The sequence below is a fragment of the Agrobacterium tumefaciens genome, assembly GCF_031801495.1.
In the GTDB taxonomy this organism is placed as follows: Bacteria; Pseudomonadota; Alphaproteobacteria; order Rhizobiales; family Rhizobiaceae; genus Agrobacterium; species Agrobacterium tumefaciens_K.
The window spans coordinates 2,270,962-2,328,285 of sequence record NZ_JAOEGC010000002.1; the positions used below are offsets into that span (position 1 = coordinate 2,270,962).

Below are 57,324 nucleotides of genomic sequence, written 5' to 3' on the forward strand. Positions count from 1 at the left end.
AACCATGGAATTGCGTTGCGTCAGTTAGATGACAGCTTTCTATGGTGCTCTGCAATTCTTCTTCATTCCGTGGAGGCGGAAGAAGATGTGGGAGGAACTCTCGAAGACCGCAAAGTCCAGCGCCGCTCCGGCCGCGTCAGGATCCCTGCGCTCTCGACACCCTCTTCCCGCATAAAACATAACGACGCCCGCAACGACGGGCATCCTGAGGAGGGTTAAAGTGAAACATTTTCTTATCAGCACATTCCTGGCAGGCGCGATCGCTCTTCCTGCGGCAGCCGCAGACTACATGATCATCGCCCCGGCCAATCCCGGCGGCGGCTGGGACCAGACGGCGCGGTCGTTGCAGACCGTTCTGCAGGAAGAAGGCATTTCCAAGAGCGTGCAGGTGCAGAACGTACCGGGCGCTGGCGGCACAATCGGCCTGGCGCAGTTCGCCAGCCAGCAGAAGGGCAATCCGAACGCCCTGATCGTCGGCGGCTACGTGATGGTCGGCGCGATCCTGACCAACAAGTCCCCGGTCACGCTGAATGAAGTCACCCCGGTTGCCCGCCTGACCGGCGAATATGAAGCCATCGTCGTTCCGGCCTCGTCCGAGATCAAGACCATCAAGGATCTGGTCGAAAAGCTGAAGGCCGATCCGGGAAGCGTCTCCTGGGGCGGCGGCTCCGCTGGCGGCACCGACCACATCACCGCTGGCCTGATTGCCAAGGCGGCAGGCGTCGATCCGACCAAGATCAATTACATCGCCTATTCCGGCGGCGGCGAAGCGCTGGCATCCATCCTCGGTTCGCAGGTGACGGCTGGCATTTCCAGCTACGGCGAATTCGAAAGCCAGGTAAAGGCCGGTACGCTGCGCCTGCTGGCCGTTTCCAGCGAAGAGAAGCTGGAAGGCATCGACGCCCCGACGCTGAAGGAAAGCGGTCTTGATGTCGTCGTGCAGAACTGGCGCATGGTTGCAGCTGCTCCCGGCCTGACGCCGGAACAGGAAAAGGCCGTCAACGCCGACATCGAGAAGCTGGCGAAGTCCGCCAAGTGGCAGGAAACCCTGAAGACCAAGGGCTGGATGGACACCTATCTCGCCGGTGACGACTTCAAGGCGCAGCTTGCCAAGGACACCACTTCCACCGAAGCAATCCTCAAAGACATCGGACTGGTAAAATGAGCCAGGGTTCCAACCCTTCCAGCCATCAAAAACGCCGCCCTGACTGGGCGGCGTTCGTGATCGCCATCGCCCTCGTCGCCATCGCCTGCGTGATCTTCTGGGATAGCGCACGCCTTGCCAGCGTGACCGGATATTCGCCGGTCGGCCCTGCCACCGTGCCTTATGCCATCGGTATCTGTCTTATCGGCCTTGCGATCTGGACGGCCGTCGAGGCCTGGCGCAACGATTTCCCGACCCGCGACAAGCAGGACGTCGGCCCCGTCGTCTGGGTCGTCGCCGGACTTGCAGCCCAGATGCTGCTGCTCAACACGGCAGGATTTTCGATCGCTACCGGCCTGCTCTTTGCCTTTACGGCGCGTGCCTTCGGCAAGCGCAAGCTCTGGTATTCGATCCCGATCGGAATTGCCCTGAGCTTCGTCGTCTGGTTCGTCTTCGCGCGGCTCCTCCAGCTTTCGCTGCCAGCCGGACCGCTGGAACGGCTGTTCGTCTGACGGCCATTCCAACCAAGTTTCGAGATCAAAGGGAACCGAGGCGCGGCACAAGCGCCAGCCGTTCCACCCGACAGGGGGACATCTGTCCATGAGTACGTTTGAATTCCTGCTGCACGGTCTTGAGGTTGCCGCCCAACCCATGAACCTGCTCTACGCGCTGATCGGCGTGACGCTCGGCACCGCCGTCGGCGTTCTGCCCGGCATCGGCCCGGCGCTGACCGTTGCACTGCTTCTGCCCGTCACCTACCGGCTCGACCCCGCCGGTTCACTCATCATGTTCGCCGGTATCTATTACGGCGGCATGTATGGCGGATCGACCACCTCGATCCTGCTCAACACGCCCGGCGAAAGCGCCTCAATCGTTACCGCGCTCGAAGGCAACAAGATGGCGCGGGCGGGACGCGGCGGACCAGCCCTTGCCACCGCGGCGATAGGCTCCTTCGTCGCCGGTCTGATCGCCACCGTCGCGCTGGCCTTCATCGCCCCCTATATCGTCAAGCTGGCGCTGGTCTTCGGTCCGCGCGAATATTTCGCGCTGATGGTTCTGGCCTTCGTCACCGTGTCCTCCGCCTTCGGAGATTCGGCGCTGCGCGGCCTGACCTCGCTGTTCATCGGCTTCACGCTCGCCATCATCGGCATCGACCAGCTGACCGGCCAGACCCGCATGAGCTTCGGCGTTCCCGATCTGCTCGACGGTGTGGAAGTCACGACGCTGGCCGTCGCCATGTTCGCCATCGGAGAAACGCTGTTCATCGTTGCACAGGGTCAGGGCGGCCCCGACAAGGTGGAAGCCGTGAAAGGCTCCGTCTGGATGAGCGCGCAGGACTGGGCGCGCTCCTGGAAAGCCTGGCTGCGCGGCACGCTGATCGGTTTCCCCATCGGTGCGATGCCCGCAGGCGGCGCCGAAATCGGCACCTTCCTCTCCTACGCGACCGAAAAGAAGCTGACCAAATATCCGGAAGAATTCGGCAAGGGCGCCATCGAGGGCGTTGCCGGTCCGGAAGCGGCCAACAACGCCTCGGCCGCCGGTACGCTGGTGCCGCTGCTGACGCTCGGCCTACCGACCACGGCGACCGCCGCGATCATGCTCGCAGGCTTCCAGCAATATGGCCTGCAACCCGGCCCGCTGCTGTTTGCCACCAATCCGCAGCTCGTCTGGGGTCTGATCGCCAGCCTGTTCATCGCCAACCTGATGCTGCTGGTGCTGAACCTGCCGCTCATCGGCCTGTGGGTGAAGCTGCTGACCATTCCCAAGCCCTGGCTTTACGCGGGCATCCTGCTGTTTGCCACGCTCGGCACCATCGGCGCCAACCCATCGGTATTCGAACTCGGCATGCTGCTGGCCTTCGGTATCCTCGGCTACATCATGCGCATTTTCGGTTATCCGATCGCGCCTGCCGTCGTCGGCCTGATCCTCGGACCGCTGGCCGAACAGCAGCTTCGCCGCGCGCTCGCCATCGGTCAGGGCGACCCGACGGTGCTGCTTACCTCCCCGATCGCCGTGGGCCTGTTCATTGTCGCAGCCGCAGCTTTCATCATTCCGCTCATCATGCGCATTCGCGGCCGCGGTGAAGTCCTGACCCAGCTCGCGGCCAGCGAGGACTGATAGAAAACTCCCAGGTAACTGCCTCGCATCCTTCCGGATGCGAGGCTTTTTTGTTGATGCGCGGCACGAATTTATCAGCGCGAAAACCTTTCAGGCAATGTAAACTCCGGATCAGGCGAAGGAGGATGACATGCGCACGATAGCCATGCTGACGATGCTTGCGATTGCCGGCTGCACCACCGCGGCACCGGTCGAACCCATTCCCGGAAGCATAACCTATGGCGGGCAACCCCGCACCAAGCTGACGAAATCACCCATCGGCAGCACCTTAAAGCACGAGTTCGTCATGGGCGACGGACGCCTTGCAGTGGAAATATATCGCCTCCAGCCGGACCGTTCCCTGCTTCTGGAAAACCGCGAGATCATCGGCGACTGGCCTCCGCAGTGAGCGGAAGTGACAAGCTGGTGCGAGAAGGCAGATCGTATAGTAGCCGCTACACGGACGATGCAGGAAATCGCCCGCTGATTTTTCTTCACACGCGACGTCATCCTCGCCCTTGAGGCGAGAATCCACAGCAGCAGGAGGAATGGATCCTCGGATCAATCCCGAGGATGACATCCGCGACGGTTCGAACTTCTGGCACCCCTTTTCCGCTCACAGCAATTCAGAATCATTCTAAAAGATTTTTTTGATTTCCCGGCCCTGTGGCAATAAAGCTGATTTTTGAAATCAGGTTAACATCGGCGCGGTCCATCCGTGCGGTGCTATGTTTGCAAGGGAAACTGCCGTGACCATCAATTTTGCCTTCCCCGTTCGGCTGCTGGCAGCCGCCGCCTTCAGCATCGGTACGCTGACCGCACAGGCATATGCCGAAGACATCACCATCAAGCACGCACAGGGCGAGACGGTTCTGAAAGCGGCACCGAAGAAGGTTCTGGTTCTGGATGTTCCCTCGCTCGATACGCTGGATGCGCTCGGGTACGAACCGGCTGGCGTGCTGAGCTCCAACCTGCCGAGCTACCTGAAAAAATACGCTGACGACAAATATCTCAAGGTCGGCACGCTGTTTGAGCCCGACTATGAGGCGATCAATGCGGCGGAAGCCGATCTGGTGATCGTTGGCGGCCGTTCGCGCGCCAAATATCCTGATGTTTCGAAAATCACCCCTGCCATCGACATGTCGGTGGATTCCAAGGATTTCATCAACAGCGTGAAGGCGAACGTCACCAAACTCGGCGACATCTTCGGCAAGCAGGAAGAGGCCAAGAAGCTCGACGCCTCAATCGACGAGAAGGCCGCTCGCCTGAAGGCGCTGGCACCGGAAGCCGGTACGGCGATGATCCTCGTCACCAATGCCGGCAAGATCGGCGCCTACGGCCCCAACTCGCGTGTTGGCTGGCTGCACCGCGAAATCGGTTTCAGGACGGTTGAAGAAAACATCGACGACCGTTTCCACGGCGGCGATGTCGTGTCCTTCGAATACCTCCTGGAAAAGAACCCGGACTGGCTGTTCGTGATCGACCGTGACGCGGGCGTCGGCCAGAGCAAGGACGGCAATGCCGCCAAGCAGGTTCTCGACAACGAACTGGTACACCAGACGAAAGCCTGGAAGAACGGTCACATCGTCTATCTCGACCCGCAGGCAGCCTACATCGTTTCCAGCGGCTACACCGCGTTGACGACGCTGATGGATCAGGTCTACACGGCGGTTTCTGCCAAGAAGTAAACTGAACGAAACATTCAGACCACAGGCTCCAGCCGGCTTTCCGGCTGGAGCCGCCCGTTTATCAGGGACATGCTTTGAAATATCTGGCGCTCGCCCTTCTCGCCGCATTCGGCCTTGCCGTCACCAGCCTCTTCGTCGGCGTGAGCAACATGTCGATCACGGCGCTGACGTCATCGGAAACGGAAGCCCGCGCCACGCTGGTGCTGCTGGCGAGCCGCATTCCGCGCACGCTCGCGCTGATCCTCGCCGGAAGCTCCATGGCGATTGCTGGGCTGATCATGCAGATGCTGGTGCGCAACCGCTTCGTGGAACCGACGACGGCAGGTACCACGGAATCGGCAAGCCTCGGCCTGCTGGTCGTGACCATGCTGGCGCCCGGCACGCCGGTCTTCGGCAAGATGCTGGTGGCCGCCGCCTTCGCGCTGGCAGGAACCGCGCTTTTCCTGCGGATACTGAGACAGGTTCCGCTGCGCGACGTGCTGCTGGTACCATTGATCGGCATCATGCTGGGCGGCGTCATCTCCGCCATCGCCACCTTCTTCGCTTACCGCTTCGACCTGCTGCAATCGCTGGGCGCGTGGATGACCGGCGACTTCTCCGGCGTGCTGCGCGGCCGCTACGAACTGTTGTGGATCGGCTTCCTCTTCGCCATCGCCGCCTATCTTGCCGCCGACCGTTTCACGGTTGCGGGCATGGGGCGCGACTTCACCACCAATCTCGGCCTGAACTATCGCCGTGTCATGGCGCTGGGACTGACCATCGTATCCCTCGTCAGCGCCGTCGTGGTGGTAACCGTGGGCATGATCCCGTTCCTCGGGCTGATCGTGCCCAATGTCGTCAGCCTGATGATCGGCGACAACATGCGCCGGTCCGTTCCATGGGTCGCGACGCTTGGTGCGATCTTCGTGCTGGCCTGCGACATCATCGGCAGAACGGTGCGCGCCCCTTATGAGATCCCCATCGGCACGGTGGTCGGCGTCATCGGCAGCGGCCTGTTCCTCTACCTCCTGCTTCGGAAGCGCCGCCATGCGTGAGAGAAACCCCGACACACGGCCGAAGCTCGTGCTGATCGTGCTTCTGGTGCTGGCCCTCGTTTCGGCAGTCGCCTTCATGACGCTCGGCGCAAAGGGAAGCTGGGCTTTCGTGCTGAAATTCCGCGGCATCAAGCTTTTGTCGCTGGTGCTGGTCGCCTACGCGATCGCCGTTTCCACCGTGCTGTTCCAGACGGTGACGAACAATCGCATCCTCACGCCATCCGTCATGGGTTTCGATTCGCTCTATGTGCTGGTCCAGACGGCGCTGATCTTCGTTTTCGGCTCCGCCACGGTCGTTATGATCGACCCGCAACTGAAGTTTGTCGGTGAAACCATCCTGCTTGTGACCTTCTCGGCCCTGCTCTACCGTTGGCTGTTCGTGGGCGCCGAACGCAGCCTGCACCTGCTGGTGCTGGTCGGTATCGTCTTCGGCGTGTTTTTCAGAAGCCTTTCTGGCTTCATGCAACGGGTACTCGATCCCAACGAATTCGCGGTGTTGCAGGATACGCTCTTTGCCAGCTTCAACTCCATCGACTCGACGCTGCTCGCCGTTTCTGCCGCCATCGTCGGCGGCGTGACGGTGGTCGGCCTCAGGCTTATGCACACGTTCGATGTGCTGTCGCTCGGCCGCGCAACGGCCATCAGCCTCGGCGTGGATTACAAACGAACCGTCACGATCATTCTGGTACTGGTATCCGTGCTGGTCGCCGTGTCGACGGCGCTTGTCGGTCCGGTGATGTTCTTCGGCCTTCTGGTCACGGCGCTGACGCACTATCTGACCGGCAACGGCAAACACGCCTATACACTGCCAGCCGCGATCCTCATCGCCATCATCTGCCTTGTCGGCGGACAGGTCGTGCTGGAACGGCTGTTTTCCTTCGATACGGCGCTGTCCATCATCATCGAATTTGTCGGCGGTATCGTCTTCATCGGACTTATTCTCAAGCGGGGTGCGCGATGATCATCGCAAATGCGGTCAGCAAAGCCTATGGCGACACGCTCGTCATCAACGACGTCTCCCTTTCCATTCCGGCGGGCGGCGTGACCTCCATCATCGGCCCGAACGGCGCCGGCAAATCCACGCTGCTCTCCATAGTCGCCAGACTGATGTCGATGGACAAGGGAACCGTGACCGTGGACGGGCTGGACGTGACGACAACCGCCTCCGACACGCTGGCCCGCCGCCTCTCCATCCTGCGGCAGGACAACCACATCTCATCACGGCTGACGGTTCGCGATCTCGTCGGTTTCGGACGGTATCCCTACTCGAAGGGCCGTCCGACGATGGAGGACAAGACCCACATCGACCGGGCGCTCGAATATCTGCATCTGGAGACGCTCGCTGACCGTTTTCTCGACGAGCTTTCCGGCGGACAGCGACAGCGCGCCTTCGTCGCCATGGTCCTGTGTCAGGATACGGATTACGTTCTGCTGGATGAGCCGCTCAACAATCTCGACATGAAGCACGCCTCCAGCATGATGAAGATCATGCGCCAGGCGGCGGACGACCTGAAGAAGACCGTCGTGCTGGTGCTGCACGACATCAATTTCGCCTCCTGGTATTCGGACAACATCATCGCCATGCGCGATGGCCGCATCTGCCGCCACGGAAGCATCGACGACATCATCCGCCCGGACGTCCTGCGCGAAATCTACGACATGGACATCGGCGTGAAGGAACTGGACGGCCGGCGCATCTGCCTGTTTTACGCCTGATGTTTCATGTCTGACTGGAACAGGTCAGCTTGTCCGAACGTTTAGCAATCGGCATTTTCCAGAGCGGCATTCCGTCCGCACATTTCAGGAGATATTGATGAAGACGCACAAGACGAAAAACGATCTGCCTTCCAACGCGAAAGCAACCGTTATCGGTATTTTGAACGACTCCCTCGCCTCCGTCATCGATCTCGCACTGGCGACGAAGCAGGCGCACTGGAACCTGAAAGGCCCGCAGTTCATCGCCGTGCACGAGCTTCTCGACACCTTCCGCGCCCAGCTCGACGACCACGGCGATACCATTGCAGAACGCGTCGTGCAGCTGGGCGGCACCGCGCTCGGCAGTTTGCAGTCCGTTTCGTCCGCAACCGCGCTCAAAGCCTACCCGACAGATATCTACGCAATCCACGACCACCTCGGCGCATTGATCGATCGCTATGGCGATGTGGCCAACATGATCCGCAAGGCAATCGATGACTCCGATGAGGCAGGCGATCCGACGACGGCCGACATCTTCACCGCCGCCTCGCGCGATCTCGACAAGGCGCTGTGGTTCCTCGAAGCCCATGTGCAGGAAAAGAACTGATACTCGAAAAGCAAAGCGCCCGGACAAGCCGGGCGCTTTTAACAGACATCAGGCAGGCAAAAGCAGGAAATCTGCTCTACCCTGAACAGACTGACTTGAGACTACCGTTCACCGTCAATGCCGACGCAACACGGCAATACCAATATCCCGCAGCATCTCGTGATCGAGAATACCACGCTGGGCGCTGCGGATAAGAACCGCCGCGCATTCGTTGGCAACATGACTGCTACGATCTTCAAGGCACTCGAAACATACGCCGTCGAAAATGTTCTGCAGATCGGTAATCTGCTCTGGCGACAATTGCGCGCCAACTCTTTGAAAAGCAGCATACGACAAGGCTCATCCTCCCGATGACATGCCAGGTATCGCTTCACGCGTTTTTGTTGATTTTCGTGGACAGAAAAATTTGTACACCTGAACGAATCACTTGTCGAATCAGATTTTAACCAAATGTAAATGGGTGATTTCTCACCTCTTCGAGGCGCTAGGCTGCAAATCCCCAGGAATTCGAAAGGAAGAGAATTTCCTGTAAAACTGCAAAAGAAAGTGTTGCATTCCAGAATCGATTGAGCGATATAGCACCCGTCGCCGCAAGACAGCGACCCACGGTTCAGCTCACTACCCCGGACCGATGGCTTATGAGCGGGTGTAGCTCAGGGGTAGAGCACAACCTTGCCAAGGTTGGGGTCGAGGGTTCAAATCCCTTCGCCCGCTCCAAATTCTCAAAGACAACAAGTTATTGATATCAGTGAGAATAGCATCGTTGGAAACGATGTGTGCATTGCTTACTGCGCTCCATTTCTCCGCATCGTGTCCTGCCGTACAGCGACGAGGGAGGGATGCAACACCCCTCCCCCTATTCCGCTATCAGGCGGCCTTGTCCCAGACGGGCGCGAGGCCATCCGGAGACACGATCCGGCCATCCGCTCTGGCAAGAGAGTGAATTGCCGCCATGTCGTCGGCCGGAAGAGCGAAATCGAAAATGGCGGTATTTTCCGTCACGCGGGCTTCCGTCACCGTCTTCGAGAGCGCGATGACACCCTCCTGCTGCACCAGCCAGCGCAGCACCACCTGCGCCACAGATTTCCCGTGGCGGGCGGCGATATCCTTCAGAACCGGATCGGCAAACACCTTGCCATCCGCCATGCCAAAATAACCGGTGATCGACATGCCAGCCTTACGGGCAGCAGTAATCACAAAATCCTGATCGAGATAGGGATGATATTCGATCTGATTGGTGACGATCGGCGCCTTGGAAAGCGCAACGGCGTCAGTCATCAGCGCGGTGGTGAAGTTGGAGACGCCGATATGCCGGACTTTGCCCGCCTCGTGCACCGCGTTCAGCGCGCCGATCTGTTCGGCAAGCGGAACGGCCTCGTTCGGCCAGTGCAGCAAAAGAAGGTCGACATGATCGGTTCTCAGCTTCTTCAGGCTCTCATCGACGGATGCGAGGAAGGAATCGTGCCTGTAGTTTTCCACCCAGACCTTCGTGGTCAGGAAGATATCGCCACGGGCGATGCCGGAACCGGCGATCGCCTCACCGACCTCTGCTTCGTTGCCGTAGATCTGCGCGGTATCGATATGGCGGAAACCGGCTTTCAGCGCATGCGGCACGATACGCAGGACATCCGGACCGGGAATGCGGAAGGTTCCGAAGCCGAGCGCAGGAATTGTGGCGCCATTGGCGGTAACGGTGTGCATGGGTTTCTCCTTGCTTGGGAATGAAAAGGATTGCAGATCAGGCGGCTTTCAGGACCGGCGTGGCGCGGCGGTCAAGCGCGCTGCTCCACAGGGTAAGGACGAGGGCGACTGCAACGAGGATCGCACCGACCCAGGGTGTCGCACCGAGGCCAAGTGGCGATTCCACCACCAGACCGCCGAGCCAGGCGCCGATGGCAATGCCGAGGTTGAAGGCGGCAATGTTGAGCGCCGAGGCGACATCGACGGCACCGGGACGGTGCTCCTTGGCGAGCTGCACGACATAGAGCTGCAGGCCGGGAACATTGGCGAAGGACAGGAAGCCGAGACCCACCAGCGTGATGAGCGTCAGGATCGGCGAGACGGCGGTGAAGGAAAACACCAGAAGCACGATGGCCTGTGCCAGAAACAGCCCGATCAGCGCCTTGACCGGATTATGGTTGGCGATCTTGCCGCCGCCGATATTGCCCGCCGCAATGGCGATGCCGTACAGCACCAGGATCAGGCTGACACTCTTTTCCGAAAAGCCGGTGACCTGCTGCAGGATCGGTGCGAGGAAGGTGAAGGCAACGAACGTGCCGCCGTAACCGAGCGCCGTCATGGCAAAGACGATCAGCAGCCGGCCGGAACCGAGCACGCGGACCTGATCGAGAAGGCTCGCAGGCGCGGCTTTCCTGATCGTGTTCGGCAACAGGGCGGCGATGCCGACGAACGCGATGACACCAAGCCCGGAGACGGCCCAGAAGGTGGCGCGCCAGCCGAAGACCTGACCGATATAGGTGCCGAGCGGCACGCCGGTGACGATGGCGACCGTCAACCCCATGAACATCATGGCGATTGCGGATGCCCGACGGTTTTCCGGCACCAGATCGGCGGCAATGGTCGAGCCGACCGAGAAGAAGACGCCGTGGGCGAAGGCGGCCAGAACACGGGCGACGAGCAGGAACTCGTAGCCGGACGCCAGCGCCGCCAACGAATTGCCGATGATGAACAGGGCCATGAGGCCAAGCAGCAACGGCTTTCTTTCGATCCGGCCGGTCAGCGCCGTCAGGATCGGAGCCCCGAAGGTAACACCGAGCGCGTAGACGCTGACGATAAGGCCGGCGAGCGGCAGGGTTATGTTGAGATCGGTCGCGACCGTCGGCAGAAGGCCGACAATCACGAACTCGGTGGTGCCGATCGCATAGGCCGCGATCGTCAGGGCAAATATGGCCAGAGGCATGACGAAACCCTTCCCTCGACCGATGTCGAGAGCGCTGGAGACAGGCGAGCTGTCTGTTGGAACAATGGATGAGCGCAATATGGGGGAAGAGAACTTGCTTGATAAGCTGTACTAATGGATAAATGCCTTTGAATTTAGTTCATAGATGAGGCGACCGTGGATAACCGGGCAGGAGAAATGGAAGTCTTTGTGACAGCGGCCGAACTGGGGAGCTTTTCCGCAGCGGGACGCAGGCTCAGGCTGTCTCCCTCAGCGGTCAGCAAGCTCGTCACCCGCATCGAAGACCGGCTGGGCACACGCCTGCTGCTGCGTTCCACCCGCCTCGTAACGCTGACACCGGAGGGCGAAATCTATCTTGCCCGGGCAAGGCGCATTCTGGCCGACATAAGGGAGACGGAGCAGATCGTCGCAAGCGGCGGCAAGGTGGTGCCGCGCGGGCTGCTGCGCGTCAATACGACGCTTGGCTTCGGTGAACGATATCTGCTGCCCCTCGCCCCCGAGTTCCTGGCGCTGTATCCGGAGGTGGAACTGGACATCTCGCTGACGGATGGCGTCATCAGCCTGATCGAGGAACGCACAGACATCGCGATACGCTCCGGCGCGATGGAGGATTCCTCCCTCAAGGCGAGAAAGCTGCTGGAGGTGCGCCGGATGATCGTCGCCTCTCCCGCCTATATCGAAAAGTACGGTGCGCCGGAAACGCCGCAGGATCTTGTCCGGCACAACTGCTTCAGCTTCAACTTCAACCATAGTCTGAACGAATGGCCGTTCAGGAACCCCGGCTCGGAGGAGGTGTACCGGCTGCCCGTTTCAGGCAACGCATCTGTCAACAACGGCATTGCCATGCACCGCTTGTGTCTTGCGGGCTTCGGGCTGGGACGCATGGGACAATTCCATGTGCAGCCCGATATCGATGCCGGAAAACTCGTGCCGGTCCTCGAAAACTACAACCCGCTGGACCTCGAGGTGATCCACGCCGTCTACGCGGGCCATGAGCATCTGGCCGCCCGCGTACGCGCGTTCATTGATTTCGTCGCCGAGAAGGTGGGGACATAGCCCTATCAGAGATTGGTGTGCACCAGTTTCGCCAGCCAGTCGACAAAAACGCGGACCTTGTTGGTAACGTGGCGGGTCTGCGGATAGACGACATAGATCGGCATCGCCTCGCAGCGCCACTCCGGAAACACCCGCACCAGATCACCCCGCTCCACGGCGTCCTTCACCATGAAGAGAGGCAGCTGGATGACCCCCATGCCCGCAAGGGCCGCATTGAGATAGGTGCGGCTGTCATTGACCGAAACAACGTAACGGGGCGTGATTTCCACGCTGCGGACACCGTTGTCCAGCGACATGGACATGATCTGACCGGTCGTCGCATTGAGATAGCCAACCGAATAATGATCGGTCTCCAGATCCTCCGGATTTTGCGGCATACCGAACTTTTCGATGTAAAATGGTGCCGCGAAGGTTTCGAATTTCAGTTCGCCCACTTTTCGGGCAATCAACGACTGGTCCCGCAGCGTACCTACCCGGAGGGCACAGTCGACGTTTTCCGCCAGATAATCGACAAGCCGGTCACCGACACCGAGGTCGATGCGAATCTGCGGATAACGCTGGTAGAAATCGCAGAGGTTCGGAATGACGAGAAGGTCAGCGAAGACCCCCGCCATCTCCACCCGCAACCGGCCGGAAGGCTGCACCTGCGCACTCGCCATGCTGCCGTCAAGTTCTTCAATTTCCGAGAGAATCTGTGACGCGCGCTCATAATACAGCGCCCCGTCCGTCGTCAGCATCACCCGGCGCGTGGTGCGATTCAGAAGCGTGGTTCGCAAATGCGATTCCAGCGCCTGCACCATGTTGGTCACAGTTGTCTTGGGCATGTTCAGCGCCGTTGCAGCACGGCTGAAATTGCCCGTTTCCACAACGCGCGTGAAGACGCGCATGGCTGAAAGTTGATCCATAAAATCTCGCAGACGCTCTATTATTCGTAATTTTGGAATAGTGAATTCAATCAGGCACACTTGATCGTTCTGCACCGAACAATAATATGCATTTCAAGTTTTGCAACAGGATCCAGTCGCGTAACGAGTTTTATGACGGATCCAGGGATTGGCTCATGACGGCGCGATGGGAAATATTAGGGTGCGGCCAGGCGGCCAGAGAACCCCTTCCTGCACGACGCTATGAAAGCGCCAATCTGTGCCGCACCCCGCCGGTGGTGCTGTATCTGCGAGGCGGCTCGTTTCTTGAAGCCGATGCCGATCGACCGGAACTTCCGGTCGCAAAGGCACTGGCCGAAAGCGGCGCCGTGGTGGTGGAAGCGGACTACAGCAAGCCTTCGGGCAACGAGTTCCCGCTGGTGATCGACTACGCCTTCGAAGCGCTCGATCAGGTCAGCAGGGACCTCAAACATTACGGCAGCGCGAAATCGCTGCTGTTCGTCGCCGGCGAGGAGGCCGGGGGCAACGTCGCTGCCGGGCTTGCGCTGAAAGCGCGGGACCGGATGCCCGGCAAGCTTGCCGGCCAGATACTTCTGTCGCCGATGATCGACCCGATGATGACGACGGAATCCTTTCGCGACGCGGACAAGATCGGCATGCGCCAGCGATGGGCGGATGGATGGAGCCACTACCTTGCCAAGGCATGCGGCTTTTTTCACCCCTACGCCGCGCCATGCCAGTGCACACGCCTGAACCGCGTTGCACCTGCACTGATATTCACCGCGGAGGACGACCCCCTCCGCGACGAAACCATCGGTTATGCGGAAAGACTTGTTGCCTCGGGCGTCAGCGTCCGGAGCCATGTTTTCCCGGCGGAAACCGGCTGGACGGGGCTTTACAGTGGACAGGGAGGCAGATGGGTTTCGTCCGTCTGTTCGGAATTCACGAGCTTCGTTCAGGATTTGCGACACTGAAGCGTATTTGTTCAAGATTTGATCGGCTCTGAGTTCGAGCCAAGGAGAAACCCATGACGCTGAACACGAAGCGCCGGGCCCTTACGGGCGCCGGTATAGGCCTTGCTGTCTCTGTTGCAGCCGCAGCCCTGTTTTTCGATCTGCCCACCAGCCGTGACGCAACCGCCGCATCCACACCGGAAGCTCCCCCGGCGGTGCCGGTGACGGTTGCGACCGTCGAAAGCCGCAACATCATGCGCTGGGAAGAATTCTCCGGCCGCCTCGAAGCCGTCGACCGTGTGCAGATCCGCTCCCGCGTTGCCGGCCAGATCAAGGCCGTGCACTTCCGCGAAGGCGCACTCGTCAAGGAGGGTGATGCGCTCTTCACCATCGACAAAGCGCCGTTCGAGGCCGCTGTTGCCGGTGCCGAAGCGCAGGTCGCCTCCGCCGAAGCCAAGGTCGGCCTGGCAAAGACCGAACTCGACCGCGGCCGCAGGCTTTCCGATAACCGCACGATCTCCCAGAGCGATCTGGACCAGCGGCAAAGCTCGTTTGCGGATGCGGAGGCCCAGCTTCGCGCCGCCCGCGCAGCCTTGACCAGTGCCCAGCTCGACCTCGGTTACACCGATATCCGTGCACCGGTTTCCGGCAGGGTCGGCAAGATCGAGATCACCGCCGGCAACCTCGTGGCAGCCGGTTCGGCCTCGCCCGCGCTGACGACGCTGGTATCGGTCAACCCGATCTATGCGAGCTTCAATGCCAGCGAAGGCACTGTCGCACGCGCCCTTGCCGAACTGCCGAAGACGGATGGCGCCCTGCCCGCCCTGGAACAGATCCCTGTCGAGATCGGCACGCTTTCGGATGAAGGCACGCCGATCAAGGGCACGCTTCACCTGATCGACAATCAGGTCGATTCCGCCAGCGGCACCATCGGCGTTCGCGCCGTGTTCGAAAATCCGGACGGCAGGCTGATCCCCGGCCAGTTCGTGCGGGTCAGAATGGGTGAGCCGAAGCCGGAAAACCGCATCGTCATCAGCGACCGCGCCATTGGCACCGACCAGGACAAGAAATACGTCTTCATCGTCGATGCCCAAAACAAGGTGAGCTATCGCCAGATCAAGCCCGGTGCTTCGGCTGACGGACAGCGGATCATCGACAGCGGCCTGAACGCTGGCGACACCATCGTCGTCAACGGTTTGCAGCGTATCCGTGCCGGTGCAACCGTAGCGCCGCAGACCGAGGAAAAGGTCGCGGCGACCCAGTAAGTCACAACGGCGGCTCGCTATCGCGAACCGCCACCACCGCAACAGAAAATGCCCTTGAGGCCGGCAGCGGGACGCTGCCGGAACGGGGCTTTGCATTCCAGATTTTCACCCCGGAGAGGGCTTTGAAATGAACATCTCCAGATTTTTTGTCGACCGGCCGGTGTTTGCCGCCGTGCTATCGGTCCTGATCGTGGTGGCGGGCCTGCTTGGCATGCGCGCCCTGCCGATCTCCGAATATCCCGAAGTCGTTCCGCCTTCCGTCGTGGTGCGCGCCACCTATCCCGGTGCAAACCCGAAGGTCATTGCGGAGACGGTCGCCACGCCGCTCGAAGAACAGATCAACGGCGTCGAGGGCATGCTCTATATGGGCAGCCAGGCGACCTCGGACGGCGTGCTGACGCTGACAGTCACCTTCAAGCTGGGCACCGACCCTGACAAGGCGCAGCAGCTGGTGCAGAACCGCGTTTCGCAGGCCGAACCGCGCCTTCCCTCGGAAGTGCGCGCGCTCGGCATCACCACCGTCAAGAGTTCGCCGGACTTCATCATGGTCGTCAACCTCGTCTCCAAGACGGACGCCTATGACATCACCTATCTGCGCAACTATGCGACGCTGAACGTCAAGGACCGTCTGGCCCGCATCGAAGGTGTCGGGCAGGTGCAGGTCTTCGGCGCTGGCGACTATTCCATGCGCGTCTGGCTAGACCCGCAGAAGGTGGCCGAACACGATCTCGCCGCAAGCGACGTTTCCGATGCGATCCGTCAGCAGAACGTGCAGGCCGCAGCCGGCATCATCGGCGCTTCGCCAAGCCCGAACGGTGTTGACCTGCAGTTGAACGTCAACGCACAGGGCCGCCTGACGACGCCGGAGGAATTCGGCAACATCATCGTCAAGAGCGGCGCGAACGGTGAAATCACCCGTCTGCGCGACGTCGCACGCATCGAGCTTGGCGCCGCCGACTACACCCTGCGCTCTCTTCTTGATGGCCAGCCCGCCGTTGCTGTCGCCGTGCTTCAGGCACCCGGCTCCAATGCCATCGAAATCGCCGACAACGTGCGCGCAACGATGGACAACCTGCAGCTGGCAATGCCGGACGGCGTAAAATACGAAATCGTCTACGACACGACGAAATTCGTGCGCTCCTCCATCGAAAAGGTGGTCGATACACTCCTCGAGGCCGTTGGCCTCGTGGTGCTGGTCGTCATCCTCTTCCTCCAGACATGGCGCGCCTCTATCATCCCGCTGATCGCCGTTCCGGTATCGATCATCGGCACCTTCGCGGTCATGTACGCCTTCGGCTTCTCGATCAACGCGCTGACGTTGTTCGGCCTCGTGCTGGCCATCGGCATCGTGGTAGACGACGCCATCGTCGTGGTGGAGAATGTCGAACGCAACATCGAGAACGGACTTTCCCCGCGTGACGCCACCTACAAGGCCATGCGCGAGGTTTCCGGCCCGATCATCGCCATCGCGCTCGTTCTGGTCGCCGTTTTCGTGCCGCTTGCCTTCATCTCCGGCCTATCCGGCCAGTTCTACCGGCAGTTCGCGCTGACCATCGCCATTTCGACGGTCATCTCCGCCATCAACTCGCTGACGCTTTCACCTGCCCTTGCGGCCCTGCTGCTGAAGGAGCACGGTGCACCGAAGGACTGGTTGACACGTGGCATGGACAAGATCTTCGGCTGGTTCTTCCGCGGCTTCAACCGTGTCTTCGGCGCGGCCTCGAACGGCTACGCGCGCAGCATCGGCGGCCTGGTGTCGCGCAAGAGCCTCGTCATGCTGGTCTATCTCGCTCTTGTCGGTGCGACCTACAGCATGTTTTCCACCGTGCCGAGCGGCTTCGTTCCGGGACAGGACAAGCAATATCTGATCGGTTTCGCCCAGCTTCCTGACGGCGCGACGCTCGACCGGACGGAAGACGTCATCAAGCGCATGAGCGACATAGCGCTCGAAACACCCGGCGTCAGCAACGCCATCGCTTTCCCGGGCCTGTCGATCAACGGCTTCACCATCGGCTCCAACTCCGGCATCGTGTTCGCGGTTCTCGACGATTTTGAAAAGCGCAAGACACCGGAGCTTTCCGGCAACGCCATCGCCCTGCAGCTGAACCAGAAGTTCGCAGGCATTCAGGACGCCTTCATCGCCATGTTCCCGCCGCCGCCGGTCAATGGCCTCGGCACGACGGGCGGCTTCAAGCTGCAGATCGAGGACCGTGCCGGTTACGGCTATCAGGCGCTCGACGAGGCAACCAAGGCGGTCATCGCCAAGGCATACCAGACACCGGAACTGGCTGGCATCTTCTCCAGCTACCAGATCAACGTGCCGCAGCTTTATGCCGACCTCGACCGCGCCAAGGCCGAACAGCTTGGCGTATCGGTGACGGACGTGTTCCAGACGCTGCAGATCTATCTCGGTTCGCTCTACGTGAACGACTTCAATGCCTTCGGCCGCACCTACAGCGTGCGGGTGCAGGCGGACGCCCAGTTCCGCGCCCATGCGGAAGACATCGGACGCCTGAAGGTTCGCTCGGCAACCGGGCAGATGATACCGCTCTCCACGCTGCTGAAGGTCGACGCAACGACCGGACCGGAACGTACGAACCGCTATAACGGCTTCCTTGCGGCGGACATCAACGGCGGCCCTGCTCCCGGCTTCTCGTCCGGTCAGGCACAGGCCGCGATGGAGAAAATCCTCACTGAAACGCTGCCTCCGGGTATCGATTACGAGTGGACGGACCTGACCTACCAGCAGATCCTTGCCGGCAATTCGAGCCTCATCGTTTTCCCGCTGGCCCTGCTTCTGGTCTATCTCGTGCTGGCTGCGCAATATGAGAGCCTGACATTGCCGATCGCCATCATCATGATCGTGCCGATGGGCGTTCTGGCCGCGCTGACCGGCGTCTGGCTGACGGGGGGTGACAACAACATCTTCACCCAGATAGGTCTCGTCGTCCTTGTGGGACTATCGGCGAAAAACGCGATCCTGATCGTGGAATTCGCCCGCGAGCTGGAATTCGAGGGCAGGACGCCGATAGCGGCGGCCATCGAGGCAAGCCGTTTGCGCCTTCGCCCGATCCTGATGACCTCGCTCGCCTTCATCATGGGCGTGGTGCCGCTGGTGATTTCGACGGGTGCGGGTGCTGAAATGCGCGCCGCCATGGGTGTCGCCGTGTTCTCCGGCATGATCGGCGTGACGTTCTTCGGCATCTTCATGACGCCTGTGTTCTACGTCCTGATCCGCAAGCTTGCCGGCAATCGCCCGCTGGTGCAGCACAAGCAGGAAGAGCCCGCCAATTCTGACTACAGGCTCGAAAAGGCAGGCTGACCTCCCAAGAGCCACCGCCTGGCGCGGCTTTATCGTCGCGCCTGTCAGACACCACGCATCGCCCCGATGCGTGGTGTTTTTTTCGAGGCTTGCCCGGATCTTCTGAAACGGAATCTATTTCAACAGCTTAGCATCGAGCAAAGAATCCTGCCTCCGGCAGAAACACTCTATACCGCGACTATAACCGCCTCAAACCATGTAGTTCCGTCTCTACTACTTTTTTTATACTTGGGATTCATGATAGATTCGCGCAAATGATTCGAACTGAATGATTTGGTTCAGGAGCTACATGATGGAGCACGACTACGAAAGCTGGGCGACGTCTGTCGCCTATTCAATCGTAATGCATGAGGGACTGGATCTGGCCCTTTCCGCACAAAATCTGGACAAGGGAAAAATCAGAAACAACCGGCACCGGCTGATGGAAGCCATTCGCCAGTCATTGCTGGAAGCTCGCTCGCTGAACGACGCGACACCAGCGCCAAGCCTTTGACATAAGCTTACGGATTTCGCCACGCAGAAGAGCCGCTCAAGGCTTGCTTGGCAGGCGTCAGCCCGCCAGCAGATCAGTCCGGATGGCGGCTTTCAACGGCAGGTGATCCGATGCGATACGTGCAAGCGCGCTGTCATGCGCCTCGACCTGCTCCACCAGCCCGGCGCGATTGGCAATGATACGGTCAAGCGCCAGAACCGGCAGGCTCGACGGAAAACTCGGAACCGCAGGCGGCAGCACGCCGAATGCATCCCGCAGGGTGTTCAGGGACGAGCCGTTCCCGAGCCGCCACTCATTGAGATCCCCCATCAGAACCGTCGGGCATTCGTCGCGTTCCGCCAGCAGCCCGATCAGCGCCTGTGCCTGACGCGCACGCGAGTGGCGCAGAAGGCCGAAATGCGCCGCGATGACACGTAAAGTGCCACCGTGTTTCAGATCGAGTTCCACGACCAGAGCACCACGCGGCTCCAGTCCCGGCAGCTTCAGCGTGTGGACATCGCGAACCGCGCCTTCCCGGAAGAGAACGACATTGCCGTGCCAGCCGTGCGCCTTCACACCGGCCTGAACAGGCACGGGCACAAGGCCGCTTTCGCGCTCTAGGCGGGCAAGGTCGAGAAGGCCGGTCCGTTCCCCGAACCGGCTGTCGGCTTCCTGCAACGCGATGATGTCGGCACCGATTTCCTGAATGACGCGACCCGTGCGATCCGGATCAAACTTGCGATCCCGCCCGACGCATTTGTGGACGTTGTAGGAGGCGATGACGGGAAAGGCATGGCTCTTTTCAGCGGATGACGGTATCAGCCGTTTCTTGCGTTCGCGCAGGGACCTGATGACGAAAGCCGGCAAACCGGCACTTTTCGCCACCTTCACCTCGTCCTGGTCCCGCATATCGTCTCGTTTCATGCTTCTGTCTTTCCGATCACAGATAGGGCGAGGCGAGCCAGAGAACACGCTCCCCCAGACGGACAACGAACGGCCGCGCCATAAGTTCGGCCAGTCGCACCGGTGCGGCATCGTCGCGCACCTGCCTGATATAGCGCGCCGTCTCGCCCGCAAAATTCCTGTCCATCACTTCAAGATCGATCTCGAAGTTCAGGCGCAACGACCGCGGATCGAAGTTCGAAGACCCCACATAACTCCAGCAATCATCGATCACCACGAGCTTGGAATGGTTGAAGGCGCCTGTCGCCCGCCAGATGCGGCAATAGTTCTTCAGCATCTGGTCGAACTGCGCCGTCATGGCCCTGTCCACAAGGACGAGATTGTTACTCTTCGGGACAATGATATCCACCAGAACGCCCCGCCTCGCTGCCGTTACGATTGCCGAGATAAGCTCCCGATCCGGGAGAAAATACGGCGACATGATGAGAATGGACGATCGTGCGATGGAAAAGGCGCCCATCAGCATCTTGTGGTTCGTTTCTATGCTCCTGTCGGGCCCGGATGAGGAAACACGGGCAACGAGCTGAGAACCCGGCACGCTCGACGGTATGGCGGGATCCCACATGGGAACGTCGAGCTGTTCGCCGGTGGTAAAACGCCAGTCTTCGGCAGCGATGGAGAAGAAATCCGCAACGACCGGCCCGGTGATCCTGAAATGCCGGTCATGGGCCTGATGTTCGCCGGCGAATTCGGCGGTAAACCCCTCGCGGATATTCATGCCGCCGCTGAAGGCTATGCTGCCATCGATGACCAGTATCTTGCGGTGCGTACGCAGGTTCGCGTAAGGCAGCCGGAGCCCCATGATGACATTGCCGTTGAAGACGGCCGACTGAATTCCCTTTTCCCGCAAGGTCGGCAGAATGCTTGGTACCGAATAGCGCGCACCGACAGCATCCACCAGCACGCGCACCTCCACGCCCCGCGCCTGCGCCGCCTCCAGAGCAGCGACGAAGCGTACGCCGATCCGGTCATTATCGAAAATATATGTTTCGAGAATGACCGACCGTTTCGCCTGTTCGATGGCCTCGAGCATCTGCGCGTAGGCCGCATCCCCCGTCACGAGCGTTTCGATGGTGTTGCCGGTTGTCAGCGCATGGCGCGTCACCCGGTCGCCCAACGTCTTCATCGCTTCGAAACGGCGGCCGAAACGTTCGGCGATCATCTGGCCGGTGGCATCGAACTGCGCCACCCTGTCCATGATCTCATCCTGCATGAACGACCGCTGCTGCGTGATGGTCGACCGGCGGATACGGTTGATGCCGGCAATGGCGTAGATCACCGCTCCGACGATCGGCGACAGCACGATGACGCCCACCCAGCCGAGTGCGGAGCGGACTTCCTCCTTCGTCATGGTGGCATGCACAGCTGCCACAGACCCCATCAGGATCGAAAGGACGGCGAGAATATGCGGCCAGTAGGCGATGACGAGATCGAGCATGGATGAACTATAGTGCACTTCGCCAATCCCGCAATGCCAGCGTGCAAAGCCCGCCATGATACGACGGCAGCGGCAGAACATGTCTCCGCCATGCTTTTACGGGACAAACCCTTGCGGGATTAACGGTGGAAACTGACGATGCGATATGTCATGAGAGCGCATCTTGATCCTTCGGGCAGCGCGCAGCGAAAGCGGTCGCGACTGCCGTAAGCGTTTGAAAGCAAGGCCGTGATGCAGGAAAATACTGAAGGCGCTGTCATCGTGATTTCCAGCCACGTCATGCGTGGGTCGGTCGGCAATCGGGCAGCTGTCTTCGCGCTGGAAACGCTGGGCTTTCCGGTATGGGCCGTTCCGACCATCGTCATGCCCTGGCACCCCGGTCATGGCCCTTCCACACGGATGCGGTTTCAGGACGGCGATTTCGACAGCGCAATGACCGACCTCGAAAACGCGAAGTGGATCGGCGAGGTCAAGGCAGTGCTGACCGGCTATTTCGGAAGCGCCGCACAGGTCCGCTCGACGGCACGGCTGATCCGCAATCTCAAGGAAAAGAACCCGGCGCTCATCTACGCCTGCGATCCGGTGATGGGCGACAAGGGCGGCCTCTACATTCCCGAAGAAACGGCCGCGGCAATCCGCGACGAGTTGATCCCGCTGGCGACGCTCGCGACGCCGAACCGCTACGAGCTTGCTTGGATGAGCGGTGCGGAGCTTGAGACGAACAACGCCATCATGGATGCAGCGCTGGCGCTCGGGCCGTCGAAGATGCTCGTGACCTCGGCTGTGCCGATGATGTCAGGCGGCACCGGCAATCTTTACCTGAGTGGCAAACACGCGCTTCTGGCCGAGCACCGCGCCATCGAGGATGCGCCTAACGGCCTCGGCGACCTGATCTCCGCACTGTTTCTTGCTCGTCTGCTGGAAGGCCTGGATGAAGAGAAGGCGCTTCAGCTGGCAACCGCCAGCGTGTTCGAGATCCTCGCCAGGACAAAAAAACGCGACATGAACGAATTGACGCTGGAAACCGATTCCGCCAGCCTTTCCACGCCTATGGCAATGATACAGACGCGTCATCTCTTGCATCCTTCACGCAGCAAGCGCAAATAGCGCATCGAGGATGGTCTTCAACGCACCGGGCTCGTTCTGCGCTCCCGGTCCAGCATAACGGTACTGCGATATCATGAAAGATTTTCCAGAAACCCTTCTGAACGGCTACAAGAACTTCATGAGCGGACGTTACGCCGACGAGCGCGAAAGATATCGCGTTCTGGCGGAAACCGGTCAGAAGCCACAAACCCTGTTCATTGCCTGTTGCGACTCCCGTTCGGCACCGGAAACGATTTTCGACTGCGGACCGGGCGAACTCTTCGTCGTCAGAAACGTTGCCAACATGGTGCCTCCGTTCGAGCCGGACGGCCAGTATCACGCAACCTCGGCCGCCATCGAATATGCCGTGCAGGTTCTCAAGGTGAAGGACATCGTGGTCATGGGCCATGGCCGCTGCGGCGGCATCCAGGCGGCCCTCGACCCCAACCTCGAGCCGCTGTCGCCCGGTGACTTCATCGGCAAATGGATGAACATGGTCAAATCGGCCGCCGAGCAGATCCAGAACAACGACGTCATGACCCCTTCCGAGCGTCAGACCGCGCTGGAACGCGTCTCCATCCGCAACTCCATCGCCAACCTTCGCGCTTTCCCCTTCGTCAAGGCGCAGGAAACCGCCGGCAAGGTCAAGCTGCACGGCGCATGGTTCGACATCTCGACCGGCGAACTGTGGGTCATGGACAACAAAACGGGCGACTTTCGCCGCCCGGAACTGTGATTGAAGCAGTAGTTGCTGCAGTCAAATTCGACGCTCGTCACCCCGGACTTGATCCGGGGTACAGCGCGATCAAGTCCTTGATCGCCTAAGACTCTCTTCACGGCGCAGACGCGTCGTGGCTGGATGCCGGATCAAGCCCGGCATGACGGAAGCGAAATTTCAGCCGATGGAAAGCAGCCTTACTGCCCGTCGATTGCCTTACCGATGAAGGCGATCGACTGCTGGTATACGCTGGCCGCGTTCCAGCCCTGAATGGCGGCGAAGTTTGGCTGGCCCTGCTGATAACCTGCACCGCGCTGCCAGCCGTGACCGACGAGGAAGTTGGCGGTCGATGCCAGCGCATCCGCACGAGAACCGACCAGATCGACTCGACCGTCGCGGTCGAAATCTACGCCGTAACGCACGACATTGACCGGCAGGAACTGCGTCTGGCCGATTTCGCCATGAGCCGCACCCTTCGCGTTGACGTTCAGCGAACCGCTGCCGACGAGCTTGAGGGCCGCATAGAGCTGCTCGGTGAAGTACTCCGAACGACGGCAGTCATAGGAAAGCGTCGCAACGGCGGAAAGCGTGTGCTGGTTGCCCAGGAAACCGCCAAAGCCGGTTTCCATGCCCCAGATGGCAAGCAGCGGACCTGCGGGAACCCCGTATGTCCTTTCGATGTTGGCGAAAAGCGCGGCGTTGTTCTTCTTCATGGTCTTGCCACGCGAAATGATCGCCTGACCGCCACGCTTCTGCATGAACTGGTCGAAAGACAGCTTGAAGCTGTGCTGGCCGCGATCGGCGCGGATGGTCGCCTGATTGTAGGAAACGTTGGCGAAAGCGCGGTCGAGAACGGAAGCGCTGACGCCGCGTCCTGCTGCTTCCTGCTTGAACGCGCCAACCCACGCACCGAACCCGGCCGAGGTGTTGCCGCACTGCGCAGCCAGAACCGGCGTCGCCACCAAAACCGAAACCATGGCCGCACCGGCCAGGATTGCCTTCATAACCCGCATCAAAATCCGCCTTCGATATCCGTTTGGGAAACAATCCCAATAAAAAACGTCTCTGTTGCCGAGAACTGTGGCATCAAATTGCCTTTCGGCGAAGGAGCCTGCAAATAAACTGGCCGTGATGACCGGTATTTGAGAAAACCCGCCCGTTCTCCAACAGAACAGGCGGGTTATACTTAACAAATCTTACAAAATGGTATCAGGCAGCCGCTTTGCGGGGCTTGATGAGACCACGGTTGACCAGAAGCTCTGCGATCTGGATGGCGTTGAGTGCCGCACCCTTGCGCAGGTTGTCGGAAACGACCCACATGTTGAGGCCGTTTTCCACCGTCGCGTCTTCGCGGATACGCGAGATATAGGTCGCGTCTTCGCCAGCGGATTCAACAGGCGTGATGTAACCGCCGTTTTCGTGCTTGTCGATGACGAGGCAACCCGGCGCTTCGCGCAGGATATCGCGTGCCTGATCGGCAGTGATCTCGTTTTCGAACTCGATGTTGACCGATTCGGAGTGACCGATGAAGACAGGAACGCGTACGGCCGTACAGGTGACCTTGATCTTCGGATCAAGCATCTTCTTGGTTTCAGCCAGAACCTTCCACTCTTCCTTGGTGTAGCCGTCTTCCATGAAGACGTCGATGTGCGGAATGACGTTGAAGGCGATGCGCTTGGTGAACTTCTTGGCTTCTACCGGATCGGCCACGAACACGGCGCGGGTCTGCTGGAACAGCTCGTCCATGCCTTCCTTGCCGGCGCCGGAAACCGACTGATAGGTGGAAACGACGACGCGCTTGATCTTGGCGGCGTCATGCAGCGGCTTCAGCGCGACGACGAGCTGGGCCGTCGAGCAATTCGGGTTGGCGATGATGTTCTTCTTCGTGAAGCCTTCCACGGCATCCGGATTGACTTCCGGAACGATAAGCGGAACCTCGGAATCGTAACGCCATGCGGAAGAGTTGTCGATCACGACGCAGCCCTGCGCACCGATCTTCGGCGACCACTTCTTCGAAATATCGCCACCCGCCGACATCAGGCAGATATCGGTGTCGGAGAAGTCGTAGTTTTCGAGGTTGGAAACCTTCAGCGTACGGTCGCCGTAGGAAACTTCCGTTCCCTGGCTGCGGGCGGAGGCCAGAGCCACGACCTCATCGGCGGGAAAACCGCGTTCTGCGAGGATATTGAGCATCTCGCGACCGACATTGCCGGTGGCGCCTGCGACTGCAACTTTAAAACCCATGATCAAGCTCTCTTTCTTTCTCTCCTCTTTTTGGTGAGGGGGAACCCGCAAAACCTGCGGCTTCCTTGATCCCCGGCCAAACCGGGGAGAGAGCGGTGGCCAGAGACGTCAGACGGTTTTAATCGTCGTTTTGGCCGTAATTCGGATGGAATAGGAAAGGCGCGGTTGACCACCGGCGGATCGTGCCGGTCCTTCCATGACATTCATGTATGCGACATGTCTGCTCAAGGTCGTGCTCCTTCTTCGCGCAAAGCTATTAGAAGGTTTCTGGTTCCTGTCAAGCGCAAAGGCATATGACAGGCGTCCTCGCCAGCCTCCGAAAGATGGCCCGCCGCGACATTTCTGCAAAGCAGACATTAGACTAAAGTCATAATCCCAAAGCATCTCTCTATCTTGGGTTAATTTTCTGTCACTCTGCTCGCCTGCGTATCGCGCCTTTTATAGGGAGCCCGGAGGAGAGAGACGGCCTCGAGCGATACGTGCTTTGACATCTGTGGAGGACAGACAATGGCAAACATAGCAGCCGCAGGCAGCGAAAAAGCCCGTCCCATGACGGGCGAGGAGAAGAAGGTGATCTTCGCCTCTTCCCTCGGAACAGTCTTCGAGTGGTACGACTTCTACCTATACGGTTCGCTGGCGATCTACATCGGCGCGAACTTCTTCAGCCAGTATCCGGAAACAACCCGCAACATCTTCGCGCTGCTCGCCTTTGCCGCCGGCTTCCTCGTGCGTCCGTTCGGCGCACTGGTGTTTGGCCGCCTCGGGGATATCGTCGGCCGCAAATACACCTTCCTCATCACCATCCTGATCATGGGCTTTTCGACCTTTGTGGTCGGTATTCTGCCCGGTGCCTCGCAAATAGGCATCGCGGCCCCGATCATCCTCATCATCCTGCGCATGCTTCAGGGCCTGGCGCTCGGCGGTGAATATGGCGGTGCGGCAACCTATGTCGCCGAACACGCGCCCAACGGCCGTCGCGGCTATTACACCTCGTGGATCCAGACGACGGCAACGCTCGGCCTGTTCCTCTCGCTGGTGGTCATCCTCGGTGTGCAGTTCGCACTTGGCCGCGAGGCTTTCGCCGCCTGGGGCTGGCGCGTGCCGTTCCTGCTTTCCGTCATCCTGCTGGGTGTCTCGGTCTGGATTCGTCTGAAAATGAACGAATCTCCTGCCTTCAAGAAGATGAAGGAAGAAGGCAAGACCTCCAAGGCACCGCTCAGCGAAGCCTTTGGCCAGTGGAAGAACGCCAAGATCGCCATAATCGCGCTCGTCGGCGCCGTCGTCGGTCAGGCCGTTGTCTGGTACACCGGCCAGTTCTATGCGCTTTTCTTCCTGCAGAGCATTCTGAAAGTCGACGGACAGTCCGCCAACATCATGGTCGCCTGTGCGCTGATCCTCGGAACCGGTTTCTTCGTGCTGTTCGGCTGGCTTTCCGACAAGGTGGGCCGCAAACCGATCATCATGGCGGGCCTGATCCTTGCCATGCTGACCTACTTCCCGCTGTTCAAGGCACTGACCTGGGCAGGCAATCCGGCACTTGCGCAAGCACAGTCTACCGTTCGCGCCACCGTTTCCGCCGCACCCGGCGACTGCAAATTCCAGTTCAACCCGACCGGCACGGCGAAATTCACCACATCCTGCGACATCGCCACATCGTTCCTGACACGCAACTCCGTTCCTTATGACGTCGTTGCAGGCCCGGCCGGTTCACCCGCAACCGTCAAGATCGGCGATACCACCATCACCAGCTATGACGCCATTGCCTCCGGTGCGGATGCTGCCGCCAAGGACAAGGCATTCCAGAAGCAGGTGAACATCGCGCTTAAAGATGGCGGTTATCCGCTTGTTCGTGGTGCTGCACAGGTGCCGGAAGCAAAACTGGATGCCTTCATTGCCGCCAACCCGGAACTCGGCCTCAACGGCGATGCCGTCCGCGCAACCGAAAAAAAGATGGTCGCAACCGACAAGCTGGTGGCCGACAAGCTGCTGACCCCGGCCGAAACCGGCGGCGCGGCCGAAATGGCGGTCTACAGCATCGCCAATGGCGGCAACTTCTCGATGGTCGCCGATCCGGCTGCGGTGAACTGGGTCGTCATCATCGCCGTGCTGACTGTCCTGGTGATCTATGTCACCATGGTCTACGGCCCGATTGCGGCACTTCTGGTCGAACTGTTCCCGACCCGCATCCGCTACTCCGGCATGTCGCTGCCATACCATATCGGCAACGGCTGGTTCGGTGGCCTTCTGCCCGCAACCGCCTTCGCGATGAGCGCGGCGAAGGGCGATATCTACTACGGCCTCTGGTATCCGATCATCTTCGCAGGCATCACGCTGGTCGTCGGCCTCCTGTTCCTGCCGGAAACCAAGGACCGCGATATCCACGCAATGGACTGATACAAAATCGATATGACCTCGAAAACCCGGCAATTTTGCCGGGTTTTTTGTTGTCGCCGTACGAACCGAACCGAAAGTGGCCTTTTCCGGTACGTCATTCCGTCGCAGGTAGACGCCCACCAATTTGAAGACAACCGCGCACGGAATAGGTTATCAGGCACTATTGATCGGAAGAGGGAGAGCCATTTTGAAAATTGGGACACCCAGGGAATTATACGAGGGCGAGGCGCGCGTCGGCATGACGCCCGACAGCGCTCTTGCACTACAGAAACTCGGCTATGAATGCCTCATCGAGGCGGGTGCGGGTAAAGCGGCCGGCTTTACCGACGACGCCTATCGGGCGGCAGGCGTGACGGTTGCAGAGAACGCGGACGCGCTCTACGCGCAGTCGGACGTGATCGCGAAAGTACGCCCACCGGAAAACAGCGAAGTCGCGCGCCTTTCCAATGGCAAGACGCTGATCTCGTTCTTCTACCCAGCCCAGAACAAAGAGCTTCTGGAAGAGGCCAAGGCGACGGGCGCGAACGTCATCGCCATGGACATGGTGCCGCGCATTTCCCGCGCCCAGAAGATGGACGCCCTGTCCTCCATGGCCAATATCGCCGGTTACCGTGCGGTGATTGAGGCTGGCAACAATTTCGGCCGCTTTTTCACCGGCCAGGTAACGGCCGCGGGCAAGGTTCCGCCCGCCAAGGTTCTGGTGATCGGCGCAGGTGTTGCCGGTCTTGCCGCAATCGGCACAGCAACGTCGCTCGGCGCGATCACCTATGCTTTCGACGTGCGTCCCGAAGTGGCCGAGCAGATCGAATCCATGGGTGCGGAATTCGTCTATCTCGACTTCGCCGAACAGCAGGACGGTGCCGCGACCGGCGGTTACGCCGCCCCCTCCTCGCCGGAATTCCGCGAAAAGCAGCTGGAAAAATTCCGCGAACTGGCACCGCAGATCGATATCGTCATCACCACTGCGCTGATCCCCGGACGGGATGCGCCGAAGCTGTGGCTCGCCGATATGGTCGCTGCGATGAAGCCGGGTTCGGTCATCGTCGACCTCGCCGCCGAACGTGGCGGCAACTGCGACCTGACGGTTGCCGACCAGCGTGTCGTCTCCGACAACGGCGTCATCGTCATCGGCTACACGGACTTCCCGAGCCGCATGGCAACGCAGTCCTCGACGCTCTATTCGACCAACATCCGTCACATGATGACCGACCTGACGCCCGGAAAAGACGGGCAGATCGTTCACAACATGGAAGATGACGTCATCCGTGGCGCGACGGTGGCCTATCAGGGCGAGATCACCTTCCCGCCTCCACCGCCGAAGATCCAGGCCATTGCCGCCCAGAAGCCGAAGGAAAAGGCCAAGGAACTGACGCCCGCGGAAAAGCACGCCAAGGAACAGGCGGAGTTCAAGGCGCAGACGAAGAACCAGGTTGGCCTGCTGGTCCTCGGCACGGCGATCCTGCTTCTTGTTGGTGTGTATGCACCTGCAAGCTTCATGAGCCACTTCATCGTCTTCGTTCTCGCTTGCTTCATCGGCTTCTCTGTCATCTGGAACGTCAGCCATTCGCTACACACGCCGCTGATGGCAGTGACGAACGCCATTTCCGGCATCGTCATTCTGGGCGCGCTGTTGCAGATCGGCTCCAGCAACTGGCTGGTGGTGATCCTTGCGGCCCTTTCCATCCTGATTGCCACGATCAACATCGTCGGTGGTTTCCTCGTGACACGGCGCATGCTCGCCATGTTCCAGAAGTCTTGAAGCCGAGCGGGGGATATTAAATGACCATTGGTATCGTTTCCGCGGCCTATGTCGCCGCAGCCGTTCTGTTCATCCTTTCACTCGGCGGTCTTTCCGGGCAGGAGAGCGCCAAGCGCGCCGTCTGGTACGGCATAACGGGCATGGGACTTGCGATCATCGCCACCGTCTTCGGACCGGATGTCGGGCACTGGTTCATCGTGCTTCTGATGCTGGCGGGTGGTGCCGTTCTCGGCCACTACGTCGCAAGCCGCGTGCAGATGACCGAAATGCCGCAGCTTGTTGCAGCCCTTCATTCCTTCGTCGGCCTTGCGGCCGTCTTCATCGGCTTCAACGCCCATATCGAGGAAGCCCATGTCGCAGGCCTCGATGAGGCCGCAAAGGCGGCGCTGACCGGCTTCTCGGCCATCCTGGCACACAAGACACCCGTTGAGCTGGCCATCATGAAGGTCGAGGTCTTCCTCGGCGTCTTCATCGGCGCAGTCACCTTCACGGGCTCCGTTGTCGCCTTCGGCAAGCTTGCCGGCAAGGTCGACGGCAAGGCAAAGAAGCTGCCGGGCGGTCATTTCCTCAATGCAGGCGCGGCCATCGCCTCGCTGCTGCTTCTGGTGATGTACTGCAACGGCGCAGGCGTCTGGACGCTGATCCTCATGACGCTGTTTGCCTTCTTCATCGGTTACCACCTCATCATGGGCATCGGCGGCGCCGACATGCCGGTCGTGGTATCGATGCTGAACAGCTATTCCGGCTGGGCGGCAGCAGCCATCGGCTTTACGCTCGGCAACGATCTCCTGATCGTCACCGGCGCGCTGGTGGGCTCTTCGGGTGCGATCCTCTCCTACATCATGTGCAAGGCCATGAACCGCTCCTTCGTGTCGGTCATCCTGGGTGGCTTCGGCGGCACGACGGGTCCGGCCATGGAAATCGAGGGCGAACAGGTGGCCATCGACACCGAAGGCGTAGCCGCGGCTCTCAACGATGCCGACAGCGTGATCATCGTGCCCGGTTACGGCATGGCGGTGGCACAGGCGCAGGCTGCGGTTTCCGAACTTACCCGCAAGCTGCGCGCCGATGGCAAGACGGTACGTTTCGCCATTCATCCCGTCGCAGGCCGTCTGCCAGGCCACATGAACGTGCTTCTTGCGGAAGCCAAGGTGCCGTACGACATCGTGCTGGAAATGGACGAGATCAACGACGACTTCCCGACCACGGACGTCGTGATCGTCATCGGCTCGAACGACATCGTCAACCCGGCCGCACAGGACGATCCGAACTCTCCGATCGCCGGTATGCCGGTTCTGGAAGTGTGGAAATCCAAGCTGGTGATCGTTTCAAAGCGCGGTCAGGGAACAGGTTATTCCGGCATCGAGAACCCGCTGTTCTACAAGGACAACACTCGTATGTTCTACGGTGATGCCAAAAAATCCATCAACGAGCTTCTGCCGTTTATCAAGTAAAACGAAAGGGCGCTTGCGAAAACCGCAAGCGCCCTTGTTCTTAACTAGCTGGCTGCAACGCTATCGAAGTCAAAGCGTGCGATAACCACGGTTGAAATACAGCAGCGCTTCCTCGCGGTCACTGACAACCATATCCACCACATCGCAGATGAGGATATCGTGCGTGCCGCCGTCGTGCACGGTGCGAACGCGGCAATCGAAAGAAACAAGCGCATCTTCCAGCACCGGCGCGCCGGTCTGAAGCACGCCCCAGTTCCCGGCAGCGAAGCGTTCGTCAACCGGCGTCTTTCCACCAAACAGGCTGCTCAGCGCCTGATGCTGGGGACCCAGCGTGTTGACGCAGACGACCCCGTTGGTCGTGACGGCGCGATGCGCGGACGAATTGCGGTTGAGGCACACGAGCAGAGTGGGCGGATTGTCGGATACGCTGCATACGGCCGTGGCGGCAAAACCGGCCCGGCCAGCTTCACCGTCCGTCGTCACGATATTCACCGCCGCTGCCAGCCGCGCCATGGCGTTTCGATATTCGAGGCCAAGCTCCTGTGCAGTCTTCGCCTCCATATCCGCTTCCTTTTCCAGAGACACCATCCGCATCTAACCTATCCTTCCTTAACAGGCTCTCAAGCCAGAACACATGCGTCTTCGAACGCAAAACGCGGCAGACGTCCAAACAGCTTCGACGGATCGCCATGCCCCAGATTGATGAGGAAATTGGACTTCCAGGTCGTACCGGCAAAGAAAGCCTCATCGACCTTGGCCTTGTCGAAACCCGACATGGCGCCGGTATCGAGGCCGAGCGCACGGGCTGCGAGAATGAGATAACCGGCTTGCAGGGTGGCGTTGCGGAACGCTGTCTCCTCGGCAACGGCAGGGCTGGAGGTGAACCACGAGCGCGCATCCCCATGCGGGAACAGGAACGGCAGCTTTTCATAAAATTCGCTGTCGATCGCGGCAATCACCGTCACAGGCGCCGTCATGGTTTTCTCAAGATTGCCGGAGGACAACGCAGGCCTGAGCTTTTCCTTGCCTTCGGCCGTACGCACGAAAACGAACCTTGCCGGAGAGCAATTGGCCGAGGTCGGCCCCATCTTCGTCAGATCGAACAGTTTTTTCAGGATCTCGTCGCCGACCGGCTCGCCATTCCAGCCGTTATGGGTCCGGGCCTCGGTGAAAAGCGCCGCAAGTGCCTGATTATCCAGTGCAGTCGTCATTGAATTGGAAGTCCTCTCACTTGGTATGCGATGCCGGTAGCAGAAACTGCAGGAGGCGTCTGTTGAAAAGATCCGGCTCGGTCACATTGACCGCGTGTGCGCCGAAATCCATGAGGCAAAGTTCGGCATCCGGCAGGGCATCCGCCAGCCGGTTCGAGCGCGTAAAGGGAACAAGCAGATCGTCCTTCGTCGCCAGAACCAGTGTCGGGTTTCCAACCTCGCCAAGACGGTCATCGACATCGAAGGCCCTGAGCGCTGCGATACGCCGAAGAACATTCGTCCTGCCCTGAAAATGCGCCACGCCGTGGGCGTCGTCTTTGGCCAGCCGTTCGGCATTTTCCGACATCCACACCGCAGGATACAGAAACAGCGGCTGCGCCTTCACGAAGGCTTCGACACCGGATTTTTCCAGAAGTTCGATGCGCACGTCGAAGCAGCGGCCGGAATGCGGGTCGGCCTTGCTCCATGCGTTGATGAGCACGAGCCTGCCGATCAGGCCGGGCTTGCGAAGGGCAATATCGAGGCCGATGAGGCCACCAAGCGCATGCCCCATGAAATGAAAGGTTTCGAGGTTCAGGGTTGCTGCGATCTCCAGAACGTCGTCGGCCATCGCGGCGATGCCGCCGTTTTCCGGAACCTCGCCACCCGTCCGACCAGTTCCGCGATGGTCATAGGTGACCACACGGAAATGCTCGGAAAGCAACGCGATCTGGGGCGCCCAGTAAGCACCCGATCCGCCAAGCCCGGATGACAGGATGATCGTTTCCGCCTGGGGATCCGTTCGGCCATGAACCTCGAAATGCATCATGATTGAGCGTTGCCCTTATTTGCCGATATGCGCGACGGTGGCGATTTCCACCAGCGCATCAGGCTTTACCAGACCGCACTGGATGCAGTAGCGCGCCGGCTTGTCACCGGGAAAATACTCGGCGTAAACCTTGTTGACGGCCTGATAATTCGCCCAGTCGGTGATGAAGATGTGGTTCATCGTCACGTCTTCCATCGTGCCGCCGGCTGTTTCGATGACTGACTTGATGGTTTCCAGCACATGCCGGGTCTGCGCGCCAGCATCGCCCACATGCACCACGTTGTTGTCCTTGTCGAACGGCAGCGTACCCGAGACGTACACGACGCCATCGGCAAGCGTTCCCGGCGAATAAGGCGCGATGGGCTTGGAGGTACCAGCAGGCACGACGATCTTTTTCGGCATTTCGTTCTCCTCTTTGTGATTGAATATCAGTCGCTGACGGGGGCGGCCTGCGAGATGACGCCGCAGAAATCGTTGACGGTCGCCACCCAGCCGAAAAACTTCTCGACGTTGTAGACCGTGGCCTGCTGGATGTAGTCCGGCCCCAGATGATGCGTCGCATCTTCCAGCATGACGCCAAAATATTCGAGATGGAAAGCATCGCGCAGCGAGCTTTCGACGCAGACATTTGTGGCGATGCCGACGAAGACGAGATTGCGGATGCCACGCGCCCGCAAAACGCTGTCCATGTTGGTGTTGAAGAAGCCGCTATAGCGCGTCTTCGGCACCAGAATGTCGCCCGGCTGCGGTTGCAACTCGTCAACGATGGCGTAGTCCCACGTACCTTTGGCAAGCAGCTGCCCCTGAAGCTCGGGCCGGGCCCGCATGGTTTTCAGCGCGTTGGACTTGTGCCAGTTCGGCGAACCCGGCCCACCCGCCTCGACGTAATCCTTGTCCCAGCCGTTCTGGAAATAGATCACCTGAACGCCCGCCGCGCGGGCCGCATCCAGTGTCTTCTTGATGTTGGCGATGGTGCCTTTCGCGCCGGTTATGTCGAACCCGGCCAGGTCGACATAACCGCCCTCGGTCGAATAGGCGTTCTGCATGTCCACCACCACAACGGCGGTTTCGCTCGGATTGAGTGTGATCGGCTCCGGCCGGGCCGGAAGCGTGACGCTTTCCGACCGGCTTTTCGGCGCACGGTATCCTGCCGCGACGGCCTCGCTCATTCTGCTGCCTCCAGTGCCGGCTTGATGTGCTGACGGCTTTTCATCAACGGCTGAACATATTTGCCGAACTTCTCGATGCCTTCGACGAAATCGTCGAATGTCAGCATGACGCCGCCGGTGCCAGGCACCTCGCTCATCTCGTCAAGCATGGCCGCCACTTCCTCATAGGAACCGATGATCGTGCCCATGTTGATGTTCACCGCCGAAACAGGGTTCGACATATGGCGAACGTTGGTATCGGAGCCGGACTTGGTATCTGCGGCACTCTGAAGGCCAAGCCACTTGATGGCGTCTTCGTCGGCACCCGCCTTGTAGTGTTCCCACTTCGCCCAGGCGTCTTCCGATTTCTCCTCGGCAAGAACCATGGTCAGCACGAAAGAGCGCACGTCTCGGCCAGTCTTTTCGTTTGCCGCCAACAGGCGCTCATTGGTGGGCGCGAATGCCTTCGGCGTGTTGACGCCCACGCCGAAGCAGAAGCTATAGTCCGCGAACTTCGACGAAAAAGCCATGCCGGCATTGGAAGAACCGGCGCAGATGAGCTTCACGTCACCTTCCGGCACCGGCTTCATCCGGCAATCGTCCATGGTGAAGTACTTGCCCTTCAGGTCGGACTGACCCGTGGTCAGCAGTTCCTTCAACACGGTCGTGTATTCGTCCAGATATTGATAGCGATCGGCAAAATAATCATCGCCCGGCCATAGCCCCATCTGGCTGTATTCCGGCCGCTGCCAGCCCGTGATGAGATTGATACCGAAACGACCGCCGGAAATGCTGTCGATGGTGGTTGCCATGCGTGCCACGATGGCGGGAGGCATGACCAGCGTGGCGGCGGTGCCGAACAGCTTGATCTTCGAGGTGACGGCGGCCAGACCCGCCATCAGCGTGAAGCTTTCCAGATTGTAGTCCCAGAATTCAGTCTTGCCGCCAAAACCGCGCAGCTTGATCATCGACAGCGCAAAATCGAAGCCGTATTTTTCAGCCTTGAGCGTGATTTCCTTGTTCAGCTCGAAACTTGGCTTGTACTGGGGCGCATTTTCCGAGAGCAGCCAACCGTTGTTCCCGATCGGAATAAAAACACCAATTTCCATCTGGCTTATCCTTCCCCTTTTTCACATCAGGCATGTCCTGATTTGACGATTGAGAAGCAGATTCCGTGCCAAACAAAAAAATCGTTACTATTCAATGGCATGGATTCGTGCCCTTAAATATTTTTTACCGAAAGATAAAAATTTTATCGTTCGGTAAATAAACTTGCCCATTTTTTAGCACGAACGCAAGGTGTTGAACAGAAAAAGGGCGGCCCGTTGGAGCCGCCCTTGATCGTGCAGAACATTAGTTGCGTATTTCAGACGAGGCGCTGCTGCGCATAGGCGTGAACGGCATTGAAAGCCGCCTTTGCGCCTTCGACGACCCGCTCTTCCTCTTCCGTGCTCAACTCGATGTCATCGAGCGCTGCGGTGAAGGTGCGCCAGTGCAGGCCACGGCCTTCCGGCGCGCCTGCCAGATGCCGGGCGCCGAACTCTTCGTTCAAACCGAGTTTGGCGGCATCCTTGAGAAGGAAGGCAGCGCCGAGATTGGAGCCCTCCACCACGTAAAGCCAGCCCATCGCTTCCGGCAGGTCGAACGGCGTTTCACCTGTGAAGCGCGGCGTCTCCGTTTCCGGCAGAGCACGACCCAGGTCGGCAAGATCCTGCTCGATCATCGACAGACGGCGGCGGCCCCTCAGGTCCGGTAGCAGGCCATCCAGCACATCATTGGCGAAGAATACATCGAGATCGCGGTGGAACAGGTACTGGGTTTCCACGAACTTGCCGTAGTTGTCACGGCTGTCGAACGGCTTCGCTTGCATGATGAAAGTGTCCAGCCCACCGTGCGCGCCACGCGTTGCAGCCTTGAGGCGCTTTGCCCGGCTCTGCTCCACATCTGCCGCCTGAACCGGCGTTTCAGCAATACTCATCACATTGATCCCTGTTACCCGCTAATGGGAACGTCCAATAAAAATCTTTACTATAATAGTCAAATTTTATTTTCGCACGTAAGCGGCGTTCGAAAAGCTTAGCCGAGCTTATCTTTTTCGACAATTTCCAAAGGCATGTGCCTTCATATGCAACGCTCCTGCAATTAGCACTTTACAACTAACATGTCACTGCGCTATCAATTCGCAGTCACTTGGGAGGAGCATACAATTGACCCAGAAATTCGGCCTTTCGGCAGCGCTGACAACCCCTTTCAAAACCGATGGGTCCATCGATATCGACGCCATGATCGCCCATACGCGCCGCTGCCTTGCCAGCGGCTGCAACAGCGTGACGCTGTTCGGCACCACAGGTGAAGGCAGTTCCATCGGCACAAAAGAGCGGCAAACGATCCTCTCGCGTTTCATCGAAGCGGGAATTGCGCCATCCTCCATCGTGACTGGCGTTCTGGTGGATTCCATAGAGGATGCGGCGGTCCAGTCTGCCGAAGCGCTGAAGGCGGGCGCTCGTAACATCCTTCTTGCTCCGCCCTCCTATTTCAAGAACGTGAGCGATGAAGGACTGTTTTCGTGGTTCTCCGCCGTTTTCGCAAAGATCGGCAAGGATGCGCGCGACATCCTCGTCTACAACATTCCCTCCGTCACCATGGTAACGCTCTCCGTTGAACTGGTCGGCCGCCTGAAGACCGCGTTTCCCGGTATCGTGACCGGCGTGAAGGATTCATCCGGCAACTGGCCACAGACCGAGCGTCTCCTCAAGGAGCACGGCGACCTCGCCATCCTGATCGGTGACGAACGCGATCTGGCAAAGGGCGTTCGCCTCGGCGGTCAGGGCGCGATTTCCGGCGTCGCCAACTTCCTGCCGCAGGCGGTGCGCGCCATGGCCGTCGATGGCAAGGATGACAAGCGCATCGAAGATCTTGTTGTGGAACTTCTGAAATTTCCGGTAACGCCTGCCGTCAAGGTGCTGGTATCACACACCACAGGGGAAAACATCTGGCTTGAGGTGCGCGCACCGCTCGTGGCGATCTCGGCCGAAGACAGGCAGAAGATCGTGGCGGCATTCGATACGCTGTTCCGCAAGCAGGCCGCCTGAAGAAGGAACTGGCATGGACGATACCGGCGAACAGACAACCTTGAGGGAAAAGGCGTATGAAAGTTTTACGCATCACCTTCTTGCGCGCGATGTTCGTCCGGGACAGTTCATTTCACAGCGTCGTCTCGTGGAGCTGACGGGCCTGCCACTCGGCGCGATCCGCGAGGCAATCCCCAGGCTTGAGGCCGATGGCCTGATAAAGACCGTTCCGCAGCGCGGGCTTCAGGTCGCGCATATCGACATCAACCTGATCCGCGAGGCATTCCAGTTCCGTATTCTTCTGGAAAAGGAAGCCGTTGCGAACTTCACGCGGACGGCCTCCGATGCCGCCATCGCCAATATGCTGAAAGAGCATCGCGATATCGCCGACGCGGCGGAAAAAGCAAGTTCGACCGAACTGGACGAACGCGCACAGGCGGTCGACTGGGGAATGCACGATGCCTTTATCGACTCGCTGAACAACTCGATCATCTCGAACGCGTACCGGGTCAATTCGATCAAAATGCGCCTTATCAATCAGGAGCGTTTTCGTATCGCCGGCCATGTGAAATCGGTGATGAAGGAACATCTCGCCATTCTCGAAGCCATCGAGCGCCGCTCGGTGGACGAAGCAGTCGAACGGCTGACCGCCCATATCCGCAATGCAAGGGACAGGGCGCTGGCAGTATAAAATTGAAAACCGGCCGGGGGTGAGGAGATTTTCGGCCACAAGAGGAGGAAAGACATGACGCATTCATTGCTCAAGCCGACGCGCCGAGCGTTTCTGGCTGGAACCGCCGCCATCGGCGGCAGCGCGCTTCTCGGCGTTCGCACCGCATCGGCCGCCGTGAACTGGAAAAAACACGCCGGCACGACGCTGGAAGTCAATCTCGTCAAAAGCCCGCGCAGCGAAACGCTTATCAAGTACCTGAGCGAATTTGAAGAACTGACCGGCATCAAGGTCAATGCCGAGGCAACACCTGAGCAGCAGCAACGCCAGAAGGTGGTGATCGAGCTTTCCTCCGGCAAGCCGAGCTTCGACGTCGTGCACCTGAGCTACCACGTCCAGAAACGCCAGTTCGAAAAGGGCAAGTGGCTAGCCGATATCAGCGGCTTCCTGAAAGATCCGTCGCTGACGGACCCGTCGTTGGTGGAAAAGGACTTCGCCGAAGCTGGTATGCTGTTTGCGAAAGACAGCGATGGCGTGCTGCGTTCGCTGCCCTTCTCTGTCGATTACTGGATCGTCTACTGGAACAAGGAGCTTTTCGAGGCCAAGGGGCTGAAATACCCGGAAACCTTCGAGCAACTGGTCGATGCCGCCGAAAAAATCACCGACCCCTCCACCAACACCTATGGCTTCGTCGCACGCGGCCTGAAGAACGCCAACACCCCTGTCTGGACCTCGTTGATGCTGGGTTACGGCGCAAAGCCGATCGTGGATGGCAAGGTCGACACCGAATCCAAGGAAGCGGTGGAAGCAGCAAAACTCTATCAGCGCCTGATGACGAAGGCGGCACCGCCCGGCGTCTCCGGCTTCAACTGGGCTGAAGCGCAATCGGCCTTCCTTCAGGGCAAGATCGGCATGTGGTTCGATGGCGTCGGTTTTGCCCCGCCAATCGAAAACCCGGAAAAGTCCCGCGTCGTTGGCAAGGTCGGTTACGGCGTCATGCCGAAGGGACCGGCAGCGCAGGCCGCAGGCACGTTCGGCGATGGTCTGGGCGTGGTGGAAGCAAGCACGAAGAAGGAAGCCGCCTACCTTTTCTGCCAGTGGGCGATCTCGCATGAAATGGGTGCACGTCTGCTTCAGGCCGGTGCGGGCGTTCCGTTCCGCCAGTCTATCCTCGAAGATCAGAAGGTCCGAGAAGGCGTCAAGATGCCTGCCGCCTGGCTCGATGCCGTCGTCGGCTCCGGCAAGGTTTCGCAGCTCGCGCTCCCCGTCATCATCCCCGTCACCGAATTCCGCGACATCTATGGCGTGGGCCTGACCAACATGATCGGCGGGGCCGACCCGGCGGCAGAACTCAAGAAAGCGACAGAGCAGTTCGCACCTGTTCTGGCACGTAGCGAGGGATAATGGTGTCCGTCAGCATCGAAAACACGGGAACGCATGCCAGTCGTAAAAAAAGGAGCAAGCCCGCGCGGCTTGCTCCCAACTACTGGCCGTTCGTCATACCGGCACTCGTCGTCATCGCAGCCGTGATCGTTTTCCCCTGGGTCTTCACACTCTGGATGAGCGCGCACCGCTGGACACTCGGGCAGGAGCAGAGCTTCATCGGTTTCGATAACTATATCCGGCTCGCAAGCGATGCCCGGTTCTGGGAATCGCTGTGGCACACTCTGGTCTATACGGTTCTGTCGGTCGTCGCGCCGCTGTTCCTCGGAACATTGGCAGCGCTTGTTTTCGATGCGCAGTTTCCGCTGCGCGGTTTTCTGCGCGGCGTCTTCGTGATGCCGATGATGGCAACCCCGGTTGCCATCGCACTCGTCTGGACCATGATGTTCCACCCGCAGCTCGGCGTCCTGAACTACCTTCTGTCGTTCATCGGCATCGGCCCGCTGGAATGGATCTACAACCAGTCGACTGTCATTCCATCGCTGGTGCTGGTGGAAACATGGCAATGGACACCTCTCGTCATGCTGATCGTGCTCGGTGGCCTCGCGGCCGTCCCGCGTGAGCCGTACGAAAGCGCCGAAATCGATGGCGCCAATGCCTGGCAGAAGTTCCGCTACCTGACCATGCCGATGATCGCGCCGTTCCTGATGATCGCCGTCATCATCCGCTCCATCGATGCCGTCAAAAGCTTCGACATCATCTATGCGATGACCCAGGGCGGCCCCGGCACGGCATCTGAAACCATCAACATCTACCTCTACAACACCGCATTCGCCTATTACGACATCGGCTACGGCTCGGCCATGGCCGTCGTCTTCTTCATCGTCATTATCGCGCTGTCCTTCGTGCTGCTCATGGTTCGCCAGCGCACTCAATGGAACGAGATGGAGGACCGCTGATGAAACGCCAGCTTTTCACAAAAAAGAACATCGACCGTATCAGCCTGTTTTTCGTGGCGCTGGTCATGATCTCGCCGGTCATCCTGTTCTTCCTCTGGATGATCTCGCTGTCGCTGAAATTCGAAATCGACAACGGCGCCTATCCGCCGATCCTCATTCCCGAACGCTTCGCATGGTCGAACTATGTGAAGGTCTTTGAGGAAAACAACTTCTTCCTCTATTTCTGGAACTCCGTGCTGGTGACAGGCGCAGCCACCTTCCTGGCCCTCGTCATCGGCGTTCCCGCAGGTTACGGGATAGCGCGGCTGAAGGCGGAAAAGTCGGCCATCGTCATCATGATCGCCCGCATGACACCCGGCCTCTCCTTCCTCATCCCACTGTTCCTACTGTTCCAATGGCTGAACCTGCTCGGCACGCTCTGGCCACAGATCATTATCCATCTGGTGGTGACGGTTCCCATCGTCGTGTGGATCATGATCGGTTATTTCGAAACCACGCCGAAGGAACTCGAGGAAGCAGCCAGCATCGATGGCGCGTCGTCCTGGCAGGTGTTCCGCCTCGTGGCGCTGCCGATTGCCAAGCCCGGCATCGTCGTGTCCTTCATCCTCGCCGTCATCTTCTCGTGGAACAACTTCGTCTTCGGCATCGTGCTGGCCAGCCGTGAAACGCGCACCCTGCCGGTCGCGGTCTACAACATGCTGTCCTTCGAGCAAGTCAGCTGGGGTCCGCTTGCCGCAGCAGCGCTCATCGTCACGCTGCCGGTACTTCTGCTGACCATGTTCGCACAGAAACAGATCGTGGCGGGCCTGACCGCCGGCGCCGTCAAGGGCGGCTGAAACAAAACCTATTTTTTACGGGATCAAAACAATGGCACCGGTCAATATTCAGAATGTCCAGAAGCGCTTCGGCTCCGTCAATGTCATCCACGGCATCGACATCGACATCAAGGACGGCGAATTCGTCGTTCTCGTCGGTCCCTCCGGCTGCGGCAAGTCCACCCTGCTGCGCATGATCGCCGGGTTGGAAGAAGTCAGCGACGGCGAAATCCACATCGGCGCGCGCGAGGTCAGCCATCTTCCCGCCCGCGACCGCGATATCGCCATGGTGTTCCAGAACTACGCGCTTTATCCGCACATGACGGTGAAGGACAACATGGGTTTCGCACTGAAACTCAAGAAGGTCGACCAGAAGGAAACAGAGGCCAAGGTCAACAAGGCAGCCTCCATTCTGGGGCTGGAAAAACTGCTGGACCGTTATCCGCGCCAGCTTTCCGGTGGTCAGCGCCAGCGCGTCGCCATGGGCCGCGCCCTTGTGCGCGATCCGCAGGTGTTCCTGTTCGACGAGCCGCTGTCCAACCTCGACGCCAAGCTGCGCGTTCAAATGCGCGGCGAGATCAAGGCGATGCACCAGCGCATCGGCACCACCACCATCTACGTGACCCACGATCAGGTGGAGGCCATGACCATGGCCGACAAGATCGTCGTTCTGCATGACGGCGTGATCGAACAGATCGGTGCACCGCTGGAACTTTACGACAACCCCGCCAATCTGTTCGTGGCAGGCTTCATCGGCTCGCCCGCCATGAACTTCATTCGCGGCAAGGTCGAGGAAGGCGTGTTCCGCTCCGCCAAGGGGCTGGTGCTGCCACTGCCGGAAACGGCAAACCCCGCAGCACTCGGCGGCCGCGATCTGGTCTATGGCGTGCGTCCCGAACATATCCGGGCATCGGCCAGTGGCAACATCGAAGGGCAGGTCGGGCTGGTGGAAGGCACTGGCTCGGAAATCTACGCCAGACTGGATTGCAAGGGCGACGATATCGCCTGCCTGTTCCGCGAACGTCTGGATGTGAAGTTCGGCGACACGATCCGTATTGCCATCGATCCTTCGACGGTCCATCTGTTCGACAAGGAAAGCGGCAAGCGTATCTGATACGCTTGCAGACAGGCAGTGGTGACGCGCATGATCAGCGAGAACACAAACGGCAAACATGTATTGTGTGTTGGCGCTGCCGTGCTCGATACGCTTTTTCGCGTGCGTGACATGCCGCGTGGCGAAGGCAAGGTTTTGCCCTACGATATGCTTCAGATCGCTGAGGGCATGGCCTCCAGCGCTGCCTATACCGTGCATCGCATGGGCGGGCGCGCCAGTCTGTGGGGTGCTGTGGGCGATGACGAAACGGGAGCGCGCATCATTCGCGACCTTTCGGAAAGCGGCATCGACACATCGGGCATGACGATTGCCGCCGGTGCGCGCTCCGCCCTGTCGACCATCATCATCGATGATCGCGGCGACCGACTGATCGTTCCCTTCTACGATCACAGGCTGCATGAGAAGAAACGATCCTGCACACCGGACGACCTGCAGCCGTTCGATGCGGTTCTCGTCGATGTGCGGTGGCCGGAACTGGCGCTGGACGTTCTGACCGTTGCCCGATCGCTCGGCAAGCCCGCCATTCTGGATGGCGATGTGGCGCCAGTCGAAACGCTGGAGAAGCTGGCACCCGCCGCCACCCACATCATTTTCTCCGAACCGGCAGCGGCAAAACTGACGGAAACGGATGATGTTCCCGCCATGCTGCCGATCCTGCATGCCCGCTACCCGCAGACATTCATCGCCGTGACGGCCGGACCGGCGGGCTGCTGGTGGACCGAGCCTGATGACCCGGCCGTACATTTTCAGTCCACGATAGAGATCAAGGCGGTGGACACGCTCGCGGCAGGTGATGTCTTTCACGGCACATTTGCACTGGCCATTGCGGAAGGCAAGGAAAGCCGGGCAGCAATCCAGCTGTCTTCCGTCGCCGCTGCCCTGAAATGCACCGTTTTCGGCGGACGCACCGGCACCCCCACCAGAGCCGAGGCAGAGGCCGCCTTGGCGGCGTGGCTGGCAAGCGACGAACGGGCCAGTCTGCGCCATGCCTGATGCGCAGCGGCAGCCAGTCGTGCCTCAATAGCAGGCACATACGCCGCAAGCATAAAACTATTCCATTTTTGCGATGCCGTTTCGGGACGAACTAGTCTAACGTCTGGTCATGCAAAGCTTTTTTCGAGAGCTTCGCAAGACACTCCTGCCGACACCACGAGCATCAGACATGTCCGACAGCCACCGCCCCAGACTGCGCGATATCGGTTTCAAGCCGGGCCATTTCGCAACAGGACTGCTGAATGCCATCACCGACGTTGAAGGTGTGTCCGTCGGCCACGCGACGGTGATCGAGGGTGACACGATCCGCACCGGCGCGACAGCCATCCTTCCGCACTCCGGAAACCTTTTTCAGGACAAGGTGCCAGCCGCACTCGCCGTCTATAACGGCTTCGGCAAATTCACCGGTTCGACACAGATCGAGGAACTGGGTGAGCTTGAAACACCGGTCATCCTGACCAACACGCTTGCAACCGGCAGAGCGATCGAGGCGATCAATCGCTATACCATCGCCCAGCCCGGCAACGAGAAGGTCGTCTCGCTCAACGCCGTCGTCGGCGAAACGAACGATTCCCGCCTGAACGACATTCGCGCCGGTCGCCCGAGCATCGATGAAATTGCCAGCGCTCTGGACAACACCACGACCGGCCCGGTCGCCGAAGGCGGTATTGGCGCCGGAACCGGAACGGTGGCTTTCGGCATGAAGGGCGGCATCGGAACCGCATCGCGCATCGTGCCGATTGCCGGAACAAGCTACAGCCTCGGCGTCCTCGTCCAGTCCAATTACGGTGGCCACCTTCTCGTCTGCGGCAAGCCCTACGTCAACCCCGAGCACAGGGACAAGGACGGCTCCATCGTCATCGTCGTCGCAACCGACGCGCCGCTTTCCTCGCGCAACCTGAAGAGACTTGCAGCCAGAAGCTTTGGCGGGCTGGCACGCACGGGCGCTGCCCTCAGCAACGGTTCCGGCGACTACGCACTGGCCTTTTCGACCGCCGAAGCGGTTCGCCGCACGCCTGCCCGCCGCAAGGCCGTGGCCGATTTTCCCGATCTTTCCAACGACGTGATCTCCCCGCTCTTCGAGGCCGCCATCGAGGCGACCGAAGAAGCGATCCTGAACTCGATGTGCGCGGCAACGACGACGACCGGGTTCAACGCCGCAAGTCGCAAGGCGGCGACCATCGAAGCCATTTCCATCGAAACCCTTTCCGCCCTTCTTTCAGACTGATTTTGCATACGGAGTTTGCATGACAACCCCATCCGGTCGTATCGTTTATCTCAATGGCGCATTTCTGCCTGAGGGCGAAGCGCATCTGTCCATTTTCGACCGCGGTTTCCTGTTCGGCGACGGGATTTACGAAGTCACCTCCGTTCTGGAAGGGAAGCTGATCGACAGCGATCTGCACATGGCGCGCCTCGAGCGCAGCGCCCGCGAGATCGACGTTGCCCTGCCCGTTTCGACGAAGGAAATCGTCGAAGCCGAAAGACGGCTGATCGCCGACAACAATCTCACCGAAGGTTTGATCTATCTGCAGCTGACGCGCGGCGCGGAAGACCGCAACTTCCTGTTCTCCGCCGATCTCAAGCCGACGCTGGTGATGTTCACGCAGGCCAAGAAGCTCTTGGGTTATGGCGCCGAAGAAAAGGGAATTGCCGTCAAGTCGGTGCCCGACCAGCGCTGGGAACGCCGCGACATCAAGACGGTGTGTCTGCTGCCGCAGGTCATGGCAAAACGCATTGCCAAGGCCGAAGGCTGCGATGAGGCATGGATGATCGAGGACGGCTTCGTGACCGAAGGCGCTTCTTCCACCGCCTACATCGTCACCGGTGACCGCAAGATCGTGACACGCGGCAACAGCAACAAGACCCTGCCCGGCTGCACGCGCCTTGCCGCCCTTCAGCTGGCCAAGGAAGAAGGCTTCACGCTGGAAGAACGCCCGTTCACGCTGGAAGAAGCGCTGAATGCCGAAGAAGCCTGCCTGACCAGCGCCTCGAACTTCGTGGTGTCGGTCACGACAATCGATGGCAAGCCGGTGGGTACCGGCAAACCTGGCCCGATGGTGCAGCGCCTGCGTGACCTCTACCTCGAGAACGCCCGCCGCACGGCGATTTAGAGCGTTTCCTTGTTAAATTGAAACGCTCCAAGATCAGCCGGCAACAGCCCAGATACGTTCGACGATGGGGCGGCGGTTTTCTCTGGAGCGATAAAGCCGGACATCCACGCGGATGTCCCAGCTCTCATCGGCGGCGCGCACCAGCGCGCCGTTTTGCAGTTCCTGCCGCATCAGGCTTTCGGGAACCCAGGCCACACCCCAACCGGCCATCGCCATGGCTTTCAGCCCGACCGACATGCTGCCCTCATGCACACGCTCGAATTTCGGCAGGCGCGCGCTCAGAAGATCGTAGAGCAGTGGCCCGAAGAACGACGATTTTTCGTAATCCAGATAAGCGAAGGGCTTCGTCGCCGTGACGTCGATGCGATGCAGCGGCTCTCCATTTGCATTCGGAGCGGAGACGGGAATGATGTTTTCATCGCCCAGACCACGGAACTCGAACATCTGCGCATCGAGCATGACAGGCACTTCGGAGTGGGCGTAGGTCAGCAGGAAATCGCTGTGACCGTCCACCAGCGAATTGAGGTTTTCTTCCATGCTGCCGGAATCGGGACGCAGCACGGAAAAAAGCGGCCCGACCTGATCGTTCACGCGCTTCAGCCAGTCGGGAAAAAAGGTGAATGACAGCGTATGCAGAGCCGTCAGCCGCACCGTCTGGGCATCGGCGCCTTCCTCCTGCATCAAGGTGCGCCGGGCGTGATAAAGCTGCTTCAGCGTTTCCTGCGCGACGGGTACGAACTTCACACCCGCCTCTGTCAGCCGCGACGGATAGGAAGCCCGATCGACCAGCGTCGCACCCACCCATGCCTCGAGCTGCTTGATACGACGGCTGAACGCCGATTGCGTCACATGACGCTCATCGGCTGCCTTTGAAAAGTTCAACGTTCCGGCAAGCGCCAGGAAATCCTCAAGCCATTTGACTTCCAACGGCCCATTCTCCCAACAAAGATGTGGTTCCGGCGTTAAGCAGGAACAGGGGCTTTCTTAGGAGCAATGGCAGCTGATGGAAACCCTTTTAGCGGCTTCGCGAATACTCAATCATCCGCGCCCGGCTGGAAACGAGTTCGATCCGGTCGTCGTCAAGCATGTTCAGGCAGATCCGCTTCGTCCATGGACCATCGGTGAGCGTGAACAGGAAACGGCCATTGCCAAGCGCCGTCAGCGGCATGGAGCGACGCGTCGGGCCGATGCCCATGGTCAGCGATGCGCCGGAAATCTCGAACTCCGCGCCCTCGCTGCAATACCAGCGACCGGAAAGCATATGCGGAACGGGGTGTTTCCCGACCGGCAGGAACCGGCGCTTTGCATGACCGGCCTCGCCGACGATGGCGTCGCCTTCCAGCTTCAAACGCATGGGGGACGACGCGGAGCGCGATGAAACCCAACCGTCTGCATCCTCATAAAGCGTGTCGTCGCCATCGATGAAGGTCGATGTGCTACCCTTGATCTCCAGCCACCATGGACCGTTTTCCGTCACGTACAGGCCATCCGGCAAGGTGGCGGCAGGTTTCGGCAACGGCAGGCCGGTCAACGCCGCCATGCTTTCCAGCGCGATCTTGAAGCCATTGGTGTCCTCACGGTTCGAAACCACGACGAAACCAGTCCCATTGTCGGGATCGAGCAGAAAGTAAGTCTTGTAACCCGGATGCGATCCGCCATGGCCGACGAAACGCCTCTCACCCAGATGCGACCATCTGAGGCCAAGGCCGTATTCGCTCATGCGGCCATCCGCCAGCGGACGCTCTGCGGAGAGCTGATCGAGAACGCCGCCGAACGTACCCTCGCCACGCATCAGCCCCTGCAACCAGCGGGTCAGCGCCTCAGCACTTCCGGCAAGGCTGCCCGAAGCGGAGATATGCAGGCCAGCGGCGGAAAGCTGCCAGCCCGTCTCGCCTTTCCAGTAACCGGGAGCAAGACCATCGACCGGATCGTTCCAGACATCCGGCGCCTTGAGAAAAGTGTCGAACGGAGCGGCGATGCGTTCCTGCACGAAATCATCGAAGCGGAAGCCGTTGCGCTCCAGCGCCGCCTCAACCAGACGGTAGCCGGTGTTGGAATAGGAGACTTCGGCCCCCGCCGCGAAGTTCAGACGCGTAAGACGCGACAGGTACTCCAGCAGCGGACCGGCTTTGGTTTCCGTGTAGACAGAGAGCCCGAGAAGGGAGAGGCATTCACGCGTGTCCGGTAGGCCGCCGCTCATATCCAGCGCCTGCCCCACAGTGACGTCCGACAGCGGCGATTGCAATTCCGGGAGGTGCTTGCCAAGCGGATCGTCAAGCCCGATCAGATCGGAATGCGCCAGCACCATGGCGCAGAACACATGCTTGGTAACGGAGGCGTAGCGCACGACGCTCTGCGGCGTAAACGGTGTGAAGGTCGAGAGGCTTTCAACCCCGCCCGCGTGGGCGGAGCGGATGCCCTGAAGGTCAAAGCCAATGACGGCACCACCCGGTTCGTTACCCGCCCACTGCGATGCAAAGCCCTGCGCTATGGTAGACGCCGCGTTCCAGTCGAATTGCTGTGCCATGTTTCCGTCTCGTATTCCTGAAAAAGGAAAGCCGGCATCAAGCCGGCTCTTCCAGTCTTATGCTGAGGCTGCGCAGTTCAGCCGTATGCTCGTGTTTCGTCCGGCCTTCGCGCAGGTCTTCCGCGCTGAGCTGCTCCACCATATCGCCGTTGAGCATCACACCCACCTGCGGGCAGAGATGTGCAATGACCGCAAGATTGTGGCTGACGAGGATATAGGTAAGGTTTCTGGCGGCGCGCAAATCCGACAGAAGGTTGAGGATTTCCGCCTGCACCGAAACGTCGAGCGCCGAGGTCGGCTCGTCCAGCAGCAGGACCTGAGGGTCAGCGATGAGCGCACGCGCAATCGCCACGCGCTGACGCTGGCCACCGGACAGCTGGTGCGGGAAACGGAATCGTACGGCCTGCGGCAGCGCGACATCCGAAAGTGCCTGCTGAATGCGCTTTTCGATATTGTCCATGCCGTGAACCAGCGGCAGCTCACTCAGGATACGGTCGATGGTCTGGCGCGGGTGCAACGATCCGTAAGGATCCTGAAACACCATCTGCACCTGCCGGAAGAATTCCGGCGTGCGCTTCAGCGGGGCGTCCTTGCCTCCGAAGGCGATACGGCCTTCCCAGCTTTCGTTCAGGCCTGCCATGGCGCGCAGGATCGTCGACTTGCCCGAGCCGCTTTCACCGACGATGCCGAAGCTGCCGCCCTTTTCCACGGAAAAGGAAACGCCCTTGACCACTTCGCGGTCGCCGAACTTGATACGCAGATTTTCGACGTCAATCATTGGCTGGACCACGCTGCATCACGGTTGAGAACGGGAAGACGCTCGCGCGGATGCGTCAGCGAGGGAATGCAGTTCAACAGCCCCTTGGTATAGGGATGCTCGGCCTTCAGAAGCTCGGAAGCTTTCAGCTCCTCCATCACCCGGCCGGAATACATCACCGCCACGCGGTCGCAGAAATGCGAAACGAGCGGCAAGTCATGGCTGATGAGGATAAGACCCATGCCGCGTTCCGACACCAGTTCCTCGATCAGACGCAGAATTTCCGCCTGAACCGTGGCGTCCAGCGCGCTGGTCGGTTCGTCGGCGATCAGAAGTTCCGGGTCCGGCGCCAGCATCATGGCGATCATGACGCGCTGGCCCATGCCGCCGGAAACCTCATGCGCGTAAGAACCGGCAACCTGACGCGGATTGCGGATCTTCACCTGATCGAGCAGGCCGATGGCCGCTTCCATGGCGGCCCGCTTGCTGCCGCCCTTGTGGGTGCGCCATGCTTCGGCAACCTGCGCGCCGATGGTCTTGACCGGGTTCAGCGAATATTTCGGATCCTGCAGGATGAAGCCAGCCCGTTTTCCACGGATCTGACGCATCTGCCTTTCGCTGGCCGACAAAACGTCGATACCGTCGAAAGCGAGCTTGTCCGCCCTAATATCGGCAATCGGTGGCAGAAGCTTCATCAGCGCACGCGCCGTCAGGCTCTTGCCTGAACCGGATTCACCGACGATGCCGAGCTTTTCCGTGCCGAGTTTCATCGAGACGCCACGCACCGCCTCGAAACGGCTGGTACGTGTCTGGAATGCGATCTTCAGATTTTCAATTTCGACCAGCATGGCTCATTGTCCCTTCGGGTCGAGAACGTCGCGCAGGCCATCGCCAAGGAAGTTGAAGGCAAGCGAAACGAGGAAGATGGCTATACCCGGAATGGTGGCGACCCACCATTGCTCGAAAATGAAGCGCTTGGCGGTGGCAATCATCGCGCCCCACTCCGGAGACGGGGGCTGCGCGCCCATGCCGAGGAAGCCAAGGCTTGCGGCCGTGATGATGATCGAACTCATGTCGAGCGTGATGCGCACGATAAGGCTCGGTACGCAGAGCGGTGCGATGTGGCGGGCGATGATGCGCCATGCGGAAGCACCGGTCAGGCGGTAGGCGGCGACGAAATCGCTGCCGCGAACCGTCATGGTTTCCGCACGCGCCAGACGCGCATAGGGAGGCCATGCGGTGAGCGCGATGGCGAGAATGGCGCTTTCGACGCCGGGCTTCAGCGCGGCAACGAACGCCAGTGCCAGAATGAGACGCGGAAACGCAAGGAAAACGTCCGTCACGCGCATCAGCACCGTATCGACGATACCACCGAAGTAACCGGCGATACAGCCGATCGCAAGACCGATGGGAGCAACGAGAACGACGACGGCGATGACCATGCCGAGCGTGACGCGGCCACCGTAAAGGATGCGCGAAAGAATATCGCGGCCAAGCTCATCCGTGCCGAACCAGTGTTCCGCACTCGGAAAAGCAAGACGATTGCCAAGGTTCTGCGCTGCCGGATCGTACGGCGCCAGAACCGGCGCAAGCAGCGAAAGAGCAATAAACAGAACGATGATCGTCAGGCCGATCACCGCCAGCGGATTGGATCTGAGGCTGAGCCAGATGCGATAGCGATTTCCCCACGCCGCCTGGCGTCGGGAATGCGGCGTTTCATCGAGCGCCCAGTTTCTGAAGGTAGCAAGCATCATCGAACGCGTGGATCCATTACTCGGTAAAGTACGTCGGCAAGCAAATTGAGGGCGACATAGATGAGGCCGATCAACAGCGTTGCTCCAACGACAGGGTTCATGTCCGCGTTCATCAGCGAGACGGTGAGGTATTGGCCAAGCCCCGGCCAGCTGAACACGGTTTCCGTCACCACCGCGCCTTCGAGAAGACCGGCATAGGTGAGCGCAAGGACCGTCACGAGCTGCACGGCAACCGTCGGGAACGCGTGTCCCCAGATGACGGTCAAGGCCGACAGCCCCTTGGCGCGGGCGGTAATGACATATTCGCCCTTGAGCGCATCGATCATGAAGGCGCGCGTCATGCGGGTGATGTACGCCATGCTGAAATAGGCGAGAATGCAGACGGGCTGCACCATATGGGCAATCGCGTCATGGAAGGCATCCCAGTCACCGGCCAGCAGCGTATCAACCGTCATCAGCCCGGTGACCGGATCGATCATGCCGTCAAAGATGATGTCCTGTCGGCCCGGTCCGGGTGCGACGCCAAGCGTGGCGTAAAACACCAGCAGCGAAATCAGCGCCAGCATGAAGACTGGCACGGAATGGCCTGCCAGACACACGACCCGGATGATCTGGTCTGTCACCTTGCCCTGCCGCACGGCAGCCCAGACACCGAGCGGAATGCCGATCAACGCTGCAAGGATGAGTGCGGCGGTGGCAAGCTCGAAGGTGGCAGGAAACACGCGTTTGATATCGACCCAGACCGGATTCCGGGTCAGGATCGAGTTGCCGAAATCGCCGTGCAGAACCTGCGAGACATAGTGGAAGAACTGGACGACCAGCGGCTGGTCCAGCCCCATTTCGGCACGCACACGCACGATTACATCCTCGGGCGCGTTGTCGCCGACCGCCGCGATGACGGGATCGACGGGCATGACGCGCCCGATCATGAAGGTGATGATCATCAAACCGAACAGCGTCAGAATGACGCTGCTCAGTGTCGACGATATGCTTTTAAGGCGTTTGTTCAATGTCACGCTTTCTTCGCATCGTGGTAGGAGTTGCCCTCGGACAGAACACCGAGTTCGAAACCGGAAACGCCCTTGCGGAAGGCTGCCGTCTTCGTCGTCTGGAACATGAAGACGAACGGGCTGTTTTCCATGTGCTCGCGCTGCAGGGCTTCATAAAGCTCGACGCGCTTTGCCGGATCCTTCTCGTCGCGGGCGGCTTCAGCCTTGGCGGCGAAATCGTCGTTCTTGAAGCGCGAGCGCCACAGGAACGGCTTCGACTTGGCATCGTCCGCATTGTCCTTGTTGATGTTGAATACATCGGCGTTGGAATGCGGATCGAAGTAGTCGGTGCCCCAGGCGGACAATGCCATCTGATGCTCGCGAGCGCGCATCTTGGTCAGCACCTGGCGGTTTTCCGCCGACTGCAGACGCACCTTGATGCCGATATCGGCAAGGTTTGCCTGAATGGCCTGCGCCAGATCCGGGTAAGGCTGCGCGGAATAGTGGTCCATGGAGATTTCGAAACCATCGGCAAGACCGGCTTCCGCCATCAGCGCCTTGGCCTTCTCGACGTCACGCTGGTAGGGAACGTCGTTGACGGCGCCGGGGAAGCCCTTCGGCTCGAAGCTCTGGTGAACTTCGTGAGTCAGCGGCACGATGTTTTCCTGCATGCCCTTGTAGTCCAGCGCCCACTTGATGGCCTGCCAGACCTGCGGCTTGGCAAGGTTTTCATTGCCTTGGTTCAGCGAGATCAGGACCAGCGATGCAATGCTCTTGCGCTCGAGCACGATGTTGTCATCGTTCTGGACGGAGCGCAGCTGCTCCGAGGTCAGGTCGCGGGCGATATCGATGTCACCCTTCTGAAGCATCAGAAGCTGGGAGGAAGGATCGGTAACGTGACGCAGGATGATGCGCTTGAGGTTGCCCTTGTACGGCCCCTTCGGGTTGACGGTCAGCGCGACGCTTTCGCTCGGCTTCCACGACTGGAGAACGAAGTCGCCGGAACCGGCGCTGTTCTTCTGCAGCCAACCGTTGCCAAGATCTTCGCCGCTGGCGTTCTCGAGCACGGCCTTCTTTTCGACGATGGCGCCGATGTTGGCCGACAGGCAGTACAGCAGGAAGGAGATGGCGGTAGGCTTCGCCGTCGTCAGCTTCACCGTCTTGGAGTCGGTGGCAACAATGGTCGTTTCAGCGTTTTCCGGCGTGAAGCCGAACTGGCTGATGATGAAAGCCGGGCTCTTGTTCATCTTGATCGCACGCTGCAGCGAGAACGCGACGTCTTCCGCCGTCACCTTCGCACCGCTGGAGAAGGTTGCCTCTTCGCCGATCGTGAAGGTGAAGACCTTGCTGTCGGCATCGGCTTCCCACGCGCTTGCGATCACCGGATCGACCTTGGTGGAATCCTCACGGTTTGCACGCACCAGCTTCTGGTACATGTTGCTGATGATTTCACCACCAACGGCTTCGAAACCCTCATGCGGGTCGAGGCTCGTCATGTTGTCCAGCTGCTGGGCGACGACCAGAATGTCCTTCGGCGTGTCCGCAAAAGAAAGACGGGCGTAGGACAGGAACGGTACGGCAGCACCGGCGATCAGCAGGTTGCGTCTTGAAATCATCAGAAAATCCCCTTTCGGACCTTATCGTCGAGAAAAAGACTGGAGCCTTGCCCCAATCCAGTCGTTATTTTTTGTTTTTTCCGCGATTACCACGAGCGCTAGAGGCCAGACCAATTCCAAATTTGGCAAGCCTTATGCAGGGATTGCATCTGCCCGCACCTTGAAATTTCGCCCGCGAAGGCAGACAACGACGGCTCCCCACTTCCTTTGCTTCCGAAAATTTCCAGGGTGATGCGAACATGACAAGCGAAACGGCCGTTCCCGTATTCGACGGACATAATGATGTGCTGCTGAGATTATGGCGCTCCGGCAACCCGTCTCCGGAAACGCTTCTGGTGGAGGGCGACACGGTCGGTCACATCGATCTTCCGCGCGCCAGAAAGGGCGGGCTGGCAGGTGGCCTCTGCGCCATCTACGTCCCGTCACCCAGCATGGAAAAGGACGCGAACGGGGACTTTACGGCTCCCGAACAGCGGGACGCCCTTTCCGCGACGCTTTCCATGGCGAGCCTGCTGTTTCGCGCCGAGAAAAAGTCGAACGGCGCGCTGAAGGTCTGCCGCACGGCGGCCGATATCCGCAACGCCATGGCGGCAGGCGCCTTTGCGTCCGTGTTCCATATAGAGGGCGCCGAAGCGATCGCTGGCGACTTGGATACGCTTTACGTTCTGCATGAGGCAGGCCTGCGGACGCTCGGCCCGGTCTGGAGCCGCCCGAACATCTTCGCTTACGGCGTGCCCTTCCGCTTTCCGTCGACGCCGGATATCGGCCCCGGCCTCACCGAAACCGGCAAGAAACTGGTCAAGACCTGCAACGAACTGAAAATCATGGTCGATCTGTCGCACATGAACGAGCAGGGCTTCTGGGATATCGCGAAGATCAGCGACGCGCCGCTCGTCGCATCGCACTCGAACGCCTACGCGCTCTGCAATCACAGCCGTAATCTGACCGACCGCCAGCTTGACGCGATCCGCGATACAGGCGGGCTTGTAGGCATCAATTTCGGGGTTCTTTTCCTGCGTCAGGACGGCGTGAAGAACCCGGACACCGATCTTTCAGAACTGGTCCGCCACATCGATTACATCGCCAACCGCATCGGCATCGATCACGTCGCACTCGGTTCGGATTTCGACGGCACGACGATCCCGGCCTCGATGAAAGACGCTGGCGACCTCCAGCTGCTCGTCAAGGCTCTGCGCCAAGGCGGTTATGACGACGACGCCCTCGCAAAGATCTGCCACGGCAACTGGATCCGTGTGCTGGAACAGACCTGGGGCGCGTAAGACGGCGAGATAATCGCAATTGCTCCGGCGCAGATGCGCCGGAGAACAAAGGCGGCAAAGCCTCAGGCTTTTGCCGCTTTCTTTTTGCCGGTGGCGCGAAACGCAAGCAAACCGCCGACAGCCGCAAACATCGCCCACTTGAAGGGCAGGACATCCGCCGTTTCGCTGCGGATCGGCAGCACGGTCACGGTGCCGGGGCTTGATTCATATCCGGTCTGCCCTTTGGCCTTTGCTTCGGCGATCTGCTGGGGCGAAACCACCCATTCCGCGCCCCGCATCTTGTCATAGGTCATGAAGCCACCACCCGCCACCACGGCGACAACGAGTGAAATCACGATTCTTGCTGGCATGTTCATTGGCATCTCCTTCAATTGAAAGGAGCGTGTAGTCGCATCAAACAACCCGACCAAGCAACCAGCGCGTTTAATTCTGCACAGTTTGTGGTGACCTGAAAAAACACGCACTCTCTGGTTGCCTTCCGCCATTGTTTCTGGCGAAATTGCCCGGAAACCAAGCCCAAAGTACACATCGACAGTTCGCATCTTTCTGCTAATCACATTTCCCGAATGACACCGAAATGGCGACACAATCCTGTGGTTCGCCATGATGAAATCGGCGCTGGCAAGCAGGGCAAAATGGCAAACAAGAGCGACGTGGCGCAAACGGAAACCGAAGCACAAGCCGAAGCAGACGGCTTCCTCGCCAGACATCGGCCCTACATCACGGCGACGGCAATCACCCTGATTTTCGTGATGATGACGGTAGCGATCTATCAGCTGACGTCTGAAGTCCGCTATGACGACGTGATCGCCGCGCTTGTGGGAACATCGCTCACCTCGATCCTGCTGGCGATCCTGTTCACGGCGCTGAGCTTTCTCGCGCTCATCTGGTACGATGCCAACGCCATCGAATATATCGGCCGGAAGGTACCGTTTCACTCCATGGCAGCAACGGCATTCGCCGCCTATGCCATTGGCAACACCGCCGGTTTCGGCCCCTTGAGCGGCGGCGCGATCCGTTTCCGCGCCTATTCGAGGCTGGGGTTGTCTCCGGGGGAGATCGCCCGCGTCATCGCCTTCGTCACCCTCTCCTTCGGGCTTGGCCTGCTCTCCGTCAGCGCGATTTCCACCTTCATCGTCGCCCCGAGAATTGCCTCCATCATCGGCGTTGATGCCGTGGTGCTGCGGGCCGCAGCGCTGGCGATCATCGCGGTGCTGGTGATCGGCGCCTATATCGGCCGGAACGGCAAGGCCATCCGCGTTGGCAACTGGCGGCTGCGGCTGCCCGACAGCCGCACATCGTCGCGCCAGTTCCTCGTTTCGGCCCTCGACATTGCCGCGTCGGCATCCGTGCTCTACGTGCTGCTGCCGGAAACAAACCTTGGCTGGCCGACGTTTTTTGCAATCTATGCGACCGCTGTCGGCCTCGGTGTCCTCAGCCATGTTCCCGCTGGGCTGGGTGTCTTCGAAACCGTTATGGTCGCCGGCCTCGGCAACGCCATCAGCGTCGATCAGCTGCTGGGCAGCCTCGTCCTTTACCGCGTCATCTACCACGTGCTGCCGCTGGTCGTCGCAATTCTGGTGATGATCGCCTCCGAAATGAAGCAGTTTGCCGCCAGACCCCTGGTGTCGGATATCGGCCAGCTTGCCGTCAGACTGGCACCGCCTCTTCTGTCCGCCTATGCGATGATCCTTGGCGCCATGCTGATCTTCTCCAGCGTGACACCGACACCCGACACCAATCTCGATTTCCTTTCGAACTTCGTGCCGCTGCCGATCATCGAAGCCGCGCACTTCCTTACCAGCATCCTCGGCCTCATTCTCGTCGTGTCCTCACGCGGCCTCGGCCAGCGCCTCGATGGAGCTTGGTGGATTGCACTCGTCGCTGCAACCGCGGCCCTTGTTTTTTCGCTTCTCAAGGCCATCGCCGTCTTCGAGGCCGCGTTCCTCGGCATCTTCATCGCCGCACTCGTCGCCAACATGCGCAGCTTCAACCGCCATGCATCGCTGATAAAACAGGCGCTCGGACCGAGCTGGCTGGGTGCCATGGCCGTCATCGTCGCAGGCGCGGCCACCATCCTGCTGTTCGTCTACCGCGACACCGACTACAGCCACGCGCTGTGGTGGCAGTTCGAATTTTCCGAGGAAGCGCCGCGCGGGCTGCGCGCGGTACTGGGACTGGTGCTGGCATCTTCGACCATCGCGATCTTCAGCCTGATGCGGCCGGTGCGATACAAGCCCGACGCCATTCTGCCGGACGACATCGTCAAGGCGACCGACATCGTAATGAAGCAGGATGAAGCCGACGCCAATCTGGTCCGCATGGGCGACAAGCATGTGATGTTCTCCGAAAGCGGCAACGCCTTCATCATGTACGGCATTCAGGGCCGCTCGTGGATCGCCTTCACCGATCCGGTCGGTGCTGAAGAGGACTTTCCGGATCTGGTCTGGGAATTCGTGGAGGCAGCCCGCTCGGCAGGCGCCAGAGCCGCGTTCTACCAGATATCGCCATTCCTGCTATCGCACTGCGCCGATGCGGGACTGCGCGCCTTCAAGCTCGGCGAACTCGCGCTGGTGAACCTGACGACCTTCGAACTCAAGGGCGGCAAGCTTGCAAACCTGCGCCAGTCGCTGAGCCGCGGCGCACGTGACGGATTGAGCTTCGAGGTGATCGACCCGCCGCAGGTAGCCGACATCATGGACGAATTGCAGCAGGTGTCGGACGGTTGGCTCACCCACCACAACACCCGCGAAAAACGCTTCTCGCTCGGTGCGTTCGAACCCGACTACATTCTTTCCCAGCCAGTCGCCGTACTGCGAAAGGATGGCAAGATCATCGCCTTCGCCAACATCATGGTGACGGACACGAAGAAGGAGGCCACCATCGATCTGATGCGCTTTGCGGTGGATGCACCACGCGGCT

53 protein-coding genes and 1 tRNA gene (1 of these 54 only partly in view) are annotated in these 57,324 nt (G+C 59.8%); 31 read left to right on the forward strand and 23 right to left on the reverse strand.

The genetic code is table 11. The features are described from left to right. The first annotated feature begins 220 nt into the window (after positions 1–220). The 9 genes from N7578_RS20500 to dps all read left to right on the forward strand — a co-directional run bounded on the left by N7578_RS20500 (position 221) and on the right by dps (position 8,265). Positions 221–1,165, forward strand: coding sequence for a tripartite tricarboxylate transporter substrate binding protein (locus N7578_RS20500; protein WP_311112064.1), 945 nt, complete (start codon positions 221–223; stop codon positions 1,163–1,165). Next, positions 1,162–1,656, forward strand: a complete 495-nt coding sequence (locus N7578_RS20505) for a tripartite tricarboxylate transporter TctB family protein (RefSeq protein WP_311112065.1) — start codon at positions 1,162–1,164, stop codon at positions 1,654–1,656. Before N7578_RS20500 ends, N7578_RS20505 begins: the two co-directional genes overlap by 4 nt. An 88-nt stretch (positions 1,657–1,744) precedes the next feature. Then, the gene (locus N7578_RS20510; RefSeq protein ID WP_311112066.1) at positions 1,745–3,262 is read left to right on the forward strand and encodes a tripartite tricarboxylate transporter permease; all 1,518 of its coding nucleotides are present in this window, start codon (positions 1,745–1,747) and stop codon (positions 3,260–3,262) included. Between the two features lie 130 nt (positions 3,263–3,392). After that, complete coding sequence (locus tag N7578_RS20515; RefSeq protein WP_311112067.1) at positions 3,393–3,650, forward strand: hypothetical protein; 258 nt, start codon at positions 3,393–3,395, stop codon at positions 3,648–3,650. Positions 3,651–3,990: 340 nt separating this feature from the next. After that, positions 3,991–4,929: a siderophore ABC transporter substrate-binding protein gene (locus N7578_RS20520; protein ID WP_311112068.1), complete on the forward strand. Its 939-nt coding sequence runs from the start codon at positions 3,991–3,993 to the stop codon at positions 4,927–4,929. A 74-nt stretch (positions 4,930–5,003) separates the two neighbouring features. Further along, positions 5,004–5,963 (forward strand): ABC transporter permease, encoded by a 960-nt coding sequence (locus N7578_RS20525; RefSeq protein WP_311112069.1) that lies wholly within the window; start codon positions 5,004–5,006, stop codon positions 5,961–5,963. After that, complete coding sequence (locus N7578_RS20530) at positions 5,956–6,924, forward strand: iron chelate uptake ABC transporter family permease subunit (protein ID WP_311112070.1); 969 nt, start codon at positions 5,956–5,958, stop codon at positions 6,922–6,924. Before N7578_RS20525 ends, N7578_RS20530 begins: the two co-directional genes overlap by 8 nt. Beyond that, positions 6,921–7,679 carry an ABC transporter ATP-binding protein gene (locus tag N7578_RS20535; protein ID WP_311112071.1) on the forward strand — a complete coding sequence of 253 codons (759 nt, stop codon included), beginning with the start codon at positions 6,921–6,923 and terminating at the stop codon, positions 7,677–7,679. Before N7578_RS20530 ends, N7578_RS20535 begins: the two co-directional genes overlap by 4 nt. Before the next feature lie 97 nt (positions 7,680–7,776). Then, positions 7,777–8,265: a DNA starvation/stationary phase protection protein Dps gene (gene dps, locus N7578_RS20540; protein WP_311112072.1), complete on the forward strand. Its 489-nt coding sequence runs from the start codon at positions 7,777–7,779 to the stop codon at positions 8,263–8,265. A 114-nt stretch (positions 8,266–8,379) separates the two neighbouring features. Here dps and N7578_RS20545 read toward each other — a convergent pair whose 3' ends face one another. Then, positions 8,380–8,601 (reverse strand): hypothetical protein, encoded by a 222-nt coding sequence (locus N7578_RS20545; protein WP_311112073.1) that lies wholly within the window; start codon positions 8,599–8,601, stop codon positions 8,380–8,382. 306 nt (positions 8,602–8,907) lie between these two features. On the opposite strand from N7578_RS20545, the gene N7578_RS20550 reads away from it, so the two are divergent. Continuing rightward, positions 8,908–8,982: transfer RNA gene (locus N7578_RS20550), tRNA-Gly, on the forward strand. Between the two features lie 150 nt (positions 8,983–9,132). Here the strand turns inward: N7578_RS20550 and N7578_RS20555 are convergent. Further along, positions 9,133–9,966, reverse strand: coding sequence for an aldo/keto reductase (locus N7578_RS20555; RefSeq protein ID WP_311112074.1), 834 nt, complete (start codon positions 9,964–9,966; stop codon positions 9,133–9,135). A gap of 37 nt (positions 9,967–10,003) precedes the next feature. Further along, complete coding sequence (locus tag N7578_RS20560) at positions 10,004–11,185, reverse strand: MFS transporter (RefSeq protein WP_311112075.1); 1,182 nt, start codon at positions 11,183–11,185, stop codon at positions 10,004–10,006. 156 nt (positions 11,186–11,341) lie between these two features. On the opposite strand from N7578_RS20560, the gene N7578_RS20565 reads away from it, so the two are divergent. Further along, positions 11,342–12,241 carry a LysR family transcriptional regulator gene (locus N7578_RS20565; protein ID WP_311112076.1) on the forward strand — a complete coding sequence of 300 codons (900 nt, stop codon included), beginning with the start codon at positions 11,342–11,344 and terminating at the stop codon, positions 12,239–12,241. A 5-nt stretch (positions 12,242–12,246) separates the two neighbouring features. On the opposite strand, the gene N7578_RS20570 is transcribed toward N7578_RS20565, so the two are convergent. Beyond that, complete coding sequence (locus N7578_RS20570; RefSeq protein WP_311112077.1) at positions 12,247–13,146, reverse strand: LysR family transcriptional regulator; 900 nt, start codon at positions 13,144–13,146, stop codon at positions 12,247–12,249. 155 nt (positions 13,147–13,301) lie between these two features. Between N7578_RS20570 and N7578_RS20575 the strand changes: the two genes are divergently transcribed. From N7578_RS20575 to N7578_RS20590, 4 genes are all read left to right on the forward strand, one after another. Next, the gene (locus N7578_RS20575) at positions 13,302–14,099 is read left to right on the forward strand and encodes an alpha/beta hydrolase (RefSeq protein ID WP_311112078.1); all 798 of its coding nucleotides are present in this window, start codon (positions 13,302–13,304) and stop codon (positions 14,097–14,099) included. 53 nt (positions 14,100–14,152) lie between these two features. Beyond that, positions 14,153–15,343, forward strand: coding sequence for an efflux RND transporter periplasmic adaptor subunit (locus N7578_RS20580; RefSeq protein WP_311112079.1), 1,191 nt, complete (start codon positions 14,153–14,155; stop codon positions 15,341–15,343). A gap of 127 nt (positions 15,344–15,470) precedes the next feature. Then, a complete protein-coding gene (locus N7578_RS20585; protein ID WP_311112080.1) occupies positions 15,471–18,665 on the forward strand; it encodes a multidrug efflux RND transporter permease subunit in 3,195 nt (1,064 codons plus the stop codon). Positions 18,666–18,954: 289 nt separating this feature from the next. Then, positions 18,955–19,158: a hypothetical protein gene (locus N7578_RS20590; RefSeq protein ID WP_311112574.1), complete on the forward strand. Its 204-nt coding sequence runs from the start codon at positions 18,955–18,957 to the stop codon at positions 19,156–19,158. Positions 19,159–19,215: 57 nt separating this feature from the next. Here N7578_RS20590 and N7578_RS20595 read toward each other — a convergent pair whose 3' ends face one another. Beyond that, positions 19,216–20,061, reverse strand: coding sequence for an endonuclease/exonuclease/phosphatase family protein (locus N7578_RS20595; protein ID WP_311112081.1), 846 nt, complete (start codon positions 20,059–20,061; stop codon positions 19,216–19,218). A 16-nt stretch (positions 20,062–20,077) separates the two neighbouring features. Next, positions 20,078–21,538, reverse strand: a complete 1,461-nt coding sequence (locus tag N7578_RS20600) for a phospholipase D-like domain-containing protein (protein WP_311112575.1) — start codon at positions 21,536–21,538, stop codon at positions 20,078–20,080. Between the two features lie 231 nt (positions 21,539–21,769). Here N7578_RS20600 and pdxY point away from each other — a divergent pair, with 231 nt between their 5' ends. Together pdxY and N7578_RS20610 are read left to right on the forward strand one after the other, a co-directional pair. Next, positions 21,770–22,645 carry a pyridoxal kinase PdxY gene (pdxY, locus tag N7578_RS20605; RefSeq protein WP_311112082.1) on the forward strand — a complete coding sequence of 292 codons (876 nt, stop codon included), beginning with the start codon at positions 21,770–21,772 and terminating at the stop codon, positions 22,643–22,645. Positions 22,646–22,718: 73 nt separating this feature from the next. Next, positions 22,719–23,360, forward strand: coding sequence for a carbonic anhydrase (locus N7578_RS20610; RefSeq protein WP_311112083.1), 642 nt, complete (start codon positions 22,719–22,721; stop codon positions 23,358–23,360). 179 nt (positions 23,361–23,539) lie between these two features. On the opposite strand, the gene N7578_RS20615 is transcribed toward N7578_RS20610, so the two are convergent. Both N7578_RS20615 and N7578_RS20620 read right to left on the reverse strand, forming a co-directional pair. Then, on the reverse strand, positions 23,540–24,355 hold the full coding sequence (locus N7578_RS20615; RefSeq protein WP_311112084.1) for a lytic transglycosylase domain-containing protein: 816 nt from the start codon (positions 24,353–24,355) through the stop codon (positions 23,540–23,542). A 196-nt stretch (positions 24,356–24,551) separates the two neighbouring features. Next, positions 24,552–25,586, reverse strand: coding sequence for an aspartate-semialdehyde dehydrogenase (locus tag N7578_RS20620; RefSeq protein ID WP_311112085.1), 1,035 nt, complete (start codon positions 25,584–25,586; stop codon positions 24,552–24,554). Between the two features lie 507 nt (positions 25,587–26,093). Between N7578_RS20620 and N7578_RS20625 the strand changes: the two genes are divergently transcribed. The 3 genes from N7578_RS20625 to N7578_RS20635 all read left to right on the forward strand — a co-directional run bounded on the left by N7578_RS20625 (position 26,094) and on the right by N7578_RS20635 (position 31,193). Then, positions 26,094–27,980, forward strand: coding sequence for an MFS transporter (locus tag N7578_RS20625; protein ID WP_311112086.1), 1,887 nt, complete (start codon positions 26,094–26,096; stop codon positions 27,978–27,980). Between the two features lie 187 nt (positions 27,981–28,167). Next, on the forward strand, positions 28,168–29,739 hold the full coding sequence (locus N7578_RS20630) for a Re/Si-specific NAD(P)(+) transhydrogenase subunit alpha (RefSeq protein WP_311112087.1): 1,572 nt from the start codon (positions 28,168–28,170) through the stop codon (positions 29,737–29,739). A gap of 20 nt (positions 29,740–29,759) precedes the next feature. Next, the gene (locus N7578_RS20635) at positions 29,760–31,193 is read left to right on the forward strand and encodes an NAD(P)(+) transhydrogenase (Re/Si-specific) subunit beta (protein ID WP_311112088.1); all 1,434 of its coding nucleotides are present in this window, start codon (positions 29,760–29,762) and stop codon (positions 31,191–31,193) included. Positions 31,194–31,262: 69 nt separating this feature from the next. Here N7578_RS20635 and rutF read toward each other — a convergent pair whose 3' ends face one another. The 7 genes from rutF to N7578_RS20670 form a co-directional block, all read right to left on the reverse strand. Continuing rightward, positions 31,263–31,787: an NADH-dependent FMN reductase RutF gene (gene rutF / locus N7578_RS20640; RefSeq protein ID WP_311112089.1), complete on the reverse strand. Its 525-nt coding sequence runs from the start codon at positions 31,785–31,787 to the stop codon at positions 31,263–31,265. A 26-nt stretch (positions 31,788–31,813) separates the two neighbouring features. Beyond that, the gene (locus tag N7578_RS20645; protein ID WP_311112090.1) at positions 31,814–32,404 is read right to left on the reverse strand and encodes a malonic semialdehyde reductase; all 591 of its coding nucleotides are present in this window, start codon (positions 32,402–32,404) and stop codon (positions 31,814–31,816) included. 16 nt (positions 32,405–32,420) lie between these two features. After that, positions 32,421–33,212 (reverse strand): pyrimidine utilization protein D, encoded by a 792-nt coding sequence (gene rutD / locus N7578_RS20650; RefSeq protein WP_311112091.1) that lies wholly within the window; start codon positions 33,210–33,212, stop codon positions 32,421–32,423. A 15-nt stretch (positions 33,213–33,227) separates the two neighbouring features. Further along, positions 33,228–33,614: a pyrimidine utilization protein C gene (gene rutC, locus N7578_RS20655; RefSeq protein ID WP_311112092.1), complete on the reverse strand. Its 387-nt coding sequence runs from the start codon at positions 33,612–33,614 to the stop codon at positions 33,228–33,230. Between the two features lie 26 nt (positions 33,615–33,640). Continuing rightward, positions 33,641–34,381: a pyrimidine utilization protein B gene (rutB, locus tag N7578_RS20660; RefSeq protein WP_311112093.1), complete on the reverse strand. Its 741-nt coding sequence runs from the start codon at positions 34,379–34,381 to the stop codon at positions 33,641–33,643. Then, positions 34,378–35,469, reverse strand: a complete 1,092-nt coding sequence (rutA, locus tag N7578_RS20665; protein WP_311112094.1) for a pyrimidine utilization protein A — start codon at positions 35,467–35,469, stop codon at positions 34,378–34,380. The genes rutB and rutA overlap by 4 nt, the downstream gene beginning before the upstream one ends. Positions 35,470–35,726: 257 nt before the next feature. Then, positions 35,727–36,338: a biliverdin-producing heme oxygenase gene (locus N7578_RS20670; RefSeq protein WP_311112095.1), complete on the reverse strand. Its 612-nt coding sequence runs from the start codon at positions 36,336–36,338 to the stop codon at positions 35,727–35,729. A gap of 229 nt (positions 36,339–36,567) precedes the next feature. On the opposite strand from N7578_RS20670, the gene N7578_RS20675 reads away from it, so the two are divergent. From N7578_RS20675 to N7578_RS20715, 9 genes are all read left to right on the forward strand, one after another. After that, entirely contained in the window at positions 36,568–37,452 is an 885-nt protein-coding gene (locus N7578_RS20675) for a dihydrodipicolinate synthase family protein (RefSeq protein ID WP_311112096.1), read from the forward strand. Positions 37,453–37,465: 13 nt separating this feature from the next. Continuing rightward, positions 37,466–38,122 (forward strand): GntR family transcriptional regulator, encoded by a 657-nt coding sequence (locus tag N7578_RS20680; protein WP_311112097.1) that lies wholly within the window; start codon positions 37,466–37,468, stop codon positions 38,120–38,122. Positions 38,123–38,176: 54 nt separating this feature from the next. Continuing rightward, positions 38,177–39,505 (forward strand): sugar ABC transporter substrate-binding protein, encoded by a 1,329-nt coding sequence (locus N7578_RS20685; protein WP_311112098.1) that lies wholly within the window; start codon positions 38,177–38,179, stop codon positions 39,503–39,505. Continuing rightward, positions 39,505–40,443, forward strand: a complete 939-nt coding sequence (locus tag N7578_RS20690) for a sugar ABC transporter permease (protein WP_311112099.1) — start codon at positions 39,505–39,507, stop codon at positions 40,441–40,443. Before N7578_RS20685 ends, N7578_RS20690 begins: the two co-directional genes overlap by 1 nt. Continuing rightward, a complete protein-coding gene (locus N7578_RS20695; protein ID WP_311112100.1) occupies positions 40,443–41,279 on the forward strand; it encodes a carbohydrate ABC transporter permease in 837 nt (278 codons plus the stop codon). Before N7578_RS20690 ends, N7578_RS20695 begins: the two co-directional genes overlap by 1 nt. Before the next feature lie 31 nt (positions 41,280–41,310). Continuing rightward, positions 41,311–42,372, forward strand: coding sequence for a sn-glycerol-3-phosphate ABC transporter ATP-binding protein UgpC (locus tag N7578_RS20700; protein WP_311112101.1), 1,062 nt, complete (start codon positions 41,311–41,313; stop codon positions 42,370–42,372). A 30-nt stretch (positions 42,373–42,402) separates the two neighbouring features. Further along, on the forward strand, positions 42,403–43,365 hold the full coding sequence (locus tag N7578_RS20705) for a sugar kinase (protein WP_311112102.1): 963 nt from the start codon (positions 42,403–42,405) through the stop codon (positions 43,363–43,365). Positions 43,366–43,534: 169 nt separating this feature from the next. Further along, positions 43,535–44,593, forward strand: coding sequence for a P1 family peptidase (locus N7578_RS20710; RefSeq protein ID WP_311112103.1), 1,059 nt, complete (start codon positions 43,535–43,537; stop codon positions 44,591–44,593). Positions 44,594–44,612: 19 nt separating this feature from the next. Continuing rightward, on the forward strand, positions 44,613–45,479 hold the full coding sequence (locus N7578_RS20715) for a D-amino-acid transaminase (RefSeq protein WP_311112104.1): 867 nt from the start codon (positions 44,613–44,615) through the stop codon (positions 45,477–45,479). A 33-nt stretch (positions 45,480–45,512) separates the two neighbouring features. Here N7578_RS20715 and N7578_RS20720 read toward each other — a convergent pair whose 3' ends face one another. From N7578_RS20720 to N7578_RS20750, 7 genes are all read right to left on the reverse strand, one after another. Next, complete coding sequence (locus tag N7578_RS20720) at positions 45,513–46,406, reverse strand: LysR substrate-binding domain-containing protein (RefSeq protein WP_311112105.1); 894 nt, start codon at positions 46,404–46,406, stop codon at positions 45,513–45,515. An 88-nt stretch (positions 46,407–46,494) separates the two neighbouring features. Next, positions 46,495–48,006: a serine hydrolase domain-containing protein gene (locus N7578_RS20725; protein ID WP_311112106.1), complete on the reverse strand. Its 1,512-nt coding sequence runs from the start codon at positions 48,004–48,006 to the stop codon at positions 46,495–46,497. 37 nt (positions 48,007–48,043) lie between these two features. Next, positions 48,044–48,784 carry an ABC transporter ATP-binding protein gene (locus N7578_RS20730; RefSeq protein ID WP_311112107.1) on the reverse strand — a complete coding sequence of 247 codons (741 nt, stop codon included), beginning with the start codon at positions 48,782–48,784 and terminating at the stop codon, positions 48,044–48,046. Further along, the gene (locus tag N7578_RS20735) at positions 48,781–49,611 is read right to left on the reverse strand and encodes an ABC transporter ATP-binding protein (RefSeq protein WP_311112108.1); all 831 of its coding nucleotides are present in this window, start codon (positions 49,609–49,611) and stop codon (positions 48,781–48,783) included. Before N7578_RS20735 ends, N7578_RS20730 begins: the two co-directional genes overlap by 4 nt. A 3-nt stretch (positions 49,612–49,614) precedes the next feature. Next, positions 49,615–50,517 (reverse strand): nickel transporter permease, encoded by a 903-nt coding sequence (gene nikC, locus N7578_RS20740; protein WP_311112109.1) that lies wholly within the window; start codon positions 50,515–50,517, stop codon positions 49,615–49,617. Further along, positions 50,514–51,527: an ABC transporter permease gene (locus tag N7578_RS20745; protein ID WP_311112576.1), complete on the reverse strand. Its 1,014-nt coding sequence runs from the start codon at positions 51,525–51,527 to the stop codon at positions 50,514–50,516. The genes nikC and N7578_RS20745 overlap by 4 nt, the downstream gene beginning before the upstream one ends. A 2-nt stretch (positions 51,528–51,529) precedes the next feature. Continuing rightward, entirely contained in the window at positions 51,530–53,122 is a 1,593-nt protein-coding gene (locus N7578_RS20750; RefSeq protein WP_311112110.1) for an ABC transporter substrate-binding protein, read from the reverse strand. 239 nt (positions 53,123–53,361) lie between these two features. On the opposite strand from N7578_RS20750, the gene N7578_RS20755 reads away from it, so the two are divergent. Further along, on the forward strand, positions 53,362–54,402 hold the full coding sequence (locus tag N7578_RS20755; RefSeq protein ID WP_311112111.1) for a dipeptidase: 1,041 nt from the start codon (positions 53,362–53,364) through the stop codon (positions 54,400–54,402). Positions 54,403–54,464: 62 nt separating this feature from the next. Here the strand turns inward: N7578_RS20755 and N7578_RS20760 are convergent, their stop codons facing one another. Then, positions 54,465–54,758 (reverse strand): hypothetical protein, encoded by a 294-nt coding sequence (locus N7578_RS20760; RefSeq protein WP_311112577.1) that lies wholly within the window; start codon positions 54,756–54,758, stop codon positions 54,465–54,467. Between the two features lie 279 nt (positions 54,759–55,037). On the opposite strand from N7578_RS20760, the gene mprF reads away from it, so the two are divergent. Then, a protein-coding gene (gene mprF, locus N7578_RS20765) for a bifunctional lysylphosphatidylglycerol flippase/synthetase MprF (RefSeq protein ID WP_311112112.1) crosses the window boundary here: on the forward strand, positions 55,038–57,324 show its 5' portion. It continues 317 nt past the right edge of the window; only the first 2,287 of its 2,604 coding nucleotides appear in the window; the start codon lies at positions 55,038–55,040; the stop codon falls past the right edge of the window.

Excerpts from the sequence above, each read along its gene's own strand:
- rutA (WP_311112094.1), bottom strand. The coding sequence starts at position 35,469 with ATGGAAATTGGTGTTTTTATTCCGATCGGGAACAACGGTTGGCTGCTC.
- N7578_RS20755 (WP_311112111.1), top strand. The coding sequence starts at position 53,362 with ATGACAAGCGAAACGGCCGTTCCCGTATTCGACGGACATAATGATGTG.
- N7578_RS20695 (WP_311112100.1), top strand. The coding sequence starts at position 40,443 with ATGAAACGCCAGCTTTTCACAAAAAAGAACATCGACCGTATCAGCCTG.
- N7578_RS20595 (WP_311112081.1), bottom strand. The coding sequence starts at position 20,061 with ATGAAACGAGACGATATGCGGGACCAGGACGAGGTGAAGGTGGCGAAA.
- nikC (WP_311112109.1), bottom strand. The coding sequence starts at position 50,517 with ATGATGCTTGCTACCTTCAGAAACTGGGCGCTCGATGAAACGCCGCAT.
- N7578_RS20690 (WP_311112099.1), top strand. The coding sequence starts at position 39,505 with ATGGTGTCCGTCAGCATCGAAAACACGGGAACGCATGCCAGTCGTAAA.
- rutB (WP_311112093.1), bottom strand. The coding sequence starts at position 34,381 with ATGAGCGAGGCCGTCGCGGCAGGATACCGTGCGCCGAAAAGCCGGTCG.
- N7578_RS20725 (WP_311112106.1), bottom strand. The coding sequence starts at position 48,006 with ATGGCACAGCAATTCGACTGGAACGCGGCGTCTACCATAGCGCAGGGC.
- N7578_RS20715 (WP_311112104.1), top strand. The coding sequence starts at position 44,613 with ATGACAACCCCATCCGGTCGTATCGTTTATCTCAATGGCGCATTTCTG.
- N7578_RS20505 (WP_311112065.1), top strand. The coding sequence starts at position 1,162 with ATGAGCCAGGGTTCCAACCCTTCCAGCCATCAAAAACGCCGCCCTGAC.
- N7578_RS20580 (WP_311112079.1), top strand. The coding sequence starts at position 14,153 with ATGACGCTGAACACGAAGCGCCGGGCCCTTACGGGCGCCGGTATAGGC.
- N7578_RS20585 (WP_311112080.1), top strand. The coding sequence starts at position 15,471 with ATGAACATCTCCAGATTTTTTGTCGACCGGCCGGTGTTTGCCGCCGTG.
- N7578_RS20685 (WP_311112098.1), top strand. The coding sequence starts at position 38,177 with ATGACGCATTCATTGCTCAAGCCGACGCGCCGAGCGTTTCTGGCTGGA.
- N7578_RS20645 (WP_311112090.1), bottom strand. The coding sequence starts at position 32,404 with ATGACGACTGCACTGGATAATCAGGCACTTGCGGCGCTTTTCACCGAG.
- N7578_RS20535 (WP_311112071.1), top strand. The coding sequence starts at position 6,921 with ATGATCATCGCAAATGCGGTCAGCAAAGCCTATGGCGACACGCTCGTC.
- N7578_RS20760 (WP_311112577.1), bottom strand. The coding sequence starts at position 54,758 with ATGAACATGCCAGCAAGAATCGTGATTTCACTCGTTGTCGCCGTGGTG.
- N7578_RS20700 (WP_311112101.1), top strand. The coding sequence starts at position 41,311 with ATGGCACCGGTCAATATTCAGAATGTCCAGAAGCGCTTCGGCTCCGTC.
- N7578_RS20615 (WP_311112084.1), bottom strand. The coding sequence starts at position 24,355 with ATGCGGGTTATGAAGGCAATCCTGGCCGGTGCGGCCATGGTTTCGGTT.
- N7578_RS20510 (WP_311112066.1), top strand. The coding sequence starts at position 1,745 with ATGAGTACGTTTGAATTCCTGCTGCACGGTCTTGAGGTTGCCGCCCAA.
- N7578_RS20620 (WP_311112085.1), bottom strand. The coding sequence starts at position 25,586 with ATGGGTTTTAAAGTTGCAGTCGCAGGCGCCACCGGCAATGTCGGTCGC.
- N7578_RS20570 (WP_311112077.1), bottom strand. The coding sequence starts at position 13,146 with ATGGATCAACTTTCAGCCATGCGCGTCTTCACGCGCGTTGTGGAAACG.
- N7578_RS20750 (WP_311112110.1), bottom strand. The coding sequence starts at position 53,122 with ATGATTTCAAGACGCAACCTGCTGATCGCCGGTGCTGCCGTACCGTTC.
- N7578_RS20590 (WP_311112574.1), top strand. The coding sequence starts at position 18,955 with ATGATGGAGCACGACTACGAAAGCTGGGCGACGTCTGTCGCCTATTCA.
- N7578_RS20610 (WP_311112083.1), top strand. The coding sequence starts at position 22,719 with ATGAAAGATTTTCCAGAAACCCTTCTGAACGGCTACAAGAACTTCATG.
- N7578_RS20600 (WP_311112575.1), bottom strand. The coding sequence starts at position 21,538 with ATGCTCGATCTCGTCATCGCCTACTGGCCGCATATTCTCGCCGTCCTT.
- rutD (WP_311112091.1), bottom strand. The coding sequence starts at position 33,212 with ATGATGCATTTCGAGGTTCATGGCCGAACGGATCCCCAGGCGGAAACG.
- N7578_RS20625 (WP_311112086.1), top strand. The coding sequence starts at position 26,094 with ATGGCAAACATAGCAGCCGCAGGCAGCGAAAAAGCCCGTCCCATGACG.
- N7578_RS20680 (WP_311112097.1), top strand. The coding sequence starts at position 37,466 with ATGGACGATACCGGCGAACAGACAACCTTGAGGGAAAAGGCGTATGAA.
- N7578_RS20635 (WP_311112088.1), top strand. The coding sequence starts at position 29,760 with ATGACCATTGGTATCGTTTCCGCGGCCTATGTCGCCGCAGCCGTTCTG.
- N7578_RS20575 (WP_311112078.1), top strand. The coding sequence starts at position 13,302 with ATGACGGCGCGATGGGAAATATTAGGGTGCGGCCAGGCGGCCAGAGAA.
- N7578_RS20560 (WP_311112075.1), bottom strand. The coding sequence starts at position 11,185 with ATGCCTCTGGCCATATTTGCCCTGACGATCGCGGCCTATGCGATCGGC.
- pdxY (WP_311112082.1), top strand. The coding sequence starts at position 21,770 with ATGCAGGAAAATACTGAAGGCGCTGTCATCGTGATTTCCAGCCACGTC.
- N7578_RS20515 (WP_311112067.1), top strand. The coding sequence starts at position 3,393 with ATGCGCACGATAGCCATGCTGACGATGCTTGCGATTGCCGGCTGCACC.
- N7578_RS20555 (WP_311112074.1), bottom strand. The coding sequence starts at position 9,966 with ATGCACACCGTTACCGCCAATGGCGCCACAATTCCTGCGCTCGGCTTC.
- rutF (WP_311112089.1), bottom strand. The coding sequence starts at position 31,787 with ATGCGGATGGTGTCTCTGGAAAAGGAAGCGGATATGGAGGCGAAGACT.
- dps (WP_311112072.1), top strand. The coding sequence starts at position 7,777 with ATGAAGACGCACAAGACGAAAAACGATCTGCCTTCCAACGCGAAAGCA.
- N7578_RS20670 (WP_311112095.1), bottom strand. The coding sequence starts at position 36,338 with ATGAGTATTGCTGAAACGCCGGTTCAGGCGGCAGATGTGGAGCAGAGC.
- N7578_RS20705 (WP_311112102.1), top strand. The coding sequence starts at position 42,403 with ATGATCAGCGAGAACACAAACGGCAAACATGTATTGTGTGTTGGCGCT.
- N7578_RS20710 (WP_311112103.1), top strand. The coding sequence starts at position 43,535 with ATGTCCGACAGCCACCGCCCCAGACTGCGCGATATCGGTTTCAAGCCG.
- N7578_RS20730 (WP_311112107.1), bottom strand. The coding sequence starts at position 48,784 with ATGATTGACGTCGAAAATCTGCGTATCAAGTTCGGCGACCGCGAAGTG.
- N7578_RS20530 (WP_311112070.1), top strand. The coding sequence starts at position 5,956 with ATGCGTGAGAGAAACCCCGACACACGGCCGAAGCTCGTGCTGATCGTG.
- N7578_RS20735 (WP_311112108.1), bottom strand. The coding sequence starts at position 49,611 with ATGCTGGTCGAAATTGAAAATCTGAAGATCGCATTCCAGACACGTACC.
- rutC (WP_311112092.1), bottom strand. The coding sequence starts at position 33,614 with ATGCCGAAAAAGATCGTCGTGCCTGCTGGTACCTCCAAGCCCATCGCG.